The organism is Bradyrhizobium sp. Ses1 (genome assembly GCF_059512365.1).
Genome location: NZ_JCAMOQ010000012.1, coordinates 113,753 through 171,423 on the forward strand (window position 1 = coordinate 113,753; position 57,671 = coordinate 171,423).

Below are 57,671 nucleotides of genomic sequence, written 5' to 3' on the forward strand. Positions count from 1 at the left end.
AGCGCCTCGCGCACGGCCGCGGGATCGGCGCTGTAGGTCCAGACCAATTGGCCGCCGACACCTCCGATGTCGGACTGCTTGACCAGCGTCAGCGTTCCCAGCGCAGTGCCGCTGCCGGTATAGCTGCTGGTGGCGGTATGGACGTCGTTGAGGTCAGGATCGGCGAAATTGATCGTGCCGGTCGCGGTGAGACCCACCTCGCCGTTGTGCACCTCGAACTGATCGACGCCGTCGATGCCGGTATTGCCGTCGGTAGTCGGAAGGGTGAGCAGCGCGTCCTGGTTTCCGGATTGCGGCAGCTCGTAATAATGCTTGCCGTCGCCGGCCGAATAACCGGCGCGCGCCGGGGTGCCGCCAAGGCCGTCGGAACCGCCGCTGGCGTCACCCGTGGTCCAATCGATATCGCCGTAGCGATACTGGATATCGAAATTGCCGTTGCCTTGGCTGATCAGAACGAGCTGGAACGAATTCAGCTTGTTCGTTCTCTGATCGAAATAGCCGACATCATCCCAGGTGATGGTCATGACGCCGTCAGTCGCGTCGAGATCGTAATAGACGCTGCCATGGCCGCGGGTATCGACGTCGGCCCAGAACACCGCAATGATCGGATTGTTCAGGCCCGCGTCGATCATGCTGGGCGTATAGGCGTCGGTCGGCGAGCGGAAGGTGATGTTGCCGTTATTGTTGATGTAGAGCGAGGTGTAGTGATGGCCGAAGAAATTGATGCCTTGCTCGCCGAACACCGTGGTGATGTCGATCGCGCCGGAGGAATTGTCATCGCCGGGGTCGAGCGCGACCTCGCCATAACCATGCGCTCCACCCTGCGCTCCGGGAAGGTCCTTGATCAGGCCCGACCCCAGAAGTTTCGCGGCAACCTCCGGGCTGACATGGTCATACCCGCCGTTTGAGACGGTCACGTTGATCACGCCGCTCGTCACCGTTCCGGCCGCCAACGTCGGCGCATCGTTGACATTGGTGAAGGCAATGCTGGCCGCCTTCACATTGGAGAGCAGTTCTCCGTCGCTGGCCTGGATCGAGAAGGTCGGCGCGGCTTCGCAGCCGTCGTGAACGAACTGGACGTGGCCAGCAGCGAGGTCGGCAGAGGTGAAGCTGGCGGTATCGATCCAGCCTTCGCCACCCCACACCTGGAATTTGCCATGCGTGACATTGGTGACCGTGAAGGTGAAGCTGGAATCGTCGAGGTCGGTGACGTTGATGTTCGCCGGCGTCAGCACCACGACGCCGCCCTCGGACACCGCGAGCGTGGCGTCGTGAACGACCGGAGGTGTGTCCGCCACCGGGATGGTCGGCGGAACGGCATTGTGGACCCCGATCGTGATCGGGATGGTCGTCGTGCCGCCATTATAGGTGAGCTTGATCAGGAATTGCTGTGTCGCCGTGTCGCCATAGACCAGCGAGGCGAAATCCGATTTGTTCTCGGCGAACGTCCAGTTCACGAAATTGCCGTCGGCGCTGAAGCTCGCGTGCAGCAGACCGGTCGGATTGCCCGCCGTGTCGGTGACGGAGAGCGAGACGTCGTTGATTCCCCCGGTGATGCCGACTTTTCCGCTTGTCGTCAGGACCGACCCCGAGTTGGCGGTCTGCTCGACGATCGCGTTGCGGCCCGAACTCGGATCGACCACGAAAATATCGCCGCCAGGCCCGTCCGCGGTGGAAAGATTCGACGCGTTACTGCCGAAGGCGATGAACAGGCCGCCGGCGCTGATGGTTGCGCCGAGGTTGGAGGCGGCGTTACCCGACGCTCCATCGGCCGCGGTCGAAACCAGCACGATCTTCGGATGGGCGGGATCGGTGAGATTGACCACATAGGTATCGGCAACCGAATTGTGGTCGTTCGACGTCAGCGCGGCGTCGCTCGCGAAGATGATGAAATGGCCGTCGGGGCTGATGACGGGGTTGTAGCTGCTGCCGCCCGGGTTCGAAGTCTGGAAGACGATCTGGTGGGTCTGCAGGTCGTAGAGGTAGATTTCCGAGTGCCCGTTCGCATCGGCGCTTTGATAGACGACATAGCGGCCGTCGGCACTGAGCGAGGCGGCGCTCGTGCCGACCCCATGCGCGGTGTCCGCGATCGCGCTGATGACACCGGTCGACCGGTCGTAGACATAGAGGTGGCCCGAGCCGCCTCCGGGATCGGCACCCCAGAACGCAACCACATGGCCGTCGGCGCTGATCGCCGGCTTCAGCAGAGATCCGCCGGCGCCGGCATCGGCGGGCGTGATCGTGGTGAGGACGTGTCCCTGCCGATCGTAGACGATGATATTGCCGCCGTTCTCGACCGCGATCCTGCTGCCGTCGCCGCTGACCGCAGGCGAGGTGCCCACGCCGATCTGTATCGTCGTGTGGTACTGCGCCGAAGACGGATCGTTGTTGTAGAGGAAGATGACGCCGCCGGAGCTTTGGTAGACGACGGAGTGACCATCCGAGCTGATGGTCGGCGAACCATAGACGCCCCCGGGAGGCGAGATCACGATGGTGACGCCGGTCGCACGGTCGAACAGATAGATGACGCCGTCAGGGTCATAAGTGACGAACTGCCCGTCGGCGCTCATCACCGGCCCGAAGTGATCGCCAGTGCTGGTGGTGGAGATCCTGGTGACCGTTGGCGGATTGACGACGAACGGGATCGACGGCTGCGGACCGGTGGGCTGATTATTCTGATGCCCCGGGAAGCCCTGATCAAACAACCCCTGATTTGACGTACCGCCGACGCCGGTTCCGTTGTCCGTACCCATCAGGACGGAAAAGGTCTGGCTGTTGCCAGTGTTACCGGTGCTGGTGACGTGAGTGTTGAGCGCCGAGCGGAATTCGGTTGCCGGCGAATTGGGCGAGGTCGAGCTGCCAAGGTGCGCAAATTTCGTCTGCGGATTGGCGTTATTCTCGGTGTGCTGCGGCAGGTTCGGGTCGATCGCCTTCTGGATCTCGTAGGTATTGAGCACCGCCTGGAAGGTCGCGAATTCCTGCGCGATCTCCGCCAGCGTCTTGGCGCTTTCCCGCGCGATCAGCTCGAAAGCCGCAGTCGGCGTTAGCGTCAGGATGCTGCCATTGCTGGTCACCGTGCCGATCAGAACGCCGCGCGTGTTGAAGACCTGGACAGCATGGACCTGGTTGTCCTGCTGATCGACGACGGAGATCTTCACCGTGCCGTCGACCGAGGAGATGTCGAGGATGACAGCGGTGCCGCGGATGCCCATGGTCGCGATCGGGGTCGCGACTTTCATGTCGCCGCTCCTGGCGACCTGGCCGGCGACGAAGCTGGCGGCGCCCTGCACCAGCGTGATCAGCGAGGAGTTCGAATTGCTGCTGGCGTCATAGGTGAGCTCGTTCAGCATCAACCGCGCGTTGGCGTTGAGGTTGAACGTGGTGCCGTCCTTCAGGACGAGGCCGAGCGTAGAGTCGCTGCCGGTCTGCACCACGTCGCTCTGATAGACCGCTTCGCCATTATGCAGCTCGACGGTGACGCCGCTGCGCACCACGCTGGCACTGCCGGTCATGTTGGCGATATGGCCGACCAGCTCTGCCGCCGGCGGCGCTCCCGCCTGCGCGTAAACCGTGTGCCCGGTCAGCGCGTCGACGACCTTCGGATCCAGCGATGCGCCCTCGGGGGAAACCAGCATCGGGTGCTTGTCGCCGTGGAAGTAGTTCGGCACCACGACGCGATGCAGCTCGTCGGTGATGACGAGATCGTTGCCGGATTTGTGGAAGTTGCCGGAGAACAGAAGATGCGCGTCAGGAACAGTAAAGCTGTCCGCGTGGCCAGCGCGGAACGAAAATGAATCAAGATCGATATGCGCGTTGGAAAGAAACCCCAGCCCACTCGACGCAACTGTGTCGTCGTACTTCAATGCCCCCACCAGAAATAGTTAATAAAAATGTAAATTTCCTTAGCCAAACCTACACATACCATTAGGAGAAACCACGCGAAAGCTCGCACACCGAGCGCGAGACCCATTGGCAGCGAACTCGGGAAGTCTTCGTCCAGCGTGGCACGAAGCAGATTTGATCCGGCGCGCGTTGTTGCCTGAAGATCGCATGGAGCCCCATTTAACTTTCATAAAATTGAAGTTAATTCAATTACTTATTTCGAAGGAAGGATATTTCCGACTGCTGGCCATCCGCCCAACCTGAGCAACGTACACCGGCGTTCGGGCGCCCAATGTGATGTAGATTACGGATCAAGGGAAAAGCTGCCCCGTTAGTCATATGTTCAGAAAGACCGGCCGCCTGATGCGTCCGACGACTTTAGATGCTGTTGCGCCAGCCCCGCCTGCGGACGCGCGCTTATTAAGCCAACATCAAGGATAAGACATCGTTACCCCCGAAAAGGTTCGACCGCGGGGGTTGGCAAGATCGATAAAATTTTCGACGGTTTGGCGAGACCGGCTTCAGCGTTTTCCGCATTTCTCCCGCTCGTCCGCATCTCCTTAAACAGATCGCAAGCGCTCTCGCACGATCCTCTTCCCACGAAACGATCTGGTCACGCGCTGGCGAAACGCCGCCGAGGCCCGGACAGGGGTGTCAGATGGGAATGTTCGGTTACGCGGGTGCGCTGCGCGCGCTCATGTTCGCCTTTGCTCTGCTTTGGCTTGCACCGGTGGCAGAGGTCAGCGCGGGGACGCTGCTGTCGCCGGGGGGCGCGGTCCTGATCAAGAAATCGATCGAGCCGTTCGGGCGCGCGACAGCCATCCTCTCGGAAGGCGGATTGCGCGACAAATGGCTCAGCCTGCAGCGCCGGCTCGCCGATGATCTGGTGCAGCTTGCGCTGTGCGAGGGCGACCGCGAGAGCTGCGTCTCGCCGGCCGCGCTGAAATTCCTGGCCGTCATCGACGGCGCGAAGGCCACAGAGGGCCGCGCCCGGCTCGGTGAAGTCAACCGCGCCGTCAATCTCGCGATCAGGCCCGCGGACGATCTCGTGCAATATGGCGCGATCGACGTCTGGGCTTCGCCGCTGATGACCTTTGCGAACGGCGCCGGCGATTGCGAGGACTATGCCATCGCCAAATTCGTCGCGCTGCGTCTGGCCGGCATGGCGCCGGAGGACCTGCGAATCGTCATCATGCATGACACGCTCCGCGGCGAGGATCATGCCGTGGCCGCAGCCCGGCTCGATGGCCAGTGGCTGACGCTGGACAACCGCCGCATGATGATGGTGGCCGATACCGACGTCAGGAACTACCGGCCGACTTTCGTGGTCGATGAGGTCGGTGCCCGGCGATATGCAGACATGCCGCTGGTGGCCGAGGCTGCGTTGCGTTATCCCGCGGACTAACCAACCGTCATTGCGAGGAGCGGAGCGACGAAGCAATCCATCTCTCCGCTCGTGGCAGCATGGATTGCTTCGCTCCGCTCGCAATGACAGCGATACTCAGAACGACAGGCTGTCCTTCGTCAGCACCCAGCGGCCGTTCTTGATCTGCTGCACCTGCGTGATGGTGTTGGCGAGGTGGTCGTTCCTGGAGAATTTGGTCGGCGGCGAATTGAAGATGTCGAGAAATTTTTCGCCCGATTCAAGCGAATCCAGCATCTTCTGGCCGGTCAGATCCTTGCCCGCCTTTTGCGCATAGAAGGCGAACGTCATCACCGCGTTGTAGCCGATGATCGCCTGCGTGTTGGCGTCGGTGCCGAACATCTTCTTGTAGTTGACGAGCCAGTCCTTCACCTTGCCCTTGGCGGTGTCCTCATAGGGAATCTCGAACCCGGACGCCGCATAGAGGCCCTCCACCGCTTCCTTGCCAAGCGCCGGCACTTCGAGCACGTTGGTCGGCGTCGCCCCGAGGAAGGTCACTTCCCAGCCGAGCTTCCTGGCTTCGTTCATCGCGCCGATAGTCTCGCGGATTACGGTGCCGAGCACGACAAGGTCGCAGCCATCAGCCTTCATCTTGGCGACCTGGGCGCTGAAGTCGGAGGCGCCGCGCTTGTAGCTTGTGATCGAGGCCGGCTGCAGCTTCATTGCCGCGAGTTGCTGGGTGAAGCCGTCGAGCACGTTTTTGCCGTACTCGTCATCCTGATGCATGATGCAGGGCTTCTTCGGGTCCTTCTGCTCCACCATATATTTGAGCGCGGCGCGCGTGCTCTCCACATAGGGCAGCAGGTTGTTGAACTTCAGCCGCTCCTGTGGCTTGCTCGGATCGAACTTGAAGGTGAATTCGGCCGCCGTCAGCGGGAAGAGCTGGAGCACCCCGGCGTCGAACAGCACGTCCTGCGCGGCCAAGACGGTCGGTGAGCCCATCGGGCCGATCATCGCGAAGATCTTGTCGCGTTCGACCATCTTCTGCGAGGCCAGCACCGCCTTCTTCGGATCGTAGCCATTGTCCTCAAGGATCATCTTGATCTTGCGGCCATTGATGCCGCCGCTCGCGTTGATCTCCTCTACCGCCATCTTCATGCCGTTGGAGACCGGAACGCCCCAGACCTTAATCGGACCGGACAGGTCCTGATGGGTGCCGATGACGATCTCGTTCGCCGAGATGCCTTCATTGGTGACCTTGGTTTGCGCTGACGCCGGCAGGTGGGTCAGCGCCAGCGCACCCACCGCAAGGCCCAATGCCTTGAACGCTTTCGACATAATGATCCTCCTCTCCGTGGCCCATATCGAGCGAAGGATCGGGCCTGTTTTGGCTCCCTCGCCTTTTCTTCACCTCACCCCGCTTGCGGGGAGAGGTCGAAATTCTAGCGCAGCTTGAATTTCGGGTGAGGGCGAGCTTCTGCGAATCCGTCTGTCTCCGTCTTCGCGGATAGAGCCCCTCACCCCAACCCTCTCCCCGTAAGAACGGGGAGAGGGAGTAATAAGCCGTGCCTATGCGACCGCGCGCTCGCCGTACATCGCCTCGATCTCGGCGGCATAGCGTTTGTTCACGAAGCTGCGCTTCAGCTTCATTGTCGGCGTCAATTCCTCATCCTCGGGCGTGAGCTGGCGCTCGATCAGATAGAATTTCTTGATGGTCTCCACGCGGGCGAAATTGGCATTCACGGCCTCGATCTCGCGGTGGATCAGGTCCTGAATCTCCCGCGCGCGGCATAGGCTCGCGTAATTGGTGAAGGGGATGTCGTGATCCTGGGCGTATTTCTCGACATTCTCCTGGTCGATCATCACGAGGCAGGTGAGGTAGGGCCGCTTGTCGCCGATCACCACCGCGTCCGAGACATAGGGCGAGAATTTGAGCTGGTTTTCGATTTCCGACGGCGTGACGTTCTTGCCGCCGGAGGTGATGATGATGTCCTTCATCCGGTCGATGATCTTGACGTAGCCTTCGTTGTCGATCGTGCCGAGATCGCCGGTATGCAGCCAGCCCCTGACGTCGATAGTCTCGGCGGTCTTCTCGGGCTGGTTGAGATAACCCATGAACAGGAAGTCGCCGCGGATCAGGATCTCGCCCTTGGGGCAGGTCATCACCTCGCCCCAGGGCGCGGCCTTGCCGACTGAGCCGAGCTTGATGCGCTCGGTCGGCATGATGGTGGCAACGCCGCAATTCTCGGTCTGGCCATAGACCTCGCGCATGTCGATGCCGAGCGCGAGATACCAGCGGATCAGGTCGGGCGCGATCGGCGCGGCGCCGGTGAGCGCTATCCGGCAGCGGTCGAGCCCGAGCATGCGGCGGATGTTGCGGAACACCAGCCAATAGGCCAGTCGGTTGGCAAAGCGTAGCGGCAGCGGCGGCTCTTCGCCTTCGAGCCGATAATCGGTCATGCAATAGCCGACTGCCATCGCGCGGCGGTAGACCCAGTTCTGTAACGGGGTCGCATCCTTCAGCGCGATGGTAATGCCGGAGTACATTTTCTCCCACACCCTGGGCACGGCGAGGAAGGCGGTCGGTTGCACTTCGCGCAGATTGTCCGGCACGGTTTCGGGGCTTTCGGCGAAATTCATCACCGATCCGAGCGCGACCGAGACGTAGTAGCCGCCGACGCGCTCGGCGACGTGACACAGCGGCAGGAACACCAGCCGCTCCTCGTGATCGGTCGACGGGTAGAGGTCATTGGCGTGGCGCATCTGATGCGTCACGCTGCGGTTGGCGTGCATCGCGCCCTTCGGCGGGCCTGTGGTGCCGGAGGTGTAGACGAGGATCGCAAGATCTCCGCTGGTCCGGCTTCCGATCATCTCGTCCCACAGCGCCTCATTGTCCTGCGCATGATTGCGGCCAAGCGCGGCGAATTCGGCAAGCGACATCACCATGGGATCGGAGAAGCCGCTCAGGCCTTCCATGTCGAAGACGACGATTCGCTCCAGTGTCAGGCAGCGCGAGCGGCAGGCGAGCAGCTTGTCGAGTTGCTCCTCGTCTTCCGCGAAGACCACGCGGGTGCGGGAATCATTGATGAGATATTCGACCTGGACCGGCGAGTCCGTCGGATAAATGCCGGACGAGACGCCGCCGGCGCAGAGGATGCCCATATCGGCATAGACCCATTCCGGCACTGCGTTCGCGATGATCGAGGCGACATCGCCGGGGCGGAAGCCGATGGCATGCAAGCCGTAGGCGATGTCCTTGGAGATCTGCAGCCACTCGCGCCAGCTTGTCGGCTGCCAGATGCCGAATTTCTTCTCGCGGATCGCGGGCCTGTCGCCTCGCGTCTCCACCGCCAGCAGAAAACTCCTCGCGATCGTGTCGGCGACCGTCAGCACCGCCGGTCCGGCCATGCCCGTTCCCTCCTCTCCTCGCCTGTCGCGACCGCCGGCTTTTGCGCCGATCTTTCCGCGACAGGCCTTCAATTTACCGCCAAGTCCCTCTCAACGCCATGTTTTCTTCTTTTTCCAGCGTCGCTCCCCCCGCGCACCCGCCTCCTTGGCGCCGAGATAGAACTCCTGGATATCCTTTGAATGCATCAACCGCTCGCAGGTATCGTTCATCACGATGCGGCCGATCTCCAGCACATAGCCGTAGTGCGCCGTCTCCAGCGCGACCTTGGCGTTCTGTTCGACCAGGAGGATCGACATGCCCTGCTCTTCGTTGACCCGCCGGATGATGGTGAAGATCTCCTTCACCAGGATCGGCGACAGCCCGAGCGATGGCTCATCGAGCAGCAGCAGCGTCGGCCGGTTCATCAATGCCCGCCCGATCGCAAGCATCTGCTGCTCGCCGCCAGAGAGCTGGCCAGCCGGCTGATCAATGCGCTCTTTCAGCCGCGGGAAATAGCTGTAGACGCGCTCCAGATCGTCGGCGACGCCGTCGCGATCCGTGCGCGGATAGGCGCCCATCATCAGGTTCTCGCGCACCGACAGGAACGGAAACACCTCCCGCCCTTCCGGCACGTGGCTCAAACCCAGCCGCACGATCTTGTCGGCCTCCATGCGCTGGATCGGCCTCCCCAAGAATTCGATCGAGCCCTTCTGCGGATCGAGGATGCCGGAAATCGTCTTCAGCACCGTGGTCTTGCCGGCACCATTCGCCCCTAGCAGCGTGACGATCCTGCCGCGGGGCACTTCCAGGCTGATGCCGCGGATGGCCATGATCGGCCCGTAATAGCTCTCGATATTGCTGAGCTTCAGGATGGTCTCGGGCGTGACGGCGGCGATCATGGCGTCATGCTCCGAGATAGGCCGCGACGACGTCGGGATGCTGCTGCACGTCCGCAGGCGAACCCATCGCCAGCACCCGGCCGTAGTTCAGCGCGATGACGCGATCGGAGACACGGTTCACCAATGTCATGTCGTGCTCGACCATCAGCACGGTGATGCCGAGTTCGGATCTCATGTCGCGGATCCAGAACGACATGTCGTCGGTTTCCTCCACGTTCAGTCCCGACGATGGCTCGTCCAGCAGGATCAGCTTCGGCTCCGAACACAGCGCGCGAGCGAGTTCGATCACCTTGCGCACGCCGTACGGCAATCCGGAGATCAGCTTGTCGCGATAGGGCTCGAGATCGAGGAATTCGATCACCTGTTCGACGCGGCGGCGATGCACCTTCTCGCTGGCGCGCACGCTCGGCAGGAACAATAGCTCCTGCCAGAGCTGCGTGGTGGAGTGGCGATGACGGCCGACCAGCAGATTGGAAAGCACCGTCGCATTCTCGAACAGTTCGATGTTCTGGAAGGTGCGGGCGATGCCGAGCTTGGCGATGTCGTAGGCCGGCTGCTCGGTGATGTCCTGATCCTCGAAGAAGATCTTTCCCGAGGTCGGCGGATAGATGCGCGAGATCAGGTTGAAGATCGAGCTTTTTCCTGCGCCGTTCGGCCCGATGATCGAGAGTATCTCGCCCTTCTCGACAGCGAAGCTCACGGCATCGACCGCCTTGAGGCCGCCGAAGTGAAGCGAGAGATTCTCGGCGCGGAAATAGCTCATCGGTTCCGCTCCGACTTCACATAGATCTTCTGCCGCTTGAAGGTGGCGCGCTTGTAGAGCGGGAAGAGCTGGAAGAAGAGCTTGATCTTGAGCCAACGGCCGTAAAGACCGAGCGGTTCGAACAGCACGAACAGCACGATGATGATGCCGTAGATCGCGCCCTTCAGGCCATTGGCGGAGGCAAACGCGGCGACTGAGTTCTGGATATGCGCGGCGCGCTCCTGGCCGGCGCCAAGCGTCGCAGCAAGGCCTGCGATCACGCCGGGCATGTCGTCTTTCAGATAGGTCAGGAACGGATCGATCATGACAAGGAAGATCGCGCCCAGCACCGCGCCGTGCAGGCTGAAGGTGCCGCCGATCAGAATCACGATGATGAACTCGATCGAGAGCTGCAGCGTGAACATCTCCGGGCTGATGAACGAGAGCTTGTGCGCGAACAGCACGCCGGCAAAGCCGGTGATGGCGGCGCTGATGGCAAAAGACTTCACCTTGTAGAGCGAGACGTTGATGCCCATGCTGCGCGCCGCCGTCTCGCTGTCGCGGATCGCGACGAAGGCACGGCCGGTCGGCGAGCGCAAAAGGTTCAGCGAGCCGACGATAGTTAGCACCAGCACCGCAAGGCAGAGATAATAGAAGGTCGGCCCGTCGCGCGGCACTGCGGCGCCCAAGAAATAGAGTGTCTTGACCCGCATGCCCTCATTGCCATGGGTCACGCTCTCCCAGCGCGCCAGGATCTCCTCGACGATGAAGGCAAAGGAGATGGTCGCAATGACGAGATAGATGCCCTGCAGCCGCAGCGCCGGAAATCCGACGAGCGCGCCGACCACGCCGGTGAGCAGCCCGGCGGCCAGGAAATAGACCGTAAAGGGCACGTTGTACTGCTGCAGATAGGCAGCGGTGTAGGCGCCGATCGCGAGAAACGCCGCGTGCCCAAGCGAGGCTTGCCCGGTGAAGCCGGTCAGGATCAACAGCCCCACGCCGACGGTCGCATAAATGCAGACGAAGACGAGCTGGCTCATCAGATAGCTCGAGAGCACGTGCGGCGCGATCAAGAGCAACGCCAGCAACAGGCCATAGGAGAAGATGTAACCCGAATGCGGGAACAGTTTGATGTCGTCTTCGTAGTCGGTCTTGAACAGGAACCGCATGCTGCTCAAACCTTCTTGCGCACGTGAAGGCCGAACAGGCCTTCGGGCTTCAGCAGCAGCACCGCGAGCAGCACGATATAGGGTGCGACGTCCTTCCAGCCTTGGGGCAGATAGAAGCCGGCCATGCTCTCGATCACACCGATCAGCACGCCGCCGACCACAGCGCCAGGGATCGATCCGAAGCCGCCGAGGACGGCGGCCGGAAACGCCTTCAATCCCAGCACTAGGCCGACATTGGAGTGAATGAACGTAATCGGCGCCAGCAGCACGCCGGCGCAGGTGGCGACCGCCGCCGAGATCGCCCATACGATCGAGACCACGCGCTTGACCGGGATGCCCATGTAATAGGCGGCCAGCATGTTCTCCGAGCTCGCCCGCATCGCGGTGCCAAGCGTGGTGCGGTTGAAGAACAGATAGAGCAGCGCGCACAGGATGACCGTCGCCGCGATCACCGACAGCTTGTCGTAGGCCAGCACGAGGCTGCCGATGCGCAGGACGCCCTGGCTGAACGGCGTCTCGATCTTGAAGTCGTCCGTCCCCCAGATGATGCCGGCGACCGAGCGCAGGAAATAGCCGAGGCCGATGGTCGCCATGATGACGGAGAACTGCGGATAGCCGAGGATCGGCCGCACCACCACCCGCTCCGCCAGCATGCCGAACAGCGCCATCGCCGCCACCGCGCCGGCAAAGCCGATCCAGTAATTGAGGCCGAGCATGCCGATGAAGGTGAAGGCGAAAAAGCCGCCCAGCATCATCAGGTCGCCCTGGGCGAAATTGACGACCTCGGTTGCCTTGTAAACGAGCACGAAGCCGAGCGCGATGAGGCCGTAGACGCAGCCAAGCGCAATGCCGCTCACGAGCTGCTGAACGAAGTCCAGCATCGTTATCCCTCCCCGATGCACGGCAATTCTTGGCGACCGCTTGTTGCATCCCGCTTCCGCCCTCCTCTGTTCGGGAGCGCTGGAAGCTGTCTATGTCCGGCGGCGATTTGAGCGCAAAGCAGGAACCAGAGTCAACAAAGCGCTGCGCCCGCCGTCTGGCATAATTGCGCAGAAATGCCGCAGCCGAACGTTCCCGCGCATTGCCCGCGTTTTGCGGCCTGCGATTCACCGCGCCGAAACGCTTTTCGGCCCATGGTCCGCAACCAGACATCAACCTGGACCGTCCCCACATCATGCCATCGGATGCGCCAGCACTCGGAGTGCGAGGGTTAACCAAGCGTTTCGACCGGCCGGCGGTCGACGCGCTCGATCTCACGGTGCGCCCCGGCGAGTTCTACGCGCTGCTCGGGCCGAACGGCGCCGGCAAGACCACGACGCTGCGGATGGTCGCCGGCCTGCTCAAGCCCGACGCCGGCTCGGTATCGATCTTCGGCATCGATGCCCTGTCCGATCCGATCGCCGCCAAGCAGATCCTGGCCTGGGTGTCGGATGAGCCGATGATCTACGACAAGCTCACCCCCCTCGAATATCTCGAATTCGTCGCCGGCCTCTGGGGCATCGATTCCCGCCTTTCCGAACGCTCAGCCCAGGACCTCCTCGTCTCGCTCGGGCTCGAGCCGCATCTGCACGAGCGCTGCGAGGGATTCTCCAAAGGCATGCGCCAGAAGGTGGCGCTCGCCGGCGCGCTGGTCCACGATCCGCGCCTGATCATCCTCGACGAGCCGTTGACCGGCCTCGACGCGCTCTCCGCCCGCCACGTCAAGGGCCTGTTGCAGGAGCGCGTGCGCGCCGGCTCCACCGTGATCATGACCACGCACATCCTTGAAGTCGCCGAGCGCATGGCCGACCGCATCGGCGTCATCGCCAAGGGCAGGCTCGTGGCCGAAGGCACGCTCGCGGAACTGCGCCAGCGCAACGGCCGCAACGACACCAGCCTCGAAGACGCCTTTATCGCCCTGGTCGAGACCGAGGCGGCCGCCGCATGAGTTCGGCGACCGACCTCACCTGGTTCGCCCGGCACGAAATCCGCCTCGCCTGGCGCGAATGGCTGGCGATGATGACCGGCCGACAGGGCCGCCGCAAACGCGCGGTGATCGGCCTCGTCGTTTTCGCCGCCATCCTGCATTTGCCGGCCTATGCGGTGGTCGGCCGTTTTGCCGACCTGACGCTGCCGCTCGACAAGTCCGCGCTGATCGTGACGTCGTCGACGATCTTCCTCGCCTGGGCGCTGATCCTCTCGCAGGCGGTCGAATCGGTGACGCGGGTATTTTACGCCCGCGCCGACCTCGATTTGATCATGTCCTCGCCGGTCCGGCTCACCAACATCTTCTCGGTCCGCATTGCCGCCATCGCGCTGCAGGTCACCGGCATGGCGCTGTTGTTCTCGACGCCCTTCGTCGATGTGCTGGTGGTCAGCGGCGGACCGCGCTGGCTCGCCGCGTTCGGCGTCGTCATCGCGATCGGCCTTTCGGCCGCGGCGGTCGCCACCGCCCTCACGGTGGCGCTGTTCCACCTGATCGGCCCGCGCCGCACCCGCCTGGTAGCGCAGGTGCTGGCCGCGATCATCGGCGCCGGTTTCGTCATCGCGCTGCAGATCGCCGCGATCCTCTCTTACGGCACGCTCTCGCGTTTCGCCGTCCTGACCTCCGATACCGTGGCTGGCTTCGCGCCTGATGCCGGCAGCATGCTGTGGTGGCCGGCCCGCGCCATGCTCGGCGACGGCGAGGCGCTCTCGCTCCTGCTCGTCTTCAGCCTGATGCTGCTCGGCGTCGTGATCGTGGCATTCTCGCCGCGCTTTGCCGATACCATCATCAGCATCTCGGCGAACCCGGCGATGACCGGCCGAACGGCCAAGATGCGAACATTCCAGCGCGGCTCGCGCCAGCAGGCGCTGCGCTGGAAAGAGTTCATGCTGCTGCGGCGCGATCCCTGGCTGCTGTCGCAGAGCCTGATGCAACTGCTCTACCTGGCACCGCCGGCGCTGATGCTGTGGCGGAGCTTTGCCGATGGCTCCGCCGGCCTGACGCTGATCACGCCCGTTGTCGTGATGGCAGCCGGCCAGCTTGCCGGCGGCCTCGCCTGGCTGACGATATCGGGCGAAGACGCGGCCGACCTGGTCGCGACTGCGCCGCTGTCGCCGTCGCAGGTGATCCGCGCCAAGATCGAAGTGGTGCTGCTTTCGATCGCGCTGGTGGTCGCGCCGTTCGTCATCGCACTGGCGTTCGCCTCGGTGCTGCAGGCGGCTGTCACCGCGCTCGGCGTGACTATCGCCACGATCTCGGCCGCCACGATCCAGCTCTGGTTCCGCGTGCAGGCCAAGCGCAGCCAGTTTCGCCGCCGCCAGACCTCCTCGCGCGTCGCCACTTTCGCGGAAGCCTTCTGCTCGATCGGCTGGGCGGCGACGTCCGCGCTCGCGCTGGCAATGCCGATCGCGGCCGTTATCACCGGCGCGATGACGCTGATGGTGCTCGCCACGACCTGGAAGATCAGCCCGCGGCGGGAGTGAGCTACCACCGTCATTGCGAGCGGATCGGGCGAAAGCCTGCCGGCAAGACCCATGACGGCCGCGGGATTAGCCGGTAGAGTGGCAGGGACGTCACCGCCGACGGACCTTGCCCATGTTGCGATCGATCCTCGCCGCCTTTGCCCTGCTCGGCCTCCTCAGCATCGCGGCCCATGGGCAGGACGCCCAGCGCAGCGAATGCCTGGCGATGGCCAATGCACCGCCGCGCGCCACGCCGGTCAGCCTGCGCCGCGTCGCCAAGGCCGACGAGGTCGGGATCACCTATGCCGGGCACTCCACCTATTACATCGATACCCCCGGCGGCATCCGGATCGCGACCGACTACAATGGCGCCTACCGTACCGGCCGCCTGCCTGATGTCGTCACCATGAACCGGGCGCATAGCACGCATTACACGCTGTTTCCCGATCCGAAGATCCCGCATGTGCTGCAAGGCTGGGGCGAGAACGGTCAGCCCGCCCATTATGCGATGCGGATCGGCGATGTCTTCGTCCGCAATGTCACCACCGACATCCGCCGCACCTATGGCGAGGACTCCGGCGGCGAGATGATCAAGGACGGCAACTCGATCTTCATCTTCGAGGTCGCCGGCCTCTGCATCGGCCATCTCGGCCATTTGCACCACAAGCTCGACGAGAGCCATTTCGCGGCCATCGGCCGGCTCGACATCGTGATGGTGCCGATCGACGGCACCTTCACCATGTCGCTTTCCGGCGTCTCCGAAATCACCAAGCGGCTGCGCGCCGCCGTGGTGCTGCCGATGCACCGCTTCGCCACCCCGCTCGACGAATTCATGCGCCTGATCGGCCAGCAGTTCGAGATCGACCAGCGCAGCGAGCGGACGCTTAAGATTTCGCGCGACACGCTGCCATCGACTCCGACGGTGATCATCCTCGACGGCGTGTAGTCGGAGTTCACCTCGCCCCGCTTGCGGGAGAGGTCGAAATTCAAGCTTCGCTTGAATTTCGGGTGAGGGGGAGCCTCCGCGCACATCGCTACCATCGTATTTGCGGAGAGGGCCCTTCAACCCGACCCTCTCCCCGCGAAGGGCGGGGAGAGGGAGATCCTCGCCTACGCCCACTCGCCCTTGCGGAAGACCGGCACGCGGCTGCCGTCGGTCCTGACGCCATCGATGTCGGTCTGGCTGGAGCCGATCATCCAGTCGATATGGATCAGGCTCTGGTTGCCGCCTTGCGCTGCGACCTGCTGCGGGGTCAGCTTGTCGCCGTCGACGAAGCATTTCGAATAGCACTGGCCGAGCGCGATATGCGAGGCGGCGTTCTCGTCGAACAGCGTGTTGAAGAACAGCAGTCCGCTCTTGGAGATCGGAGAGGAGTGCGGCACCAGCGCGACCTCGCCGAGGCGGCGCGCGCCCTCGTCGGTGTCGAGCACCTTTTTCAAGACTTCTTCGCCGCACGAGGCCCTGGCTTCGACGATCCGCCCCTCCTCGAACCTGACCTGGATATTGTCGATCAGGGTGCCCTGATAGGACAGCGGCTTCGAGCTCACGACGTGACCGCTGACGCGGCGGCAATGCGGGGTGGTGAAAACCTCTTCCGTCGGGATGTTGGCGTTGCAGGTGACGCCGTTCTTGGCAACCGATGCGCCGCCTTCCCATTCATGGCCGTCGGCGAGCCCGATCGTGAGATCGGTCCCCGGTCCCGTATAGTGCAGCGCGTGGAAGCGCTGGCCGTTCAGCCATTGGGTTCGCTCGCGCAAGACTGCATTGTGCTTTTCCCAGGCGGCGACCGCACCGTCCTGGTCGACGCGGGACGCCGCAAAGATCGCGTCCGCCAGCTTCCCCACCGCGGTCTCCAAGGGATCGTCAGGAAAAACCTGCTTGGCCCAGGATGCGCTGGGATAGGCGATGATGTTCCAATTGACCTCGAAATTGACGATCTTTTCCAGCGCTGGCTGATAGGCGACCGAATTGGCCTTGCTGGCGCGCGCAACCTTGGTCGGGTCCTCGCCCGACAGCAGCATCGGGTTGTCGCCGACCACCGCCAGCCGCGCGGTGTTGGCGGAGAACGCCTTTGCCATGCCCTCATAGAGCCAGTTCGCCGCGCGATCGAAGCCTTCGTTATGGCCATGCCGATAGCGCGCCAGCGTGACCTCTTCGTCGGAGAGGATCGGCGTGACCAGGCCGGCGCCGGCCTTGTAGGCATGCACCGCGAGCCGCCGCACCAGCGGCAGCGCCGACGACGGCGCAGTCAGGAGCAGGTCCTGTCCCGGCTGCAATCCGAGCCCGACCCTGATGGCGACTTCGGCGAGACGGTCGAGCTTTTCGGGATCGATTGCGGCGGAAAGGTTGCGTTGCGATGCGGTCATTCGGGATCCTTGAAATCGGTGGCTTTAGCAGAGATAGGCGATCGGCGCGGGCCCTTCAACGTTTCACCGAGGACAGCACCCGGTCGACCATTTCGGATGGAAGCCCGGGACGACGTGGGGAGAGGTTCTGATTCAACTTTCAAACAGCTCTCCGCTGTCATCGTCCGCCACCGGGTCGGCCGAATGGCCGACCGATGACAGGCTCCGGCGGACGATCCAGTATTCCAGAGACGGCTGAGCTTAAGTTGAGAGGCCGCCGGATACTGGATGCCCCGCCTGCGCGGGGCATGACGGCGGAGTTGGGGAGAGATGTGCGTCCGCATTCCCGCGGCGCTGTTCGCCCGAGGCTTGCCTCACTTTCCACCCTCTCAATCAGCAGAGGGCGCAGGGAAAGCCGGGTGCTGGTTGCACCCGTGGGTCCCGTGCAACAAAAAGCACGGGGGTAGGACCACAGGTTCAACCGAAGCATTCCGGCTTTCCCTGCGCGATGGTTTTACGGTTTCCTTCGTGCTCTTCCCGGTGACCGGGCTTTCTTGCCACCGTCACTTCGTTAGAAGCTTAGCGCCAGCGTCGGGGCGCCAGAACCACACGACTTCACCGTCCGCCGGTGTTGCGTTCGTCTCTCGCAAAACCTGCGTCCACCGCATCTCACCGCAACGTTCGTGACGATCGCGAGCCGCCCCTCATCCGCCGTGAGACGCGCGGAGTTAAATCACTGATTTGCCCGACGGCGAAAGCGGAATGTTTTTCGCTGCAGGGCTGGACAGACTTTAGCTGATTTGCCCGTCGAGGCTGGGCAAGTATTCAATCAGCCTTGAACGGCGCAGAAATGCATTCGCCGTTGCGGGCGATTGCACGTAGAAAATTCCATCCTCATTGCCATGCGCGTCGCGCAAAGAAAGGACGTTCTACGAGGACGCGCCCGCGGCGAATACTTGCCCAGCCTCGTCGGGTTGATTTGTCGCACCGAAAGCAGCCACATCGTCATTCCGGGGCGTCGCGAAGCGATGAGCTATGATGTGCAATTGCACATCAGAGAATCCATTTCGCCCTCGCGCCTGCCGTCCGAGGGATTGCGGGCTCGCGCCAAGAGGCGCGCCCCGGAATGACGAAGAGTGGTGGTTGAGGCGGCGCCCGGCTACACGAATCAATGTGCTGAGGACGCTGCTTTACACGATCAGGAATCAGCGGCCGCTACGCAGCCTCACGGCGCCACGCTGCTGTGGGCCACTTGCTTCGTGACGGGCCGTTCGCTGTGCGGTGAGCCCAGTGCGGTCCAGATCGCGGCGGCGAGCGCCAGGGCGGTCAGGATGTAGGGGGCAGCGTTCGGACTTCTGTTCTTCATCATCTCATCCGGCCGAATGGGCGCGCGTGCATGCCGAATACCCATCTCGCTGCATGAATACTTTGTCGGTATTAGGACGGTGCGCAAACTTAGCCACTAAAAAGTATTTGATTTGGGGCGACTGAATCGTCCATGCGATCACCCCATGACAGATTCATGACACGGGGACCTTGTGTGACTACCCAACCGCCAAGACTTCACGAAAACAGCAAACGTCGCAAATCGGCCCAGGAAGCGGTGGCCCGTTCGCTTGAGCGCGAACTGGGCTTTCTGGCCGAAGAGCGAAAAGAGCGTGCCCTGCTGCTCGGATTGGATCCGACCGTGGTCGCGCCGAATCTCAGCAAGCCGGCGGAGTAGCGGACCACTAGATCATGATTCGATTGGACGGAATCGAATCATGATCTCATCTCTTTGTTTGAGCATGATCTTTTCGGAAAACCGGCTTCCACTTTTCCGGATCATGCTCTAGATGCCGGGCGGACCGATCAATCCGCCCGACACACCGGCCGGTTGACGATAGCAACGGACGGGACCACGAGACGGAACCCGCAATTTGCGGGTAGAGTTACCGCGACACAACCCTCGGTTACGGGATCGCCACGAAGCCTATCATACCAGGTGCGGTGCGTCCCCTGCGGCCGGCGTCCGTCAGCCACCGGACCTTGGGAGGGAATGCGGCCTTCGGCCAGTGCGAACAGTTTGTGCGGATCACGCAGCCCGATGCGCTGGCGGCCGCCTTCGACGAGGCCCTGCTGCTCCCATGCGCTCAAGATGCGGCTGACCGTGTGCAGCGTGGTGCCGGTCATCTCGGCGACGTCCTGGCGGCTGATCGGAAAATCGATCTCGATGCCGGTCTCGATCCGGCGGCCAGCCTGCTTCCCCAGGCGAAGCAGCGCATGCGAGATGGAACCGGAGGCCGTTGCCCACATTCCTCCGGAACGTTGTCCTGACGCAAATCGCGCAGGACCTCGGAACGCTAAGACTCAATATACCCCCGCCGAGGCGGGAAAGTAGCAACAAGTACACGAGCGGATGGCAGCCATGTCGATCCCAAGATTGCGCCAGTATCAAGGGCCGGCCGTACTCTCCTACGGCTTCCGGCCGTTCTTTCTGCTCAGCTCGGCCTATGCCGGCGCGATGATCGTGATCTGGCTGCCGGTGTATGAAGGTCATCTGGCCCTGACCACGGTGTTCTCGCCGCGCGACTGGCATGTGCATGAGATGCTGTTCGGCTATGTCAGCGCCGTGATCGGCGGCTTCCTTTTGACTGCCGTGCCGAACTGGACCGGGCGGTTGCCGCTGCAGGGCAATTCGCTGGCAGCGCTGGTCTCGACCTGGATCGCCGGCCGGATCGCGATCTTCCTCTCGGCATCGATCGGATGGGCTGCTACCGCTGTGATCGATGTCGCGTTCCTCACGCTGCTCGCGACGGCGGCCGCGCGCGAGATCGTGGCGGGACGCAAATGGAGCAACCTCCCGGTCGTGGCGATCGTTTCGCTGCTCTCGCTCGCCAATCTGGCCTTCCACATCGAGGCACATCTCAACGGGCTCGCCGATTATTCGACGCGGTTTGCGATCGCGCTGGTGGTCATGCTGGTCACGCTGATCGGCGGTCGCATCATTCCGAGCTTCACGCGCAACTGGCTCGCGCGCCAACCCGCCGGCCGGATGCCGACTCCGTTCGGCGGCTTCGACAGCATCACGGTCGCGGCAGGCGGCATCGCGCTGCTGGCCTGGGTGGCGATGCCGCTGGGCGCGTTGACCTCGGCGCTGCTATTGCCCGCCGGCGCCTTCCATCTGATCCGGCTTGGGCGCTGGGCCGGATACCGGACCCTGTCCGACCGCCTGGTGCTGATCCTGCACCTGGCCTACGCCTTCATACCGGTGGGCTTCATCCTGACCGGACTGGCTGCGATCGACCTCGTTCCGGTGGGCGCCGGCATCCATGCCTGGACCGGCGGCGCCATCGGCGGGATGACGCTTGCGGTGATGACCCGTGCCACCCTCGGCCATACCGGTCGCGCGCTGCAGGCTTCCGCGGGGACACAGGTGATCTATGCCGCGATCGTTATCGCCGCACTCGCACGCATCTGCGCCTCGCTCGAGCCGGCGCACATGATCCCGCTGCTGACGGTGGCCGGCGCCGCCTGGGCGATCGCCTTCATCGGCTTCGTCGCGCTCTACGGTCCCGCATTGTGCTCGCCGCGAAAGGCGTGACGTTTCGACGCGGATTTGCTCTGTTTGAAGGGGTGATCGACTGCAGCCGGAAGGTCCTGCGGTCGCGTCCATTAGGGGCAATTTCACCAATTCGCATTAATCCTTTCGGAACCATCGGCGGCCGAAGCCGCCGGAAGCTCCAGAAAAGGTGTGCGATGCTCGGCAATCTCAGGATTTCCTCCAAGCTGATGATCATGGTCGGAGTTTCGGTGCTCGGCATTGTCGCCGTGGCCTTTGTCGGCCTGCAGGCGCTGAAGAACAATCTGCTCGAGGATCGCAAGGCCAAGCTGCAGGATCTGGTCCTACTCGCCAAGCAGACGGTGGAGCAGGACTACGAGGCCGCCAGGAAGGCCGGCCTTTCCGACGCGCAGGTCCTCGAACGAAGCAAGGCGCTGCTGCGCACGCTGCGCTTCGGCAAGGACGACTATTTCTATGCCCTGGGCAAGCAGGGCGTCGTCGAGTCGCATCCGAATCCGAAGGTCGACGGCAAGAACCTGATGGATACGGCTGATTCCGACGGCGTGTTCTACACCCGCCGGCAGGTCGAAATGGCTCCCCAGGGCGGCGGCTTCGTGCAGTACCGCTTTACACGCGTAGCCGGTGGCGAGGCGGTGCCGAAGATCTCCTATGCGACCGAATTCAAACCCTATGGCTGGGCCATTGCCGGTGGCGTCTATCTCGACGACATCGATGCGATCTTCTGGTCGGAGGCGCGCTGGATCGGGTCGATCCTCGCCGTCGCGCTGCTGCTCGTTGCCGGCATGTGCTTCCTGATCGGACGCAGCATCGTCGGCCCGATCACCGGCATGACCGCCGCCATGCGCAAGATCGCCGACGGCGCGACCGACACCGTGATACCCGCGCAGGAGCGCCGCGACGAAGTCGGCGCGATGGCGCAGTCGGTCCAGGTGTTCAAGAACAACATGATCGATGCAGCGCGGCTGCGCGGCGAACAGGACGAGCTCAAGAAGCAGGCCGAAGCCGAGCGGATCAGCCTGCTCGGCAAGATGGCCGACGAGTTCGAGAACAGCGTCCGCAGTTCGCTCGATGCGCTGGCGGGCGCCGCGGCCGGTCTGCGCACGACCTCGAACAGCATGTCGGGCGCGGCCTCGGAAGCGAGCCGCCAGGCGACGACAGTTTCCGCCGTCGCCGAGCAGGCCTCCGCCAACGTGCAGACCGTGGCCGCGGCGACGGAAGAATTGTCGTCCTCGGTCTCCGAGATCGGACGCCAGGTCGCGGAATCGACCCGCGTCGCGCAGCAGGCGGTGGAGGAGGCCAACCGCACCAATGTGACGGTGCAAGGCCTTTCGGCGGCGGCGCAGAAGATTGGCGACGTGATCAAGCTCATCAGCGATATCGCGAGCCAGACCAACCTCTTGGCGCTGAACGCCACCATCGAGGCGGCGCGGGCCGGCGAGGCCGGGCGCGGCTTTGCTGTGGTGGCGAGCGAGGTCAAGTCGCTGGCGAGCCAGACCGCGAAGGCAACCGAGGAGATCTCCGCGCAGGTCGCGGCGATGCAGGGCGCGACGACGGACGCGGTACACGCGATCGAAGGCATCGGCGGCACGATCGGCGGGATCAACGAGATCACCACCGTGATCGCGGCGGCGGTCGAGCAGCAGGGCTCGGCCACCAAAGAGATCGCCCGCAACGTGCAACAAGCCGCGCACGGCACCAGCGCGGTCTCCAGCAATATCGGCGGCGTCACCCGCGCCGCGGGTGAGACCGGTACGGCCGCCGGCAAGGTGCTGGATTCGGCGGAAGAGCTCAACAAGCAGGCCGAGATGCTGCGAGGCAAGGTCGACGGCTTCCTCGCCAATATCCGCGCGGCGTGAGGGCTTAGCTCGGCTCCAGCACCGTAGGAACGACTGCCAATCGCGGTCGCAGTTCGAGATTGTCAAGCTGCGACTGATCCTCGATCGCGCCGGGACGCAGCGTGGAGAAGCGGGACGGCGCGCGCCGCACCAGCCGATAGACGGAGGCCGGCGGCAGGTTGCTCATGGTGCGCCCGACCAGCGTGGCCTTCAGCCCGAGCCGATCGAGGATCGGCCGCGGGATCGGCGCCCTCGGTCCGTAGGTGAACTGATAGAACGCGCCGTTCGGACGCACATAGCGAAACGCGCCGCTTACGATCGACAGCACCTTGCGCGGCGACATCGTCAGCAACGGCAAGCCGCTCACGACCGCGCCGACCGAGCCGTCATCGGCGAGCTTCACCGTGCCGAGCCGCGCCGCGTCCATCCACAGCACGCGCGCCCCGGGAAAGCGCAATTGCAGGATCTGGACGAATTCGGATCCGTATTCGACGATGGTGAGATCCTGCTGCCTGATTCCCTTCTGCAGCAGCTTGTAGGTGAAGACGCCGGTGCCGGCGCCGAGCTCGATGATCGGGCCGGATGACGGCGTGATCTCGCGGGTGATCAATTCGGCAAGCGCGTTGCCGGACGGGGCGACCGCGCCGACCCGGCGCGGGTTGAACAGCCAGGAGAGAAAAAACGATGTGGCATCGTGAGACATGAGTCCATGACCTTGCAATAAGAAGCACAGTGTCCCGGCGCCGCGCCGCAAGCCCCAGATGCGATTCGGATCAAGACACGCGCATCATCGACGCGCGGCATTGCGACAGCATTGCGTGTTGTGAGGATTGATGCGGCCACACGAAAAATGCCGTAGCCCGTGTGGAGCGAAAGCGTACCCCGGGCCCGCTCTCGACCTCAGCAATAACCGGTTGTCATTCCGGGGCGCGCGCAGCGCGAGCTATGATGTGCAATTGCACATCAGAGAATCCATCAGGCCGCGGGCGACGGCGGAGAAATGGATTCTCTGATGTGCAATTGCACATCATAGCCCGATGCTGCGCATCGTCCCGGAATGACGGCGGTGGGCGTGGCGAAGCCGGAGTAAATTAGCTCCGGCGCCGAGCGAAACCTTCGGTGCCGTAGCCCGGGTGGAGCGTCAGTGTCACCCGGGACCGGTCGTCGATTTTGATAGAGATATCCCGGGTTGCGCTTCGCTTCACCCGGGCTACTGGCTCTCAACTCACGGCCAAGGCGGGGAGCGCGATCGGTGGGAGGGAGATGCGGAAGCAGGCGCCGTGGCCGCTTCGTTCGGTGACGCTCACCTCGCCGCGATGCAGATGGATGATCTCGCGCACGAGGTTGAGGCCGAGGCCCGCGCCGCGGTGCCGCGGCTGCAGGCGGTGGAACGGCTCGAAGATGCGCTCGCGCTCTGAAGCCGGAATGCCGGGGCCCTGGTCGCGGACTTCGACCGTCGCCGGTGCGCTGACGGCAACGACGATGGCGCCGCGATGACCGCCATGCTGGATCGCATTCTGCACCAGATTGACGACGGCACGTTCGAGCGCGCCCCGATCGCCCCACACGTCGATCCGCGCACCCTCATGCTGCAATGAGATCTCATAGCCGGCCGCGATCGCGAGCGGCGCGAGATCGGCGATCACCTGTGCGCAGAGACCTGCAAGATCGATGGCGGACGATTGCGCCAGCCGCTGCTCGAGCCGCTGCAGATCGAGCAACTGCTCGGTCAGCGTCGCAAGCCGCGAGACGTCCTCGATCAGGCGCGCCTTCTCGGCGCTTTGCGGCAGGCCTTCCAGGCGCGTGGTGAGGATCGCGATCGGCGTTCGTAATTCGTGCGCGGCATCGGCGAGGAAGCGTCGATGCCGTTCATAGCCTTCATCGAGCCGTCCCAAGGCGTCATTGACGGCGCTCACCAGCGGCGCGATCTCGGTGGGGACGGCGCCAACCGGCAGCCGGGCGCCGCGCTTGTCGATATCGATCTCGCCGGCCTGATGCGCGGCTTCGTCAAGACCCGCGAGCGCGTTGCGCACCACGAGCGGGGTCGCCACCAGCGTCGTCAGCGCCATCAGGGCAAAGCCGGGCAACATCAGCCCGAAGAAAGCCAGCGTGATCTGCAGCAGCGACTGCGCATCCGAGATCCTGATCTCGCTGGTGACGATGATCTGCACCGGGCCTGCTGCGGTCTCGACCACTTTCATCTGTCCGCTGATATGACGCGAATCGTCACTGGCGCGATCCCAACTGCGAATTTCGCCATCGATATCGCCGAGCCCGCCGCCGAGACGGGCAAACTCCGGCGGCACGTCTCCCTCGGAGAGCGAATGGCCGGACTTGTCGTGGATCACGAACCACAAATTCCGCGTATCGCCGCGCAGCTCCTTCAGCGCCGGGGTCTCGCGCAGGACAAGCGTTCCGTCAGCGCTGCGCGCCACCGCGTCGCGCAGCACATCGATGCCGCGACCATCGTCGCGCCGATATACGCAACCGGACGCCCACAGAGTTGCAATGAGCAAGACAAGAAAAGCGACGAGCAGCACCGCGTGCAGCGGGATCAATCGGCGGATCAGGCGCGAGCGCAGCGACGCCGTGTTCATCGACTTCATGATGCCGCTCGCAGGAGATAGCCGACGCCGCGGATGCCGTGGATCTCGACGCCGGCGCCGGCCTCGGTGAGCTTGCGGCGCAGGCGCGAGACATGGGTATCCAGCGCATTCGACTGCACCTCTTCGTCGAGCGAATAGACGGCAGCCTCGAGCGACGAGCGCACGACCGTGCGCCCCATCCGCCGCATCAGGGTTTGCAGCACCAGCAGTTCGCGGCGCGGCAATTCCAGGAGGCGGCCGTCGACCTCGGCCTCGCAATGGTTCAGGTTGAAGCTCAGCCGCCCTAGCCTGACGATATCGGGCTGCAGGTCGGCGGACCGCCGCCACACCGCCCGCAGCCGCGCCAGCAATTCCTCGGCCGCGAACGGCTTGGCCAGATAGTCGTCGGCGCCGGTGTCGAGGCCGGTGACGCGGTCCGACAATTCGCCCCGCGCCGTCAGCACGATGACGGGGGTCGGGATCGCCTTGGCGCGGAGCTTCGGGATCAGGCTGATGCCGTCGCCATCAGGCAGGTTGCGGTCGAGCAGGATCGCGTCATAGGCGCCCGCCACCATGATTTCCGCGGCCTCCATCAGCGAGGTCACCCGGTCGGCCAGCATGTCGTAGCTTTTCAGGACCGCAGACAAGGCCGACGCCATCTCGTCTTCGTCCTCAACCAGAAGTATTCGCACCACCCTGACCCAGGCAATTCAAGTTGACCTGGTTCCATAGAGCCGCTGGATTGCGGCTACATTGCGTGTTTGCCGGTCATCGGGGCGCCAAATGGCGGCTCGAACGGCCGCCGAACCCGCGGATCACGAGCTTGCTCAGTTCGCGCAGCCACAGCACCGAGCTTGCAACCGCCGCACAGAACAGCCAGTCGCCGGTACCCAGGCTGACGGTCGAGAACGCTTCCTGGAGGAAGGGCGCATAAACAACCAGCGCGTGCAGCAGGAGCGAAAACACCACTGCCGCCCAGAGCCAGCCATTGGTGAAGAGGCCATGGAATGCGCTGAGCTCGTCGGAGCGGGCGTTGAAGACGTTGAAAAGCTGGAACAGCACCAGCGTCGTGAAGGCCATGGTGCGCCCATAGGCGATCGTGCCTGAACCTTCGATCAGGCCGCCCGGGAGTGAGGCGTCCAGCACCAGCAATGTGCCAACCGCCATGATGATCCCGACCAGGAAAATCCCGCCCCACATCGTCAGCGTCATGACGCCCTCATCACGCGGGCGCGGCGGGCGCTGCATGATGGCGGGGTCCGCGGGGTCGACGGCGACGCCGAGCGCGGGCGCGCCGTCGGTCACCAGGTTGATCCAGAGGATTTGCGTCGCCAAGAGCGGAAGCACGACGACACCGCTGGCGGCGGAAAGTCCGATTGTATCGGCCAGCACAACGCCGAAGAACATCGTCAAGACCTCGCCGATATTCGACGACAGCAGATAGCGGAGGAATTTCCGGATGTTGTCGAAGATCGCGCGCCCCTCCTCGACCGCGGCGACGATGGTGGCAAAATTGTCGTCGGCGAGCACCATGTCGGCCGCCTCCTTGGAGACGTCGGTGCCCGTAACCCCCATGGCGACACCAATGTCGGCCGCCTTCAGCGCCGGGGCATCGTTGACGCCGTCCCCGGTCATCGCCACGGTTTCCCCTGCCCGCTGTAGCGCCCGCACGATGCGCAGCTTGTGACTGGGATTGACGCGGGCATAGACCGAGACCTCCTCCACAATGCGGTCGAGTTCTTGCTCCGTCATGGCCTCCAGCTCGGCGCCGGACACCGCGCGCTGGCCTGACGTGATGATGCCGAGCTCGGCGGCGATAATCGCCGCGGTCTTGGGATGATCGCCGGTGATCATGATGGGGCGAATGCCTGCCGCCCGGCTCCGTGCGACCGCATCGCGCGCTTCCCGGCGCGGCGGATCGATCATGCCGATCAGGCCGAGAAAGACCAGGTCCTGCTCCACGTTCTCATCGAATGCATCATGCTGCGACCTTTCTGCCGGAAGCGAGCGGAACGCGACGCCAAGCGTCCGCAGCGCTTCCGCGGCCAGCGCATCATTGCTCGCCATGATCTCCGACTTGCGCGCATCGGTGAGCGCGACCGCATCTCGTCCGACGAGTTCGTGGGTGCAGCGCGCGAGCAGGACATCGGGCGCGCCCTTGGTCACCGCGATCAGGCGGTCGCGCCGCTCGGCATCCGTATGCACCGTGCTCATCAATTTGCGCTCGGACGAGAACGGAATCTCGCCGATCCGCTCGAAGCGCTGATCGAGCGCGGCAGGGATCAGGCCTGCCTTGCATGCGGCCACGATCAATGCGCCTTCGGTCGGATCGCCCTGCACGATCCAGGCGCCATCACGTTCCTCCAGCAGCGCGTTGTTCGCGCGTTCGGCCGCCGTCAGCGTGCGCTCGAGCTCGAACTGCAGCGCGCTGCTGTCCGACGCATCACTGGCAAGATGCACGTCGCCCTCCGGCGCGTAGCCGGTGCCGGAGAGATTGGTGCAGCCGCTCGCCGTCACGACCCGGCGCACCGTCATCTCGTTCCTGGTCAAGGTGCCGGTCTTGTCGGATGCGATGACGGTCGCCGAACCGAGCGCTTCCACGGCGGCGAGACGGCGGATGATGGCATTCTTCTTCGCCATCCGCTGCATGCCGATGGACAGCACGGCGGTAACCACCGCCGGCAGCCCTTCCGGAACCGCGGCGACGGCCAGCGCCACGCCGAGCAGCAGCACCGCGAAAATCTCGGAGAAGCCGTTGATGTCGCTGACGAGAAAGATCGTGCCGATCATGGCCACTGCAATCAGCACGACCGTGATCGCAAGCACCTTGCCGACGCGCGCGAGCTCGCGCTGCAACGGCGTGGCCTCCTGCGGCGCCTCCCGCAGCATGCCGGCGATCCGGCCCATCTGGGTCCGCATCCCCGTAGCGGTGACCACCGCACGACCATGCCCATAGACCGCGGTGGTCCCGCTGAAGATCATGTTGTGCCGGTCACCGAGCTCGGCCTTGTCCGCCACCGGGGCGACAAGCTTGCTCACCGGCAGGCTTTCGCCGGTGAGCGCGGCTTCCGCCGTCTGCAGCGCGGCTGACATGATCAGCCGGGCGTCGGCCGGAATGGTGTCGCCTTCCGCGATGACAATGATATCGCCCGGCACCAGCTCCGCCGCCGGGATGTTGCGCCGCTCGCCATCGCGGACTACGTTGGAGTGCGCGGCGGACATCTCACGCAACGCGGCTGCGGCGCGCTCCGCCCGGGCCTCCTGGATGTAGCCCATGAGCGCGTTGAGCAGCACGATGGCAAGGATCGCGATGGCCTCGTAGGGCAGCGCGGTTTCGTGCTCATTCAGCCAGATCGCGATCGAGATCACCGCCGCCGCGATCAACAGGAGCACCAGCACGTCGGTGAACTGATCGAGGAATTTCAGCCATTCGGGACGCGGTGGCACTGTGTCCAATTCGTTTCGGCCATCGCGCACGAGGCGCTGGGCGGCCTCCGCACTGCTCAGGCCCCGCTCGGCATCGGTATGCAGGGCGGCCACCGTCTCCGCCGCCGTCTGCCGGTGTACCTCGTGCATCGTCGGATCGGAGGATTTTCTGTGCATGCTGCAATGATACGTTGCGATGACGTTTCCTGGTACCGGGAACCGCGCTTGTCGGGATGATCCATGTCAATCGACACGACGCGATCGGCGCTGCAGAATGCAGGTGAACGAAACGTCGCAGCCAAGATCGTTGCGGTCTCGCGCCGGAACCCAGACGATCGAAGCGGCCGTATGGCTGAAAGGTAGCGTCACATGAGCGAAGCAAGCGCGACCAAAGAACCGCCGAGATCAATTCTGCTCGCCACCGATCTCAGCCCCCGCTGCGACCGCGCGCTCGATCGCGCCGTGCTGCTGTCGCAGTCATGGCAGGCGAAGCTCGTGATCCTGCACGTTCTCGAAAAATTTCGGGATGCGGATTTCGATCCGAGCGTTCCATCCTGGCGACGCCCTCCCGATCCCGTCAGCGTGGCGGCAAAGCAGTTGCTGGCCGATATCGGCCCGCTGGCGAAGATGGCCGACATCGTGATCGATGAAGGCGACCCGGCCGAGGCGATCGTGCGCACCGCCGAAAAGAAAGGATGCGATCTCATCATCACCGGGGTTGCAAGGGATGAGCCGTTCGGGCGACTTTTCCTTGGCACGACGGTCGATCGCCTGCTTCGCAGTTCGCACACACCGATCCTGATCGTGAAGAAAAGGGGACAGCGGGCTTACGGCCGCATCGCCGCAGCGATCGACTTTTCAGATTCATCACGCCATGCACTCGAGGCCGCGGTCCGCTGCTTCCCCGACCAGGCGCTCATGATATTCCACGCCTACGAGATACCGATGAGCGGGTTGGCCCACGATTCCGCTGCCTATCGACGGCAATGTCAGCAGGCTGTCGAGCGGGACTACAAGGCCTTCCTCACGACAATGACATGCGGCGAGACGATCAGGCGGCGTGCACGTTCGTTCATCGAACTTGGGACGCCGGATGAAGTGCTGCGCCGAGGCGTGCGCGATATGGACATCGACCTTGTCGTGCTCGGCACCGAGGGGCGCGGCGCGCTCTCCGAAATGCTGATTGCAAGCGTCGGCAAACATCTCATGGCCGAACTGCCATGCGACGTCCTGATGATCAGGGAACCGCCCGCCGCACCAACAGCCGCCTGATCCGCTGTTTGTTGCAACGGATAGCGGTCACATCGGCTTCGCAGGACCTACCTGGATGCTTCGGCTTCGTGGGCCGCCGTCCATGGGATCAACTCGCGCGCCAGCGCATCGAAGGCGACGTTGAAGGCCTTTGCTGCCGGTGCGGGGGCCAGCGTCTCGATCGGCGCTTCCTGCTGGAAGACCCGCGCGGCGCGCAGCTGTCCTGATGCATCGAGGAGCTTGGCGGACAGCGCGATCACTGCGTGCGGCTGTGGCGCCGTGACGATCTCGAACTGGCGGAGGTCGAGCAGCAGGCGGGACGAGCCTTCCGGCGCGGCGTCGGGACGGAACGGCGGATGGGCGATGTCGTAGTTCTCGAAACTCTGCAGCAGTTTCGCCTGCACGAGCTGCGGCAGGGCGTCGCTCCATTGCGCGTCGGCAAAATCCTTGTCGTCGCCGCTCGCGAACAGGAAGCGCTGGGTCTGCAGCGCGGTGATCGCCGTCGGCTCGGCAATGGAAAGCGTTCCCTTGAAGGGGCGGACCGGCACATCGAACCGGCTGGCGGGGCTGAGGTCAAAAGTCGTCTTGCGCGCTGGGGCGCCACCGCCGCCCATGGTCCGATCGAGACCGGCGATGATATTGTCCAGGCGCGGGGTGTTGCGCGCCAGCCCGTCCGCAAAGGTGCCGATGTTGCCGATCGCGTCATGCAGGGTTGCGGAATTTTCGCTGAGCACCGTATCGACCTTGCGCAGCGCATCGCGCGCGGCCTGCGTCATGCTCTGCCCCGCGCCTTTCTCGGCGATCAGCGGCCCTTGCACGCGCGGGGCATCGATGCGCTCGCCGCCTTCCAGCGCCACCACGGGCACGCCGGTCAGGCCCTGGAAATCGAGGCCGACCTTGGTGTCGGCGCGCACCGGCGTGTGCTCGAGCACGGCGATGGTGGCATGAACGTCACGCGGCCGGTCGGGCACGAATTCGAGCGAAGTGACTTCGCCGACACGGATGCCGTTGAACAACACAGGGGCACCCACCAGCAGGCCGGGAACGGGACCATTGAACACGACCTGGTAGCTCTCGCGCTTGCCGATGCCGCCGGTGTTGTTGAGCCAGTAGACGAAGCCGAACACGGCGACGATCGCCGCCAGGACGAAGGCGCCGACAACGATAAAGGGTGCGCGCGTTTCCATTGATGTCGTTCCGTTAAGCGTTGAGATGAAGCATTTGCGCTCGCGCGCCATGGAAATAGGCCCGCACCCAGGGATGGTCGGATTCCAGCACCGATTTCAGCGGACCGAGCGCGGCGATCTTGCCGTCGGCCAGCGCCGCGACGCGGTCGCAGACCGCGTAGAGCGTGTTGAGGTCGTGGGTGACCATGAATACGGTGAAGCCGAGCGTCCGCTGCAGCGTCTTGATCAGGGAATCGAATTCGCCGGCGGCGATCGGGTCCAATCCGGACGTCGGCTCGTCCAGGAACAGGAGCGCAGGATCGAGCGCGAGCGCACGCGCCAGCGCCACGCGCTTGACCATGCCGCCGGAAAGTTCGGAAGGAAACTTGTCGCCATCATCGACGGTGAGGCCGACCATCTCGAGCTTCGCATTGGCGATCTCGTCCAGCAGCGACGGCGACAGATGCGCGGCCTCGCGCAGCGGGAATTGCACGTTCTGCCGCGCGTTCAGCGCCGAGAACAGCGCGCCCTGCTGGAACAGCACGCCGCTCCTGCCGCCGTTTTCGGCAAGCTCGATGATGCCGCCGCGTTTCGGCAGCAATCCGATGATCGTGCGCATCAGCACGGATTTGCCGCCGCCGGACGCGCCGACGAGGCCCAGGATTTCGCCCTGACGGACATCGAGATTGAGATGGTCGAGCACGATCTTGCGGCCGAAGCCGACGACCAGATCCTGCACGTGGATGGCGATACGTTCTTCGGTCACGGCTACATTCCGATCGAGGCGAAGAACACGGCGAACAGGCCGTCGAGCACGATGACCAGGAAGATCGACTTGACGACGGAGGACGTCGTCTGCTGCCCGAGCGATTCCGCGCTGCCCTTGACGCGAAGCCCTTCGCTCGCCGCGATCAGGCCGATGACCAGCGCCATGAACGGCGCCTTGATCATGCCGACCTCGAAACTGTTGATCGAGACCGCCTCATGCAGCCGCGCGATGAAAATCGCCGGGCCCATGCCGCCATAGAGCCAGGTGACGAGCCCGCCGCCATAGAGCGCAGCCATCGAGCCCAGGAAGGTGAGGATCGGCAGCGCGATCACCAGCGCCAGCACGCGCGGCAGGATCAGCACCTCGACCGGATCGAGGCCCATGGTCGTGAGCGCATCGATCTCCTCGCGCATCTTCATCGAGCCGATCTCGGCGGTGTAGGCGCTGCCGGAACGTCCGGCCACCATGATCGCGACGATCAGGACGCCGAGCTCGCGCAGCACCAGGATGCCGACCATGTCGACGACGTAGGAATCGGCGCCGAACTTGCGGAAGTGGAAAATGCCCTGCTGGGCGATGATGGCACCGATCAGGAACGTGATCAGCACCATGATCGGGATCGCACGCCAGCCGACCTGGCCGAGTTGATAGACGGTGGAGGTGAAGCGAAACGATCGCGGATGGCGCAGCGTCCGGAACAGCGCGATGCCGACGCTGCCGAGCATGTCGAGGAAGACCATGGTCTCGGCGATGACGCCACGTCCGACCCGCTCGAGCAGATCGGCGAGCGCGTTGGTGCGCCGAGCGGGTGTCGGCGGCCTGCGGTTCAGTTTCCGAACTTCACCGATCAATCCGGAGTAGCTGGCGGAAAGGCCGGTTATCTCGGCTTCGCTCGCTTGCGTCGTTCCGCCGCGCGCCAGTTTCTCGATCAGCCAGGCGCCCACCGTGTCGAGCGCGGTGATACCGCTCAGGTCGATCTTGCGGATGCCATGCGCAAGCCGCGGCTGGATGCCGGCGCACAGCCGCTCCAGAATCTCGACATTGGCAACCGTCCACGCGCCACGCGGATGGAGCGAGCGGACCGCGCCGTCATCCATGGTCAGGTCAGGGGCACTGTTCAAGATGAGACCTCCGGAAGTCCGGAGGCGACTCTGGCCGGGCCGGCGGGCAATCGTTTGACACAGCGCAATAGATGCCCAGGCGGTCCGGGACCTTGAGGGCGTGATCATGCCGCAGGGCTGTGCGGCAGCTTCGTAACCCATTCGATCAGGGCCGGGTCAATTCACTCCGGTTCCGCCACGCCCACTGCCGTCATTCCGGGGCGCTGCGCAGCGCGAGCCCGGAATCCATTTCTCCGCCGCCCCTTGCTGCCTGATGGATTCCGGGCTCGCGCTGCGCGCGCCCCGGAATGACGGGCCGTTATTGCTGAGCTCGAGAGCGGCCCCGGGTTACGCTGGCGCTCCACCCGGGCTACAGGCCCTCTATCGCGCGAGCGCTGCTGACACCGATTCGGCCAGCGGCGTCGTCGGGCGACCGACGAGCGCGCTCAATTGCCTGGAGGCGTCATAGAGTGCGCCGTTGGCTGCTTTGGCATCGCTGTCCGCCAGGAGTGCCGCGAAGGCTTCCGGCAGACCGATCGACACCAGCGCAGCCTTGTAATCGGCCTCCGGCAAATCCCTGTAGACGACGGGCTTGCCGGACTGCCTGGCGATCTCAGCGGCATAGTCGGCGAGCGTGCAGCCATTATCGCCGGCAAGCTCGTAGATCTGGCCCGCCTGATTATCGCGGCTTGCGAGCACGGCTGCTGCGGCCGCGGCGTAATCGGCGCGCGCGGCGAGGGAGATGCGGCCCTGTCCTGCGGCGCCCAGTACGGCCCCATGCTCGACGGCGGCGGCAATATTGCCGGTGTAGTTCTCGGTGTACCAGCCGTTGCGGAGGAACACGAAGGGCACGCCGGATGCGCGGATCAGCGCTTCCGTCTTGCGGTGCTCCTCCGCCAGTCCGAGCGGGCTCGTATCCGCATGGAGGATGCTGGTGTAGGCGAGCAGCTTCACACCCGTCGCTTTCGCCGCATCGATGACATGGCCGTGTTGGCGGACGCGCTGCCCGATCTCGCTCGAAGAGATCAGAAGCACCTTGTCCACGCCTGTGAGCGCGGCCTTGACGGCGGCGGGGTCTTCATAATTGGCGGTGCGAAGCTCGACGCCGCGCTCCGCCAGGTCTTTGGCGGCGACGGGGTCACGGACGATGCCAACCAGATGCGCACCGGGGGCGATCCGCAAGAGCTCGGCGATGACGAGGCGGCCCAACTGGCCGGTTGCCCCAGTGATGGCGATACGTTCGGAAATTGTCATGTTCCTCTTCCTGGGCTAAAATAGAGACCAAGCCTAGATACGAGGCCACCGGAGATCGCGGAAGGAGGCAGGTTTTGGTGACAGGGTTACGCGAAAATAACCTTGGGTCGGCCCAGGAGTGCCTGGGGCAGCGCTTCCAGACCTGGCGCGGCGGCGAGTTCGACCTCGCGCTTTGCCCGGTCCGCGGCATCCTGGATCGTCTCGGCGACAAGTGGACCACGCTGATCTTGATCGTGCTCGCGCAGCGGCCGCATCGCTTCAGCGAGATTCGGCGGTCGATCCCCGACATCTCCAAGCGCATGCTGACGCAAACGCTTCGCGACCTCGAGCGCGACGGCATGATCACGCGCCGCGTGTTCCCGACCAAGCCGCCGAGCGTGGAGTACGGATTGACAGAGCTCGGCGAATCCCTGCTCGAACCCGTGGCCCAACTCGTCACTTGGGCGGAGACAAGCCAGACGAAGATCGCGATCGCGAGATCGGCGTTCGATGCGGCGGAAGCATCACGGGGCTAGGCAGCCCCGGATCTCACGACGGATCGAAGCCGAGCGCGACTTCCACGGTCATGGAATCGGGAAGAGCCGGCGGTATCTGCGGCAGCGGCTGAGCGCGGCGAATGGTATCGATTGCGGCCTGATCGAGCACGGCTTGACCGGAGCTGGTCTTGACCCAGGCGCCGAGCAATTTCCCGTCTCGGCCGACCGAGAAGACCGCAAGCACCGTCCCCTGCAGATGCTGCAGCTTGGCGGCCTGCGGATAACGCTGGAATTTGTCGATATGACGCACCAGGATGTCCCTGAACTGCAGCTTCGCGGGGGTTGGCACGGCGTCCGCAGAACGCAGCGGGATCCTGCTCGAAACGGCCGCTTCGGAAGACGACGTCTCTTCGACCGGCAGTGCCGCGAGCGTGTTGCGCGACATCTCGGCCGGCGTCTCAGTCGGAGCCTTGCCCGGGTTTGCTGCGTTCACGGCCGTTGACTGCGAAGCTTGGTTCACGGGAATCGGCAGCGGATCCGGACGCGGCAACAGCCGGACCTCGACGACTGCCGTCGGCTCGGCCTGCCCGCCAGCCCTGTGGAGCTGAAGGTGAAGCCAATACACGCCGCCCACGAAAAGTAACCCGACGATCGCCGGAAACAGCATCAGCCGAAAGCCCTGCCCGAACAGCGAGGCATCCGGATCGTCATCGGTTACGAAGGATTTCATCGCGCAGTGCTTACCGTGACGATCGCGCGCACGGGCTGAGGGGCTTCAGCGCCGACATGCGCGCCCAATAGCGAACCCCGCGCCAGCATCCGGTCATCTCGTTCGTGCCTGTCTTCCGTGGAATCATCCGGCCCGCAAAGCGGCTCGCAAGCGAGGGGCGCGGCTTCGGCCGGAAGCTAGCTCATATAGCCTCTTTGTGACAGAAATCTACTCTTGCCAAGCTCCCGGCAAGGCCTATTCGAGCGTGATGAGATGGCTAGAGCATGAGCCGGAAAACCGCTTCACACTTTTCCGGATCATGCTCTAGAACAGCAGCACGCCGTCGTCGTGCACCTCCGGCTCGGGCCGGTGCGGCGTGGATTTTGACATCACGCCGAGGCGCTGCAGGACGTCCCGATGGACCTGCCGCTCCCGTTCCATCGTGTACTGCGCGAACAGATCGTCCAGCACCGCCTCATCGCTCGAAGTCAGCGACAGCTTTCCGATCGTTGCGCTCGACGCCTCGAGGCGCGAGGCAGCAGCCGGGAGGGACGCGGATGCCTCGCCGAGCGCGGTCATCAGATCGTGGGCACCACCCATCAAGGCCTCGAATTCGGCACCCTCGTGGACGAGCCGGTCCATCAACCGATCGAGCCGCGCGTTGCCGGCCTCGACCTCCTGCAGCGTTTGCAGAATCGACGGCTCGAGCCTGGTCAATTGCGCGGGATTTCCATGAGCGCGCAACTCCTTGAGATCGCCGGCAGCGCGCTCGATGCGGTCGAGGATCGGCTTCAGCCTGGAAGCGCCGGCGGAGACCTGATCCGCGGTCATCTTGAGCTCGTTGGCGATCACGACGAACGCATTGCCCTTCACGCCCAGATGGCCGGCCTTGAGGCTGGCATTCATGCCGATCAGGATGATGTCGACGACGGCCTCGCCAAGGCCCGTGATCGCCAGACGAAACTTGCCGAGCGTATCCTCGACGACGGAGAGGGCAGCATCGACCGATCTGCCCGAATTCTCGCAGGTCGCAATCAGCTCCGAGGCCTGCGCCAGCGTTTGCTTGATGACGGCAAGGAATGACGGGGCCTCGCCGCCATGGCCGCCATATACCGAGCGACCTTGCGCAACCACGCCGGTCGCATCGGCAAGGATGGCATTCAGCGAACGGACGATCGCGCCGATATCATCGCCGAACTCGCGATCCGCATCCTTGAGTTGCGCGGCCTGGAGCTGGCAGATGATCTGGGCTCTTTGCGCACTGGCATCCGCTTCGAGCGCCGGAACGGTGCTTACCGCTGCGACAGCGACACGACGCAAGCCGCCGCACACATGCTCCAGACGTTGCCGCGTGCTGTCGCCCGACTGCAGCGAGATGATCGCGCTGCCGACGGCATCGGCGATCTTCTTGGTGCTCCTGCCCGCGAGCTCGACAAGATGGACGCTCTTGTCCTGCTGCTCACGCATCCCGCTATAGGCCGAGATCAGACCGGCGCTCGCCGAGAGAAGCTGCCCCCGATAGAGCTTCTCGAATTCCTTCTGCCTGTTGAGCGCAGTTTCGACCGCTACCGACAGCAGCTTCTGATCGCGCGCGCAGCCTTCGATCGAATGCTGCACCGATTGCCCGAGCTCGAATACCTCCTTTGTGAAATCAAGGAAGCTGTCGCGCTCGCCGTCCAGCGACGCCGCCTCGATGCGCGCGCTCCGCGCGATGATGGAGATCATCTGGATATGCTTAAAGAGCGGTGCGATCTGCGCGGATGCGGCCTCGGCGTCCTCACCGATCCGGCCGAGAAGCGCGCTTTCCGCCGGCAGTGCCTCGGCCAGCGCGTTCAAGCAGCCGGCGATATCCTGAAGCGCCGTCGAGGCGCCTTCGATCTCCGCGCCCGACATTTCGCGCGAGAGGCCGGTGAGCGCGCCCTCGAGCTCCTTGAACAGGGCGTGACCGCGACCGAGATGATTGCCGACCTTGGCAAAACTATCCTCGATGCGGGACGACACCTCCTCGACGGAGGCAACTGCCGCAGCAACCATGCCGGTCTGGATGTCGGGAGAGGTCATTGCATCATTCCGTCAGCGCAGGTTGTCCGGCCTGGTGCCAGAGCATGATCTCGCGCGCGATGTGGTTGAGCGAAACCACCTTCTCCACGGCGCCGTGCGCGATCGCCTCTTTCGGCATGCCGAACACCACGCAGCTCTCTTCGTCCTGCGCGCGCGTCGCCGCGCCAAGCTTGCGCATCTCCAAAAGGCCCCTCGCGCCGTCGTCGCCCATCCCCGTCATGATGATGCCGAGCGCATTGCGGCCGGCATATTGGGCCGCCGAACGGAACAGGACGTCGGCCGAGGGCCGATGCCGCGACACCGGCGGGCCGTCCTTGATGGCGATGCTGTAACGCAGGCCGGTTCGTTGCAGCAGCATGTGGCGCGCGCCGGGCGCGATATAGGCGCAGCCCGGCTGCACCGGCTCGCCATCCTCCGCCTCTTTCACCGTGATCTGGCAGGCGGCGTTGAGACGCCGCGCGAACGCCGCGGTGAAGCCCTGCGGCATGTGCTGAACGATCAGGATCCCCGGGCAACTCGGCGGCAGCGCCTCCAGCACGTCGAGCAGCGCCTCGGTGCCGCCGGTCGAGACGCCGATGCAGACGATGCGTTCAGTGGTCGGCCGCGAACGCCCCTGGATCGGCGGCGGCATGATGGCATCGGCAGTCAGCTTCTTCTCGACGCTGCGCCGCTGCTGGCGTGGGCGCACGCGCGCACGCGCCGCCGACTTCACCGCTTCGCGCAGCCGGTTTGAACATTCCAGCAGCGCCTGCCGGGTATCGATCCGTGGCTTTGGAACGATATCGACCGCGCCGGCCTCGAAGGCTTCGAACATCTGATCGGAGCCCTCTTCGGTGAGCGACGAGCAGATGATCACCGGGATCGGGCGCTGCGCCATGATCTTGCGCAGGAACGTGATCCCATCCATGCGCGGCATCGCGATGTCGAGGATGATCACGTCGGGCAATTCGTTCTGCAGCCGCCGCGCCGCAGCGAACGGATCGGAGGCGGTCGCCATCACCTCGATATCCGGATCCTCGCTCAGGATGGTCGTGAGAATTTGGCGTACCGACGCCGAATCGTCCACGATCAGCACGCGAAGTTTCTGCTTTGGCATTGCCGTGCGCTCCACGTCGCTAGACTCTAAAAACTGTCGGCTGAACCTGCTTCAACGTCGGCACCGTGTTGTGGATCATCGATTCGGAATGCCCCACCAGCAGATAGCCTCCCGGCCGTAAGTGCGAGCAAAGCTGATCGACGACCTTGCGCTGCGTCTGCCTGTCGAAATAGATCAGGACGTTCCGGCAGAAGATGATGTCGACGTCGCGGTCCACCGGATAACTGGAATCCATTAAATTCATCCGCATGAAATTCGTCAGTCGCCGCAATTCCGGCACCACGCGGACTTCGTTGCTCGATCGGTCCTTCGACGACAGGAAGTAGCGCTTCACGAACTCGGAAGGGACCGGCGCGATGACGTCGCGCGTGTAGATGGCGGCTTTGGCAAGCCGCAGCACCGCGGTCGAGATGTCCGTTCCGAGGATGCGAAACTGGAACCTTGTGCCAGACCTCGTCATGTCGTCGAGAACCATCGCGGTCGTATAGGCTTCCATGCCCGTCGAGCAGGCCGCGCTCCATATCTTCAACCCGTGCGAGCCGCGGCCGCGCGGCTTCAGGAGCGCCGGCACCGCGACCTCCTTCAAGAAGGTGAAATGCGCCGGCTCGCGGAAGAAATCCGTCTTGTTGGTCGTGACCACATCGATCAGATGGGTCAGCTCGTTGTCGGGCAGGCCATTGTCGAACAGATGCTCGACATATTCGTTGAGCCCGGAATAGTTGAGCGCGCGGACGCGCTTGTGCAGCCGCCCTTCCAGCATCAGGCGCTTGCCGGCAGGCAGCTTGATGCCGACCTGCCCCTCGATCAATTCAGCGATCGTGCGGAATTGACGATCGGATAGATGTACCCCGGCCCCCGGCATCGCCGATGTCGCAGATCTAGGCTGCGGCAGATGCGTCGACGCGGGCCTTGTCGGCGGACACTTCCGCATCGGCCATCAATCGTGCGAGATCGAAGATGATGACGAACTTTTCTCCCTTGCGTCCGATGCCCGCGATGTAGTCGGATTGCCAGCGTCCGCCGACCGAGGGCACGGGACCGATCGAGTCCTCGTCGATATCGGTGACCTCGAACACGCAGTCCGCCACGAAGCCGACGCCAACCAGGCGGTCGTTCATCGGCACGTCCAGGATGATGATGCGCGTCGCCTCCGTCGCCGGCACGCTCGGCAGATCGAGCTTCAGCCGGAGGTCGACGATCGGATAGCCGCTGCCGCGCACGTCGATCATGCCGAGCATGAAATGCGGCGCGTGCGGCAGACGCGAAATCGGCCGCATGTCGAGGATTTCGCGGACGTTACAAATGCTGATGCCGAAGGTCTCCCCGGCGAGACCGAGCGTCAGATATTGAGCGGTGCCGGCCATGTTGCGTCCTTCCGGTCAGAGATCGCGGGGAATCGCCTCGAAGGCCAGGCCCCGCGTGTTTCTTTTCTGAGCATGATCTTTTCGGAAAATCGGTTCCCCACTTTTCCGGATCATGCTTTAGCGCTGAAAATCGGCGTCGCGATCGTCGCTGTCTTCCATCGCGAAGGCGAAGCCACCGCCGGCGGCGGCCTTGAGCGCGCGTGCCGGCTTGGCGACGGGCTTGCGCTCGGCGGCTGCCATGCTCGCGGCTTTCGCGCGGAGCTGGCCGACGGCGCGGTCGATCGGCATTGCCGTCGCCGGCCTGTCCTTTGCATGGTCGATACGGAAATAGGCGATCGTCGACTGCAGCTGTTCGGCCTGGGAGGCCAGTTCTTCCGAGGTCGAGGAGACCTGCTCCGATGCGCTGGCGTTCTGCTGGCCGACCTTGTCGAGCTGCTGGATCGCCTGGTTGATCTGCGCCGAGCCGACATCCTGCTCGCGGCAGGCCGCCGTGATCTCTTCCACCAGCTCCGCCGTCCGCTTGATGTCAGGCACCAGCTTGGCCAGCATGCTGCCCGCTTCCTGTGCCACCTTCACGCTCTCCGCCGACAGCGTGCCGATCTCGGCTGCGGCCGCCTGGCTGCGCTCGGCGAGCTTGCGAACTTCGGAGGCGACGACTGCAAACCCCTTGCCGTGCTCGCCGGCGCGCGCGGCCTCGACCGCGGCGTTCAGGGCGAGCAGGTCGGTCTGCCGCGCGATCTCCTGCACGATGGTGATCTTTTCGGCGATCGTCTGCATTGCCTCGACGGCGCGGCCGACCGCGGCGCCGCTGGCTTCGGCATCCTTCGCCGACTGTCCCGCGATCTTTTCGGTCTGGTTGGCGTTCTCGGCGTTCTGCTTCACATTAGCCGCCATTTCCTCCATCGAGGAGGAGGCTTCTTCGGCCGAGGAGGCCTGCTCGGTCGCGCCTTGCGAGAGCTGTTCGGCACTGGCCGAGAGCTCCTGGCTGCCGGCCGAGACGTTCTGCGCCGCCGTCAGCGCTTCCGCGACGATCGTGCGGAGCTTCTCGACCATGCGCTCCAGGGCCATGCCGAGCGTATCCTTGTCCGACAGGCGCTTGGCGTCGACGGTGAGATTGCCCTGCGCGATCTCGTTGGCGACAGCCGCCGTTCCGTTCAGGTTCACGGTCATCGCATTCAGCGACTTGACGAGGTCGCCGATCTCGTCGTTGCTGACAACGTCGATCTTCTGGCTGAGATCACCGATCGCAACCGCATCGGCAAGGTTTACGGCACGGCTGAGTCCGCGGCTGATATTGAGCGCAATCCAGGTCGCCGCCACCACCGCGATCACGAGCGAGGTGAGCACCAGGATGACTAACAGCATCTCGGCGCGCGCCCCGTCCTGCCTTGCCTGCTCGGTCTGCTCGGCCATCGCCGACTTGACGAGCGAGATGTAGGCGTTTGCGGCTTCCAGCGCGTCGGCCACCACCTTGCGACCGTCGTTCATCGAACGATCCGTCGCCGCCGCCTTGTCGACCTTGGCGAGGCGGACCGTCTCATCCTGATAGGCATTCATCTTGACGTAGGCGGCCGAGAAAGCATCGATCAGCCTTTTGCCCCTGTCGGTCGCTCCGGCATAGATCTCGTCCCTGGTCTTGAGCAGCGGCTCGCGAATCTTCGCGAGGTCGGCAACGAACTGGTCATAGTTCTTTTCCGAAGCGATGATGGAGTTCTTCTCGGCCCGCACCTGAAGCAGGATGCCCTTTTCGAGTTCGGCGGCCTTGTCCATGCGTCCGGCCCGCGAAACGAGACTCTCGGCCGTGCCGACCATGTCGCTGAGCTTCACGTAGCCCACCGCGCCCGCGACCATGGACAACAGGATGACAAGGCCAAAGGCGCCGGCCAATTTTGCTTTTACGGTAAGTCTCATTTCAGCCCCCAAGAGAATGCTCGAATTGTTGGTCGGACCGCAATCAATCCAACCTGCCAGCCCACCAACGCTTCACTCCTCAGCGCTGAAAATCAGCGTCGCGGTCGTCCCCGTCTTCATCCAGCTCGAAAGCGAAGCCGCCGCCATTGGCAACCTTGAGGGCGCGACGGCCCTGCGGCTTCGCCGCGGCGGCCGGCGGCTTCCTTGCGCCGCGATCGACGGCCGCCATTGTCGCAGCCTTCGCGCGCAGTTGGCTGACCGCCTTGTCGATCGGCGCGGCGGCGGCCTTGCGACCCTGGTCGATGCGGAAGAAGGCGATCGTCGACTGCAACTGCTCGGCCTGGGAGGCAAGCTCTTCCGAGGTCGAGGAGACCTGCTCGGATGCGCTGGCGTTCTGCTGGCCGACCTTGTCGAGCTGCTGGATCGCCTGGTTGATCTGCGCCGAACCGACATCCTGCTCGCGGCAGGCCGCCGTGATTTCCTGGACCAGGTCCGCGGTTTTCTTGATATCGGGCACGAGCTTCGCGAGCATGCTGCCCGCCTCTTGCGCGACCTTCACGCTCTCCGTTGACAGCGTGCCGATCTCGGCGGCGGCCGCCTGGCTGCGTTCGGCGAGCTTGCGCACTTCGGAAGCGACCACTGCAAAGCCTTTGCCATGCTCGCCGGCGCGCGCGGCCTCGACCGCGGCGTTCAGGGCCAACAGATCGGTCTGCCGCGCGATCTCCTGCACGATCGTGATCTTTTCGGCGATCGTCTGCATCGCTTCGACGGCGCGGCCGACTGCGGCGCCGCTGGCCTCGGCATCCTTGGCCGATTGCGCCGCGATCTTCTCGGTCTGGTTGGCGTTGTCGGCGTTCTGCTTCACATTGGAGGCCATCTCCTCCATCGAGGAGGAGGCTTCTTCAGCCGAGGACGCCTGCTCGGTCGCGCCCTGCGAGAGCTGCTCGGCGCTGGCCGAAAGCTCCTGGCTGCCGGCCGAGACGTTCTGCGCCGCGGTCAGGGCTTCCGACACGATCTGCCGCAGTTTCTCGACCATCACGTTCAGCGACTTGACGAGATCTCCGATCTCGTCGTTGCTGACTACGTCGATTTTCTGGCTGAGATCGCCATCGGCGACTGCGCCCGCCAGACCGACTGCACGTCCCAGCGAGCGGCCGATGCTGAATGCGATCCAGAGCGCCGCACCGAGCCCGACAACAAGCGACGCGATAACCAGGCTTGCCAGCATGACGGTCGCGCGGCGGCCTTCTTCCTTGGCCTGCTCGGCCTGCATAGCCATGGCTTTCTTCGCGTAGCCGATATAGGCATCGGCCGCCTCCATGGACTCAACAACCGCCTGGCGGACAACGATCATCGATCGCTCGGCGGCCTTGGCCTTGTCGGTTCTTGCGAGTTTGAGCGCCTCGTCCTGCACCGAATTCATCTTGGCGTAGGCGGTGCTGAAGTTCTCGATCAGCCGCTTGCCCTGTTCGCTCGCGCCGGACTGAATCTCGTCCTTGAGCTTCAAGGTGGATCCACGGGTCCTGTCGATCTCGGACAAGAACCGGTCCATGTCGCCTTCGGGCACCAGGATCGCGTTCTTCTCGGCCCGGACCTGAAACAGGACATCCTTCTCGAGCTCGGCTGCCTTTTCCATCCGGCCGGCGCGGGCGACAAGGCTGTCCGTCGTCTCCACCATGTCGTTGAGCTTCATATAGGCCACGGCGCCGCTCACCGCGGACAGCAGGATGATCGCGCCGAAGGCACAGGCCAACTTCGCCTTGACAGTAAATCTCATTTTCAGCCCCTCAAGTCTCGCCCCCGAGACGTCCTCAATTCAGGATACGTTCCATATTCGGTACGATGACGAACTCTTCACGCCACTTGGTGATGAAGCGGATGAACTCCGGCTTCCAATGCATGCCGACGCGCGGCGTCTGCTGCACGTCGGTCCGCGAGATCTCGGTGACCTCGTAGACCTTGTCGGCGGTGACGCCGACCAGGACCGGCTCGTTGTCGATGCCGACCTCGATCACGACGATCCGTGTCTCCGTGGAGGCTTCGGTCTGCGGCATCCCGAAACGGATGCGCAGGTCGGCCAGCGGAATGACATTGCCGCGCACATTGATCACGCTGGGCACGAACGAGCGCGAGCCGGCCACTTTCGTCGCGGGAACCGGATCGATGATCTCGCGCACCAGGCCGGCATCGAGCGCGAATTTCTCGTCGCCGAGCCCGATCATGACCACCTGCATCGAACCGTCCTCGACGGTCCCGGCGCCCTGCTGCGGATCTTTCGCCATCTATGCCGCCTCGCTCATCTGCTGCTTTTCCGCTCGCGACTGCGCCAGCGCGACGAGTTGCGCCACGTCGAGAATAAGCGCGGCCGTGCCGTCACCGAGGATGGTCGCGCCGGAAAAGATCGTGACGTCGGAATGCAGTTTCGAAAGCGACTTGATGACGGTCTGATGATTGCCGATGATCTGGTCGGCAACCAGCCCGACGCGCGTCTCGCCGGTCGAGATGATGATCGTCTTCTGATGCTGTCCGGGCATACCCGACACGTCGAGAATGTCGCGGAGCCGCAGGAAGGGCACGAGATTGCCGCGCACGTTGAGGAAATTGCGCCCACGCGAACGCTCGTCGTCCGCCGTGAGCTCGACGCACTCCTCGACCGCCGGGAGCGGAATGATGTAGCGGCCCTCGCCGACCCGGATCAGCAATCCCTCGATGATCGCAAGCGTCAGCGGCAGGCGCAGCGTGACATTCGTTCCCTCGCCGGTCTTTGTCGACAGATCGATCGAGCCGCGCATATTCTCGATGGTGCGCTTGACCACGTCCATGCCGACACCGCGGCCGGACAGCGCGGAGATGGTCTGGGCGGTCGAGAACCCCGGATGGAACAGGAATTGATGGATCTCATGATCCGACATCGCGGCACCGGGCGCGATCAGCCCCTGCTCTTCCGCCTTGGCGCGGATGCGCGCGGTGTTGAGCCCGCCGCCATTGTCCTTGACGGTGACGAGAACCTGTGCGCCGGAATGGACGGCCTGCAGCTCGATCCGCCCCTGCTCGGTCTTGCCGGCCGCCGCGCGCGTTGCGGAATCCTCGATGCCGTGGTCGACCGCATTGCGGATCAGGTGCACGAGCGGATCGGCAAGACATTCAATCATGGTCTTGTCGAGCTCGGTATCCTCGCCCGAGGTGACGAATTCGACCGGCTTGCCGAGGTCGCGGGACAGATCGTGGACCAACCTTCGGAAGCGGCCGAACAGGGAGCCGATCGGCACCATCCGCGCGCCCATCGTGGTGTCGCGCAGGCTTCCCGCCAGCCGCTCGATTTCCTCGGCGATCATCTTGATCGAGAGATCGGAGCCGGCTGCGGCCAACTGGCTGAGCCGCGCCTGGGCGATGACGAGCTCTCCGACCCGGTCCATCAACTCATCGAGCCGTTCGGCCTGGACGCGGACGGTGGCGATGCCGCGCTCTTCCGCGCGCTTCGGCTCGTCGCGCTTCCGTTCCGGCGGCGTCGCCGGCTCCGCCGCAGCGGGGACCGAGGAAGCGGTCGGCGCCGGGGCCGGAACCGGAGGAGCCACCGGCTCGGCTTCCGCCATTGCGAACGTCGGCGCCGCGCGCTCGACCTGCGCCAGCGGCACCAGCGTCAGCTTCATCTCGTCCTGCACGAACATGAAGACGTCGTCGATAGCGTCCTTGTCGCAACCGCTATGCAGCGTGACGTCCCATTTCAGGTAGCAGTCCTCGGGCTCCAGCTCGTCCAATAGCGGCACGCCATCGGTGACCGGCACGACGAAGCAGGGACCGAGCTTGCAGAGATCATCCAGGAGGTCGAGCGGATTGGAGCCGTTGCGGAGAATATGTGACTCGAATTCGAGGCGCAGTTGCCAGCCCGCCGGTCGGCTCTCGCTTGCCGGCGGGGTGTCGATCTCAGACTCGACCGGCAGGACCTGCTCGACAGGTGAAACGAAACGCTTCAGATCATCCAGGATGGCGTCGCCGATGATCGAATCGGCGCTGTCAGGCGCTTCGATCAGGGCGCGGATGTAATCCTTTGCAGCCAGCGCGACCGCGATCAGCTCCTGGGTCGGCTTGATCTCGCCTTTGCGGACCAGCTCGAAGGCGGTCTCGAATTCGTGGGTGAACGCGGCGACCTTGTCGAAGCCGAACATCGCGCCGGAGCCCTTGATGGTATGCAGGGCGCGAAACGCCGAGTCGACCAGCTCGCGGTCATCGGGACGCAGGCCAAGATCAAGCAGGGCGCCTTCGAGCGTTTCGAAAAGCTCGCTCGCCTCCTGACGGAATATCTCCGTCGGGTCCATGCTGCTCATGACCGCACCAGCTTGTTAACCACCGCGAGCAATTGCTCAGGCTTGAAGGGCTTGGTGATCCATCCGGTGGCGCCGGCGCTCTTGGCTTCCTGCTTCACCGCGTCGTTGGACTCGGTGGTGAGGAAAACGATCGGCAGGCCGACCTGCGACGGCAGCTTGCGCAGGGCCCTTATCAGTTCGAGGCCGTTCATGACGGGCATGTTGAGGTCGGTGATCACGAGATCAAGCTTGCCCGCCTGCGCCTTCGCCAGGCCCTGCGCGCCGTCGCCCGCCTCGATCACGTTGTGACCGGCCGGCTCGAGCACGACCTTGATCATCTGGCGGATGCTGGGGGAATCATCGACCGTCAGGACCGTAGCCATCACGCGCCATCCTTGTTGTGAAAATGTTGGTCGATCATCGCATCGCTGGAGAAGCCTGCGCGGCGAAGGGTATTGCGGAGGCTTTGCGAGAATGCAGTCAGGACGACCGGGCGGCCCTGCGCCTTGCCGGTCTCCGCGGTGGAAAGCAAAAGCTGGATCGAGGTGACGTCGGCCTTGTCGACAGCGGAGCAGTCGATCTCGAGCCGATCATTGCGGCTGAAGGCCTCGCGGATCGTGTCGTAGACTTGGCGGATCGACGCGATGCTGCAGTCCGGTGGCAACTGCAGCCACCGTTTGGACTCTGTCACGTCAGCCATTCACCGCCCCCGCATTCCCAGAAATTCGCTTTAGCCGGAATGCGAATCTCTTTCGGCCGAAGTATCGGCAGAGATGGTGATTAAGATGTTAATCAACCGCGATTCCATGCAAGATGACCGTAGGATTACGGTGCGCGGGATTCGACGGGTAGCCTGGTAGGATTCGCGCCTGCATTCACGCGCATCAAAAAAGCCATGCAATCGGCGATTGTCAGGCTTAGGTCGACGTTAAGAGCCTGCACAGTAGCTCTTGGTCTCGTACAACCGACCGTGCGTACCAGGACGTCAGATGCTTACACAAGCGCTTCTCGTTGACGACAGCCGTTCTGTCCTCGACTTCCTCACGCGGCTCCTGGAAGCCGACGGTACCGTGCAGGTCACGGCGTACACCTGTCCGCTGCAGGCGATGACATCGGCGATGCAGCGCCAATATGACATCGTCCTCGTTGACTATGAGATGCCGAGAATGGACGGCGTCACATTCATCCGCGAACTCCGTGCGATCGAGAACTTCGGCAATATTCCGATCGTGATGATCACCTCGGTACAGACGGACGACGTGCGCATGCAGGCGCTCGAGGCCGGCGCCACCGATTTCCTGCCGAAACATCCGCAAACTCTGGAGACCAGGGTCCGGCTGAGAAATCTCATCCGGCTCGGCATTGCCGTTCGGCAACTGAACGACCGCGCAGCCGATCTCGTCCGGGAAGTTGCCAGCGCCACGCAGAAGCTGCAGGAGCGCGAGGAGGAGATCATCCTTCGTCTGGCGCTCGCCGTCGAATACCGCGATAACGATACCGGCGAGCACACGCTTCGGGTAGCGAAATACAGCCGCATCATCGCCGAAGAACTCGGCCTGCCGCCGCGGCTCATCCGCGACATCTATCTTGCGGCCCCCCTGCACGACGTCGGCAAGGTCGCGATACCCGACAGCATTCTGCTCAAGCCCGGCCGGCTGAATGCGGAGGAGATCGCGATCATACGCACCCACGCCGTGATCGGCGGACGCATTCTCGCCGACAGCCATTGCGAGCTGATCCAGCTTGGAGCCGAGATCGCTGCAGCTCATCACGAACGCTGGGACGGCAGCGGCTATCCCAACGGGCTCAGGGAAACCGACATTCCGATCGCGGCCCGCGTCGTCGCCGTCGCCGACGTCTTCGATGCGCTCACAATGAAGCGTCCCTACAAGGATCCAATGCCGCTTGCGGAGGCGCGTCGTTACCTCGAAGACAACAAGGCGCGCCAATTCGATCCTGCCTGCATCGAGGCCTTCCTGTCACGCTGGAACGAAGTCGTGACGATCGCCACCGGGCAACATGCGATAGCACCGTGGCAGGCCGAAATGCGCACGCTTTCGACGGCCGTCTAGCTTCAACTGAAACCAAGCTGCTGGCGCGGGATGATTTTTCCTCGAAGCATCATCGCGCTCTATCTTCTTGTTTGAGCATGATCTTTTCGGAGAACCTGTATCCCGCTTTGCGCTAACGCGGCCCTCCGGGTCCGGATCATGCTCTGAGTTGTGTAACGTCGTTGTGAGCGGGCAGCTCCCGCCTGCAACCTGCGCACGAATGCGCTCACGCGGCATTGAGAGAACGTGAGAAGACGCGCTCTTTAAACAGGGTGTCGCGATCCGCACTTCGAAAGGGGAGCCACGCTCCATTGGCTCCGCTTCCTGATGGAGAATACCCATGTCTGCAATCAAGCTCTTGTCGATCGCGCTGGTCGCTGCGGCGACGCTTGCAACTCCCGCGATGGCTCGCGAACACACGCGCCACGCTCTGCGTGCTAATGCCGCTGCCGTTGTGGCGCCGGAGCAGGTCTATGTCGGCGGACCGGGCTGCGTTCCCGCCCCGCGGGTAGGCGCGTTTGCCTCGCAGCCCTGGACCGACGGCAACGTTCCCTGTGAACCCGGCACCGGCTATGGCTATTACGGCTACGGCTATTATTGATCCGGTCGCTTCGGACCACTGTTGAACGAGTGTCCTGTCAGTCGAGCTGACGGTCGAAACTGAAGAGGCCGGACCGCTTGTGCGGTCCCGGCCGCTTTTTTTATTGGTAGTATCGTAGATTCAAATCCCGCTGTCCTGCGCATGCGCGCATCCGTGGATTAGCGCTGCGCTATTGCTGCGCTCCGCGCAGCGCTGCGCAAAGAAAATCCCAAGTGATATCTCACTGCATTCCTAAAGACGAATTTAGTGGATGCGCCGCCGAACGCGCCTACGTTCAACGCGTCGGAGAACCCGGCCGGCTGGTTCGGCTGGTGCATTCGAGGCGGGGCGCTTCATTCACGGAGAGGAAGTGTCATGATGAGACGATTGACAGCGATCCTGGCGACCGCCCTTCTTTCTGCATTATTCACAGCGAACGCCGCTGTCGCGCAAGTGACCGGTGCGGCGACCCCGACTCCGACGCTTGACGCAACCTCTCCGCTAGGCAGCGCGGGCTCGCCGGTCTCGCCAACGGGAATTCCGTTGGGCGCGACCGAGCTCTCATCGCCGGGAGTCAGTCCGCTCGCGGCTCCCGCGACGGGCACGATCGCCATTCCAAGCAGCGGCACAGTTTGCTCGACAGTTGGGACAGCGCCGACCCAAATGTTCGGATCGACCGCCACCTTCGACGGCGCCGGAATGGCGGTCGGATCGACCGCGCCTGCAACCGCGGCCATGGCGGGCAATACGGCCGCGACACCGGGCCTATCGCCAGTGATTTCACCGACATCGGGCGTGTCGACGACGTCAGGCACGCTGGAGAGCTCGGGCATGGCGACAGCATCCGGCATCATCGACACATCGGGAACGTCGGGGATGTGCGGCTCGGGCTCGACGAGCGTCATTGCATCATCGACACCGTCATCGACCTCACCCACGACAATGGGCGGTGTCAATCGAACCGGCATTCCCCTCGACTCGACCGAGATCGGCAACCTCGGCGTCAGCTCGGCGGCGCCGGTGCCGACACCCGGCGTATCGCTCCTTCCAGGCGTCGTTGGACCGGTTGCGGCCCTCCCGACCGTGCCGACGGTTCTCACTCCCGCTCCAACCGCCTCCACCTCCACGATGGCAGGCAGTGCCTGCTCAATCCTCACTGCGGGCAGTGTCACGTCATCGGCAGCTATTCCGGGTTGCTAACACATCTCTCAGCGAAACCCAGACCATGAAAAAGAAGATCGTTGTCGGTGCCGTCATGCTGACCGCCGCAGTGGCGACCGGCGCTCTGCTCTACGCTATGCATGACTTCCCGTTCGAGACGGCCGCCGCAGCGCCGGCGCGGCCGTCCCCGGTGCCGATCGTCGCCGGAACGGTCAGCCAGCACGACGTGCCGATCTATCTGACCGGCGTCGGCACCGTGATCGCCTACAACACCGACGTGGTGCGCGCCCAGATCCAGGGGCAGATCTTCACCATCAACTTCACCGAAGGCCAGCATGTGCATGCCGGCGACCTGCTGGCGCAGATCGATCCGCGCCCCTATCAGGCGCTAATCGATCAGTACACCGGAGCACTGGAACGCGATCAGGCACAGCTCGCCAACGCCAATGCCAACCTCGTCCGTTACACCCAGTTGGGGGCCAAAGGCTGGGCGACACCGCAACTGATCGAAACCCAGAAGGCGCAAGTCGGGCAGTTGGACGGCGCGATCACAACCGACAAGGCGCTGATCGAGGCCGCGAAGGTGCAGCTCAGCTTCACGCGCCTGACCTCACCGATCGACGGCGTGGTCGGGATCCGCCAGATCGACGTCGGCAACATCATCAGCCCATCGAGCACGAACGGCCTCTGCGTGGTGACCCAGCTCGATCCGATTTCGCTGATCTTCACACTTCCGGAGACGGTCCTGCCGCAAATTCAGAAGCAGCAGCAAATCACCAAGGCGCCGCTGACCGTCCTCGCCTATAACCAGGACGACACGATCGAGCTCGGCCAGGGCCAGCTTGGCCTCGTCAACAACGAGATTCTGCAGACCACGGGCTCGATTCAGCTCAAGGCCAATTTCTCCAACAAGGAGAACAAGCTCTGGCCGGGCGAGCTGGTCAACGCGCGATTGCTGCTCGACACGAGACACAACGGCCTCACTGTGCCTGCGGCGGTGATCCAGCAAGGTCCGAACGGAACCTATGCGTGGGTCGTCAATCCCGACAACACCGTTGCGATCCGCCAGGTCAAGGTGGCGCAAATCAGCGACGGACAGGCGCTGATCGATTCCGGACTCTCGGCAAATGAGCGGGTGGTGGTCGACGGCCAATACAAGCTGCAGCCGGGCACACATGTGATCGCGCTCCATGGCAAGGCGGCCGAGGAAGCCGCCGCGCAGGACGCAATGCAGACGCCAATCCCATGAATATTTCCGCACCGTTCATCCGACGGCCGATCGCGACCGCGCTGCTCATGGTGGGCTTGTTCGTAGCTGGGCTGGTCGCCTATCCGCTGATGCCGGTGGCGGCGCTGCCGAACGTCAACTATCCCACGCTGACGGTAACCGCGCAGTTGCCGGGCGCCGATCCGCAGACCATGGCGTCCTCGGTGGCATCGCCGCTCGAGCTGCAATTCGGCGAAATCCCGGGCCTCACCCAGATGACGTCGGCGAGTGCGCTGGGCTACAGCCAGATCACGCTGCAGTTCGATCTCAGCCGCCAGATCGACGGTGCGGTGAGCGACACGCTGTCGGCCATCAACGCCGCTTCCCCTTATCTGCCGACAGGCCTGCCGTATCCGCCGACGATCCGCAAGGTCAACCCGGCCGACACACCGATCCTGGTGCTCGGCATCACCTCGGACAGCCTGCCGCTGACCACGGTGGATGCCTATTCCGAGAACATCCTGCTGCAGAAGATTTCGCAGATCTCCGGCGTCGGTCTCGTCGGCGTCGGCGGCCAGCAGAAGCCCTCCGTCCGCATCCAGGTCGACCCGGAGGCATTGGCCGCCCGCGGCATCAATCTGGAGGATCTGCGGACAGTGCTGGGCCAGGCCAATGTCGATCTGGCGAAGGGCACGCTCAACAGCCCGCGCCAGACCTACACGCTCAACACCAATGATCAACTGTTCAAGCCCGACCAATATGCCGACCTCGTGGTTGCCTATCGCAATGGATCTCCGGTCCGCATCCGTGACATCGGACGCGCGATCAGCGCGCCGGAAAACGACCTGATCGCCGGCTGGTACAACAATCAGAGGGCGATCCTCCTGGCGATCCAGCGTCAGCCCGGCGCCAATGTCATCGACACGGTCGCGCGCATCAAGGCGATGATGCCGGTGCTGCAGGCCTCGATTCCCGCGGGCATCAAGATCAACGTCATTTCCGACCGCACCGATACCATCCGCGCATCGATCGCCGACGTGCAGTTCACGCTGCTGTTGACGATCGGGCTCGTCGTCATGGTGATCTTCATCTTCCTGCGCAGTTTCTGGGCCACCATTATCCCGGCCGTCACCGTGCCGCTGTCGCTGGTCGGCACTTTCGCGATCCTGTACGAAATGGGCTACAGCCTCGACAATCTGTCGTTGATGGCGCTGTCGATTGCGGTCGGCTTCGTGGTCGACGACGCCGTCGTCGAGATCGAGAATATCACGCGTCACATCGAGGAGGGGCTCTCGCCCTATGACGCGGCGATGAAGGGATCCGGCGAGATCGGCTTCACCGTCATGGCGATCACCTTCTCGCTCATCGCCGTGTTCATCCCGCTGTTCCTGATGAGCGGCTATGTCGGGCTGTTGTTCCGCGAGTTCGCGATGACGGTGAGCGTGGCGCTCGTTCTCTCACTGGTGATCTCGCGCACGCTGACGCCGATGATGTGCGCATATCTGCTCAAGCCCGAAAGCAACTCGCACGGCCGGCTCTATCGATTGTCCGAACGCGGATTCGACGCGCTGCTCAACCTCTATGAGGCGGGCCTCAGAATCGTGCTGCGTCACCGCTTCATCACGCTGATGGTGATGCTCGGCACCATCGCGCTGACCGGCTATCTCTACGTTGTCATTCCCAAGGGCTTCTTCCCGGAGCAGGACACCGGGCTGATCCTCGGTCAGTCGGAAGCGTCGCAGGATATCTCCTTCAAGGCGATGGCCCAGCGCCAGCAAGCCCTGCTCGACGTCATCATGCGCGATCCCGCCGTCGCTTCCGTCGGGGCCGCGGTGGGCGCCGGCGGCGGCGTCTACACGGTCAATGACGGGCGCGTCTACATCCAGCTCAAGCCAGCCGACCGGCGTGATCCGATCGACAAGGTGATCGCGCGATTGCGGACGAATCTCGCCAAGATCCAGGGCGTCACGCTGTACATGCAGCCCGCCCAGGACATCACGATCGGAGCCCGGCTGAACAAGACGCAATTCCAGTACACGATGAACGATGCCGATCCGGGCGAGCTCACCCGTTGGGCGGGCCTGTTCCTCGACAAGATCAGAACGATCCCCTCGATCACCGATGTTACCACCGACCAGCTCAATGCCGGGCCGCTGCTCGACATCACCATCAAGCGCGAAGTCGCCTCGAGCTACGGCATCCTGCCCTTCACCATCGATAACACGCTGGACGATGCGTTCGGGCAGCGCATCGTCTCGACGATCTACACCACGCTGCAGCAGTACCATGTCGTCATGGAGGTCAATCCGAAGTTCCAGTATTCGCCCGATGCGCTCAACGGCATCTATGTGAAATCCTCGAGCGGGCAGCAGGTGCCGTTGTCGACGCTGGTCGATTCGGTCGTGAAGGTCTCGCCGCTCGTCGTCAATCACCAGGGGCAGTTCCCGTCGGTGACGATCTCGTTCAACCTTGCGCCGGGTGCCGCCATCGGCCAGGCCGTGAGCACCATTGATGCAGTGAAGAAGGAGCTGAATCCACCGCTCTCGCTGCAGACCAGCTTCCAGGGCAACGCCCAGGCCTTCGGCGCCTCGCTGTCGAGCACGCCGATCCTGATCCTCGCCTCGCTGTTCGTGATCTACCTGATCCTCGGCATCCTCTATGAGAGCACGATCCATCCGATCACCATCATCTCGACCCTGCCGTCGGCCGGCGTCGGTGCGCTGCTGTTGCTGATGGCGGCCCATTTCGATCTGACCGTGATCGCGATTGTCGGCCTCATCCTGCTGATCGGCATCGTCAAGAAGAACGGCATCATGCTGGTCGACTTCGCGATCCACGCCGAACACAATGAAGGACTCAGCACGGAAGAGGCGATCTACCAGGCCTGCATCAAGCGGTTCAGGCCGATCCTGATGACCACGATGGCGGCAATGCTCGGCGCCGTGCCGATGATGGTGGGCACCGGCGCGGGCTCGGAGATCAGGCAGCCGCTCGGCTATGCCATTGTCGGCGGCCTCGCGGTGTCGCAGATCCTCACGCTGTACACGACGCCGGTGGTCTATCTCTATCTCGACCGGCTGCAGATCTGGCTGTTCGGCGAGAAGGAGGCGGCAACCTCCCCCGTCCAGCCCCAGGCAACGCCGGCCGAATGAGACGGCGCCGGCCGCCACTATGCAGATTGCGTCGCTTCATACAGATCGCTCACTCCCGACTTTGTGAATTCGGCATCGTGCAACGCGTACCTACATGACTGTTTGAAACCATGAGTTGCGGAGTTGAGTATGCCGAGCAAGGATTATTCGAGCCCAGCGCAGACCTTGCGCCGGGTCGCCGAAAGCGTGAGCGACCAGGCAGTCGCCGATCGTCTCAAGGTTCTTGCCGAGAGCTATGAGCGGCGGGCCTAAATGGCTTCGCAGGCCGATCTGGCCAAGAATTAGGCTGAAGCCGCCGATTGCCGCCGAACGCGCGGAACCATCAGCCTTTGTTGAGCCTCCCTACCGAATGTTAATGGGCTTTCCGGCCCTTAATCGTTCAATATGTCGACCTGGAATGTTGCAGGAACCGGGCTGCGGCGACATGCGCCCCACGCGGGTTCGTTCATGCGCTTTCGCAGGTGACCCATGGATCAGCAGCTAAGGAAGTCGACGGACCCCCCTTCGATTGCGCCTGGGAAAAAAGTCGTGCGCCCGGCTCGCGGGCGCATTGGGTTCGCGATCGCCGTTATTCTCCCGCTGGCTGCCGGCATCGTCTGGTGGACGAAGCCCGCAGGCACGCCACAGGAAGCAGCCGGCAAGCGAACCGCCCCGCCGATGTCTGTTGTCGCCGAGACTGTCGGCAAGGGCGATATCGGGATCAACCTCAATGGGCTCGGCACCGTCTCTTCACTCGCCACCGTCACGATCAGAAGCCAGATCAGCGGATATCTGACCCGCATCGCGTTCAAGGAAGGCGATGAAGTCAAGAAGGGTGATTTGATCGCGGAGATCGACTCCCGCCCCTTTGAAGCGGCGCTAGCCCAGGCCAAGGGACAGCTTGCGCGCGACCAAGCCATGCTGAAGGGGGCCCAGGTCGACCTTGCCCGCTACCAGGGGCTGGCGAAGCAGAACGCCGTGCCGCACCAACAGCTCGACACGCAAATAGCCCTGGTCGCGCAGAACGAAGGCACGGTTGAAGCGGACCGCGCCTCGGTGCAGGCCGCCGAAGTGAACCTGCGCTATTGCCATATCCTGTCGCCGCTGGATGGGCGCGTCGGATTGCGGCAGGTCGATCAGGGCAACTACGTCACCCCCGGTGATGCCACCGGCATCGTGGTGATCACGCAACTGCAGCCGATCAGCGTCCTGTTCACACTCCCGGAGGACCAGCTTCAGGCGATCGCCACGCGGCTCCGCGAGGGAGCGGTGCTGCCGGCCGCGGCCTACGATCGCAGCGGCACCAACAAGCTCGCCAGCGGGGCGCTGCAGACCTTCGACAGCCAGATCGATCCGACCACCGGCACGATCAAGCTGCGCGCGCAATTCTCGAACGAAGCGCGGACGCTGTATCCCAATCAGTTCGTCAACGTGCGTCTCCTGCTGGACACCCACAAGGACGTGACGACGATATCGACGGCCGGCATCCAGCGCGGCACGCCCGGCACCTTCGTCTATCTCGTCAACGGCGACAGCACGGTCTCGGTGCGCCCGGTCAAGCTTGGCGTCACTGAAGGAGACCGGGTCGAGGTTCAGTCCGGACTTTCTCCCGGCGACCGCATCGTGATCGATGGCGCCGACAAGCTGCGGGAAGGCGCCAGGATCGTCATTCGACCTCCGACGGGGGCGGGCGAGTCGGCCGCTGCAGCCAAGCCGCCGGATTCGAAAGCAGTGGACGGCAAGGGGCGGCGCTCCGGGGGTGGGCACGAATGAACCCCTCGCGGCCATTCATCCACAGACCGGTGGCGACAACGCTCTTGATGATCGCCATCATGCTGTCGGGGATGCTGGCGTTCCGCTTCCTGCCCGTCGCGGCCCTGCCCGAGGTCGATTACCCGACGATCCAGGTCCAGACCTTCTATCCCGGCGCCAGTCCTGACGTGATGACGTCGTCCGTCACGGCCCCGCTGGAGGTGCAGTTCGGCCAGATGCCGAACCTGAGCCAGATGAGTTCAGTCAGCTCGGCCGGCGCCTCGGTCATCACGCTACAGTTCGGATTGACGATCTCGCTCGATGTCGCCGAGCAGGAGGTGCAGGCCGCGATCAATGCCGCCGGCAATCTGCTGCCATCAGATCTTCCGGCGCCACCGATCTATGCCAAGGTCAATCCGGCCGACGCTCCGATCCTGACCCTTGGCCTGACGTCGAAGACCATGCCGCTGACGCAGGTCCAGGATTTCGTCTACACCCGGCTGGCGCAGAAGATCTCGCAGTTTCCGGGAGTAGGCCTCGTCAGCATCAGCGGCGGCCAGCGGCCGGCGGTCCGCGTCCGCGCCGACATCCGCAAGCTTGCCGCCTATGGCCTCAATATCGACGACCTGCGCACCACCCTCGGCAGTGCCAATGTCAACACGCCCAAGGGCAATTTTGACGGCGCGATGCGCTCCTACACCATCAACGCCAACGACCAGATCCGCGGTGCCGGTGGCTACAAATCCCTGATCGTGGCCTACAAGAACGGCTCTCCGGTCCGTCTCAGCGACATCGGCGACGTCATCGACGGCGCCGAGAACGACAAGCTCGGCGCCTGGATGAATACGACGCCGGCGATCATCCTCAACATCCAGCGCCAGCCCGGGGCCAACGTCATCTCGGTGGTCGAAGGGATCAAGGCGGTGTTGCCGCAGTTGCAGGCGGCGTTGCCTGCCGCCATCGACCTGAACATCCTGACCGACCGCACCGTGACCATCCGCGCCTCGGTCAGAGACGTGGAATACGAGCTCTCGCTCGCAGTCGTGCTGGTCGTGCTGGTGATCTTCGTATTCCTGCGCAGTCCGCGCGCGACGCTGATCCCAAGCCTCTCCGTGCCGCTCTCGCTGGTCGGCACCCTGGGGGCGATGTACCTGTTCGGCTTCAGCCTCAACAATCTCTCCCTGATGGCGCTCACGATCGCCACCGGCTTTGTGGTCGATGACGCGATCGTCGTCATCGAGAACATCTCCCGCTACATCGAGGACGGCGAAACTCCGCTAGCGGCCGCGCTCCGCGGTTCCGAGCAGATCGGCTTCACGATCATCTCGCTGACGGTGTCGCTGATCGCGGTGCTGATTCCGCTGCTGTTCATGGGTGACGTGGTCGGCCGCCTGTTCCGCGAGTTCGCCATCACGCTGTCGGTCACCATCCTGATATCCGCCGTGGTGTCCTTGACGCTGGTTCCGATGGCCTGCGCCAAGCTGCTCAAGGCGGAAGGCGAGGCGCATGAGAATTTGCTCCAGCGCCTGAGCCGCGAAGGCTTCGATCATGTCATCGCGATCTATGCCCGGATGCTGAACTGGGTGCTGGACCGCCAGACCCTGGTGCTGCTGGTGGCGCTCGCCACCTTCGGCTTGACCGCCCTGCTCTATGTCGCGATCCCCAAGGGGTTCTTCCCGCTGCAGGACACCGGCGTCATTCAGGC

45 protein-coding genes and 1 pseudogene (2 of these 46 running past the window's edge) are annotated in these 57,671 nt (G+C 63.7%); 16 read left to right on the forward strand and 30 right to left on the reverse strand.

Annotated elements, in window-relative coordinates; all coding sequences use genetic code 11:
- Positions 1-3,863 carry the 5' portion of a cadherin-like domain-containing protein gene (locus AC5ZG5_RS16725; protein ID WP_456642868.1) on the reverse strand. It extends 2,068 nt beyond the left edge of the window, so 3,863 of the gene's 5,931 nt are visible here — the first part of the coding sequence; it begins with the start codon at positions 3,861-3,863; the stop codon falls past the left edge of the window.
- Between the two features lie 677 nt (positions 3,864-4,540).
- On the opposite strand from AC5ZG5_RS16725, the gene AC5ZG5_RS16730 reads away from it, so the two are divergent.
- On the forward strand, positions 4,541-5,287 hold the full coding sequence (locus tag AC5ZG5_RS16730; RefSeq protein ID WP_456642867.1) for a transglutaminase-like cysteine peptidase: 747 nt from the start codon (positions 4,541-4,543) through the stop codon (positions 5,285-5,287).
- A gap of 96 nt (positions 5,288-5,383) precedes the next feature.
- Here AC5ZG5_RS16730 and AC5ZG5_RS16735 read toward each other — a convergent pair whose 3' ends face one another.
- The 6 genes from AC5ZG5_RS16735 to AC5ZG5_RS16760 all read right to left on the reverse strand — a co-directional run bounded on the left by AC5ZG5_RS16735 (position 5,384) and on the right by AC5ZG5_RS16760 (position 12,324).
- Positions 5,384-6,583 carry an ABC transporter substrate-binding protein gene (locus tag AC5ZG5_RS16735; RefSeq protein ID WP_456642866.1) on the reverse strand — a complete coding sequence of 400 codons (1,200 nt, stop codon included), beginning with the start codon at positions 6,581-6,583 and terminating at the stop codon, positions 5,384-5,386.
- A gap of 231 nt (positions 6,584-6,814) precedes the next feature.
- Positions 6,815-8,653, reverse strand: a complete 1,839-nt coding sequence (locus tag AC5ZG5_RS16740) for an AMP-dependent synthetase/ligase (protein WP_456642865.1) — start codon at positions 8,651-8,653, stop codon at positions 6,815-6,817.
- Between the two features lie 90 nt (positions 8,654-8,743).
- Entirely contained in the window at positions 8,744-9,532 is a 789-nt protein-coding gene (locus tag AC5ZG5_RS16745; protein WP_456642864.1) for an ABC transporter ATP-binding protein, read from the reverse strand.
- 4 nt (positions 9,533-9,536) lie between these two features.
- The gene (locus AC5ZG5_RS16750; RefSeq protein ID WP_028167787.1) at positions 9,537-10,295 is read right to left on the reverse strand and encodes an ABC transporter ATP-binding protein; all 759 of its coding nucleotides are present in this window, start codon (positions 10,293-10,295) and stop codon (positions 9,537-9,539) included.
- On the reverse strand, positions 10,292-11,443 hold the full coding sequence (locus AC5ZG5_RS16755; RefSeq protein ID WP_456642863.1) for a branched-chain amino acid ABC transporter permease: 1,152 nt from the start codon (positions 11,441-11,443) through the stop codon (positions 10,292-10,294). Before AC5ZG5_RS16755 ends, AC5ZG5_RS16750 begins: the two co-directional genes overlap by 4 nt.
- Positions 11,444-11,448: 5 nt before the next feature.
- On the reverse strand, positions 11,449-12,324 hold the full coding sequence (locus AC5ZG5_RS16760) for a branched-chain amino acid ABC transporter permease (RefSeq protein WP_456642862.1): 876 nt from the start codon (positions 12,322-12,324) through the stop codon (positions 11,449-11,451).
- Between the two features lie 293 nt (positions 12,325-12,617).
- Here AC5ZG5_RS16760 and AC5ZG5_RS16765 point away from each other — a divergent pair, with 293 nt between their 5' ends.
- The 3 genes from AC5ZG5_RS16765 (at position 12,618) to AC5ZG5_RS16775 (ending at position 15,815) form a co-directional block, all read left to right on the forward strand.
- Positions 12,618-13,370 carry an ABC transporter ATP-binding protein gene (locus tag AC5ZG5_RS16765; protein WP_456642861.1) on the forward strand — a complete coding sequence of 251 codons (753 nt, stop codon included), beginning with the start codon at positions 12,618-12,620 and terminating at the stop codon, positions 13,368-13,370.
- Complete coding sequence (locus AC5ZG5_RS16770; protein ID WP_456642860.1) at positions 13,367-14,890, forward strand: permease; 1,524 nt, start codon at positions 13,367-13,369, stop codon at positions 14,888-14,890. The genes AC5ZG5_RS16765 and AC5ZG5_RS16770 overlap by 4 nt, the downstream gene beginning before the upstream one ends.
- A 112-nt stretch (positions 14,891-15,002) precedes the next feature.
- Positions 15,003-15,815 (forward strand): MBL fold metallo-hydrolase, encoded by an 813-nt coding sequence (locus AC5ZG5_RS16775; protein WP_456642859.1) that lies wholly within the window; start codon positions 15,003-15,005, stop codon positions 15,813-15,815.
- A gap of 164 nt (positions 15,816-15,979) precedes the next feature.
- On the opposite strand, the gene AC5ZG5_RS16780 is transcribed toward AC5ZG5_RS16775, so the two are convergent.
- Entirely contained in the window at positions 15,980-17,236 is a 1,257-nt protein-coding gene (locus tag AC5ZG5_RS16780) for an aminopeptidase (protein WP_456642858.1), read from the reverse strand.
- A 1,204-nt stretch (positions 17,237-18,440) separates the two neighbouring features.
- Positions 18,441-18,581 (reverse strand): hypothetical protein, encoded by a 141-nt coding sequence (locus tag AC5ZG5_RS16785; RefSeq protein WP_155255498.1) that lies wholly within the window; start codon positions 18,579-18,581, stop codon positions 18,441-18,443.
- 156 nt (positions 18,582-18,737) lie between these two features.
- Between AC5ZG5_RS16785 and AC5ZG5_RS16790 the strand changes: the two genes are divergently transcribed.
- The gene (locus AC5ZG5_RS16790) at positions 18,738-18,938 is read left to right on the forward strand and encodes a hypothetical protein (protein ID WP_210385126.1); all 201 of its coding nucleotides are present in this window, start codon (positions 18,738-18,740) and stop codon (positions 18,936-18,938) included.
- Positions 18,939-19,261: 323 nt separating this feature from the next.
- Here AC5ZG5_RS16790 and AC5ZG5_RS16795 read toward each other — a convergent pair.
- Positions 19,262-19,486, reverse strand: a pseudogene (locus tag AC5ZG5_RS16795) (helix-turn-helix domain-containing protein); the annotation flags it as partial.
- Between the two features lie 136 nt (positions 19,487-19,622).
- Here AC5ZG5_RS16795 and AC5ZG5_RS16800 point away from each other — a divergent pair.
- Positions 19,623-20,798 carry an NnrS family protein gene (locus AC5ZG5_RS16800; RefSeq protein WP_456642857.1) on the forward strand — a complete coding sequence of 392 codons (1,176 nt, stop codon included), beginning with the start codon at positions 19,623-19,625 and terminating at the stop codon, positions 20,796-20,798.
- Between the two features lie 155 nt (positions 20,799-20,953).
- The gene (locus AC5ZG5_RS16805; protein WP_456642856.1) at positions 20,954-22,633 is read left to right on the forward strand and encodes a methyl-accepting chemotaxis protein; all 1,680 of its coding nucleotides are present in this window, start codon (positions 20,954-20,956) and stop codon (positions 22,631-22,633) included.
- 4 nt (positions 22,634-22,637) lie between these two features.
- Here the strand turns inward: AC5ZG5_RS16805 and AC5ZG5_RS16810 are convergent, their stop codons facing one another.
- The 4 genes from AC5ZG5_RS16810 to AC5ZG5_RS16825 all read right to left on the reverse strand — a co-directional run bounded on the left by AC5ZG5_RS16810 (position 22,638) and on the right by AC5ZG5_RS16825 (position 28,773).
- The gene (locus tag AC5ZG5_RS16810) at positions 22,638-23,315 is read right to left on the reverse strand and encodes a class I SAM-dependent methyltransferase (protein WP_208828169.1); all 678 of its coding nucleotides are present in this window, start codon (positions 23,313-23,315) and stop codon (positions 22,638-22,640) included.
- Between the two features lie 517 nt (positions 23,316-23,832).
- Positions 23,833-25,218 carry a sensor histidine kinase gene (locus tag AC5ZG5_RS16815; protein ID WP_130229905.1) on the reverse strand — a complete coding sequence of 462 codons (1,386 nt, stop codon included), beginning with the start codon at positions 25,216-25,218 and terminating at the stop codon, positions 23,833-23,835.
- Positions 25,215-25,889, reverse strand: coding sequence for a response regulator transcription factor (locus tag AC5ZG5_RS16820; RefSeq protein ID WP_456642855.1), 675 nt, complete (start codon positions 25,887-25,889; stop codon positions 25,215-25,217). Before AC5ZG5_RS16820 ends, AC5ZG5_RS16815 begins: the two co-directional genes overlap by 4 nt.
- Positions 25,890-25,965: 76 nt before the next feature.
- Positions 25,966-28,773, reverse strand: a complete 2,808-nt coding sequence (locus AC5ZG5_RS16825; protein ID WP_456642854.1) for a cation-translocating P-type ATPase — start codon at positions 28,771-28,773, stop codon at positions 25,966-25,968.
- Between the two features lie 219 nt (positions 28,774-28,992).
- Between AC5ZG5_RS16825 and AC5ZG5_RS16830 the strand changes: the two genes are divergently transcribed.
- Positions 28,993-29,895 (forward strand): universal stress protein, encoded by a 903-nt coding sequence (locus tag AC5ZG5_RS16830; RefSeq protein WP_456642853.1) that lies wholly within the window; start codon positions 28,993-28,995, stop codon positions 29,893-29,895.
- Between the two features lie 47 nt (positions 29,896-29,942).
- Here the strand turns inward: AC5ZG5_RS16830 and AC5ZG5_RS16835 are convergent, their stop codons facing one another.
- The 4 genes from AC5ZG5_RS16835 to AC5ZG5_RS16850 form a co-directional block, all read right to left on the reverse strand.
- Positions 29,943-31,061, reverse strand: a complete 1,119-nt coding sequence (locus tag AC5ZG5_RS16835; protein WP_456642852.1) for an ABC-type transport auxiliary lipoprotein family protein — start codon at positions 31,059-31,061, stop codon at positions 29,943-29,945.
- A gap of 13 nt (positions 31,062-31,074) precedes the next feature.
- The gene (locus AC5ZG5_RS16840) at positions 31,075-31,806 is read right to left on the reverse strand and encodes an ABC transporter ATP-binding protein (RefSeq protein WP_028167201.1); all 732 of its coding nucleotides are present in this window, start codon (positions 31,804-31,806) and stop codon (positions 31,075-31,077) included.
- Positions 31,807-31,808: 2 nt separating this feature from the next.
- Positions 31,809-32,906 (reverse strand): MlaE family ABC transporter permease, encoded by a 1,098-nt coding sequence (locus AC5ZG5_RS16845; protein WP_456642934.1) that lies wholly within the window; start codon positions 32,904-32,906, stop codon positions 31,809-31,811.
- Between the two features lie 384 nt (positions 32,907-33,290).
- Positions 33,291-34,163: an SDR family oxidoreductase gene (locus AC5ZG5_RS16850; protein ID WP_456642851.1), complete on the reverse strand. Its 873-nt coding sequence runs from the start codon at positions 34,161-34,163 to the stop codon at positions 33,291-33,293.
- A 77-nt stretch (positions 34,164-34,240) separates the two neighbouring features.
- Between AC5ZG5_RS16850 and AC5ZG5_RS16855 the strand changes: the two genes are divergently transcribed.
- Entirely contained in the window at positions 34,241-34,678 is a 438-nt protein-coding gene (locus tag AC5ZG5_RS16855) for a winged helix-turn-helix transcriptional regulator (protein WP_456642850.1), read from the forward strand.
- A gap of 13 nt (positions 34,679-34,691) precedes the next feature.
- Here the strand turns inward: AC5ZG5_RS16855 and AC5ZG5_RS16860 are convergent, their stop codons facing one another.
- The 11 genes from AC5ZG5_RS16860 to AC5ZG5_RS16910 all read right to left on the reverse strand — a co-directional run bounded on the left by AC5ZG5_RS16860 (position 34,692) and on the right by AC5ZG5_RS16910 (position 46,784).
- The gene (locus AC5ZG5_RS16860) at positions 34,692-35,369 is read right to left on the reverse strand and encodes an energy transducer TonB (RefSeq protein ID WP_456642849.1); all 678 of its coding nucleotides are present in this window, start codon (positions 35,367-35,369) and stop codon (positions 34,692-34,694) included.
- A 303-nt stretch (positions 35,370-35,672) separates the two neighbouring features.
- Complete coding sequence (locus tag AC5ZG5_RS16865) at positions 35,673-37,409, reverse strand: chemotaxis protein (RefSeq protein ID WP_456642848.1); 1,737 nt, start codon at positions 37,407-37,409, stop codon at positions 35,673-35,675.
- Positions 37,410-37,413: 4 nt separating this feature from the next.
- Positions 37,414-38,505 (reverse strand): protein-glutamate methylesterase/protein-glutamine glutaminase, encoded by a 1,092-nt coding sequence (locus tag AC5ZG5_RS16870; RefSeq protein ID WP_456642847.1) that lies wholly within the window; start codon positions 38,503-38,505, stop codon positions 37,414-37,416.
- Positions 38,506-38,524: 19 nt separating this feature from the next.
- Entirely contained in the window at positions 38,525-39,367 is an 843-nt protein-coding gene (locus AC5ZG5_RS16875) for a CheR family methyltransferase (RefSeq protein ID WP_456642846.1), read from the reverse strand.
- Between the two features lie 16 nt (positions 39,368-39,383).
- Complete coding sequence (locus tag AC5ZG5_RS16880; protein WP_456642845.1) at positions 39,384-39,869, reverse strand: chemotaxis protein CheW; 486 nt, start codon at positions 39,867-39,869, stop codon at positions 39,384-39,386.
- Between the two features lie 117 nt (positions 39,870-39,986).
- Entirely contained in the window at positions 39,987-41,780 is a 1,794-nt protein-coding gene (locus AC5ZG5_RS16885; RefSeq protein WP_456642844.1) for a methyl-accepting chemotaxis protein, read from the reverse strand.
- Positions 41,781-41,859: 79 nt separating this feature from the next.
- Positions 41,860-43,557: a methyl-accepting chemotaxis protein gene (locus tag AC5ZG5_RS16890; protein WP_456642843.1), complete on the reverse strand. Its 1,698-nt coding sequence runs from the start codon at positions 43,555-43,557 to the stop codon at positions 41,860-41,862.
- A gap of 34 nt (positions 43,558-43,591) precedes the next feature.
- The gene (locus AC5ZG5_RS16895; protein ID WP_456642842.1) at positions 43,592-44,062 is read right to left on the reverse strand and encodes a chemotaxis protein CheW; all 471 of its coding nucleotides are present in this window, start codon (positions 44,060-44,062) and stop codon (positions 43,592-43,594) included.
- Positions 44,063-46,105 carry a chemotaxis protein CheA gene (locus tag AC5ZG5_RS16900; protein ID WP_456642841.1) on the reverse strand — a complete coding sequence of 681 codons (2,043 nt, stop codon included), beginning with the start codon at positions 46,103-46,105 and terminating at the stop codon, positions 44,063-44,065. It lies immediately after the preceding gene.
- Positions 46,102-46,467 carry a response regulator gene (locus AC5ZG5_RS16905; RefSeq protein ID WP_027580048.1) on the reverse strand — a complete coding sequence of 122 codons (366 nt, stop codon included), beginning with the start codon at positions 46,465-46,467 and terminating at the stop codon, positions 46,102-46,104. The genes AC5ZG5_RS16900 and AC5ZG5_RS16905 overlap by 4 nt, the downstream gene beginning before the upstream one ends.
- Positions 46,467-46,784, reverse strand: coding sequence for an STAS domain-containing protein (locus AC5ZG5_RS16910; RefSeq protein ID WP_028167213.1), 318 nt, complete (start codon positions 46,782-46,784; stop codon positions 46,467-46,469). The genes AC5ZG5_RS16905 and AC5ZG5_RS16910 overlap by 1 nt, the downstream gene beginning before the upstream one ends.
- Positions 46,785-47,073: 289 nt before the next feature.
- On the opposite strand from AC5ZG5_RS16910, the gene AC5ZG5_RS16915 reads away from it, so the two are divergent.
- Together AC5ZG5_RS16915 and AC5ZG5_RS16920 are read left to right on the forward strand one after the other, a co-directional pair.
- Positions 47,074-48,156, forward strand: coding sequence for an HD domain-containing phosphohydrolase (locus tag AC5ZG5_RS16915; protein WP_456642840.1), 1,083 nt, complete (start codon positions 47,074-47,076; stop codon positions 48,154-48,156).
- A gap of 319 nt (positions 48,157-48,475) precedes the next feature.
- Positions 48,476-48,736 (forward strand): hypothetical protein, encoded by a 261-nt coding sequence (locus AC5ZG5_RS16920; protein WP_456642839.1) that lies wholly within the window; start codon positions 48,476-48,478, stop codon positions 48,734-48,736.
- A 332-nt stretch (positions 48,737-49,068) separates the two neighbouring features.
- On the opposite strand, the gene AC5ZG5_RS16925 is transcribed toward AC5ZG5_RS16920, so the two are convergent.
- The gene (locus AC5ZG5_RS16925) at positions 49,069-49,815 is read right to left on the reverse strand and encodes a hypothetical protein (RefSeq protein WP_456642838.1); all 747 of its coding nucleotides are present in this window, start codon (positions 49,813-49,815) and stop codon (positions 49,069-49,071) included.
- A 125-nt stretch (positions 49,816-49,940) separates the two neighbouring features.
- Between AC5ZG5_RS16925 and AC5ZG5_RS16930 the strand changes: the two genes are divergently transcribed.
- The 5 genes from AC5ZG5_RS16930 to AC5ZG5_RS16950 all read left to right on the forward strand — a co-directional run.
- Positions 49,941-51,125 carry an efflux RND transporter periplasmic adaptor subunit gene (locus AC5ZG5_RS16930; protein ID WP_456642837.1) on the forward strand — a complete coding sequence of 395 codons (1,185 nt, stop codon included), beginning with the start codon at positions 49,941-49,943 and terminating at the stop codon, positions 51,123-51,125.
- The gene (locus tag AC5ZG5_RS16935) at positions 51,122-54,235 is read left to right on the forward strand and encodes an efflux RND transporter permease subunit (RefSeq protein ID WP_456642836.1); all 3,114 of its coding nucleotides are present in this window, start codon (positions 51,122-51,124) and stop codon (positions 54,233-54,235) included. The genes AC5ZG5_RS16930 and AC5ZG5_RS16935 overlap by 4 nt, the downstream gene beginning before the upstream one ends.
- A 129-nt stretch (positions 54,236-54,364) precedes the next feature.
- Entirely contained in the window at positions 54,365-54,487 is a 123-nt protein-coding gene (locus tag AC5ZG5_RS16940) for a hypothetical protein (RefSeq protein ID WP_456642835.1), read from the forward strand.
- A 276-nt stretch (positions 54,488-54,763) separates the two neighbouring features.
- Positions 54,764-55,987: an MdtA/MuxA family multidrug efflux RND transporter periplasmic adaptor subunit gene (locus AC5ZG5_RS16945; RefSeq protein ID WP_456642834.1), complete on the forward strand. Its 1,224-nt coding sequence runs from the start codon at positions 54,764-54,766 to the stop codon at positions 55,985-55,987.
- A protein-coding gene (locus AC5ZG5_RS16950) for an MdtB/MuxB family multidrug efflux RND transporter permease subunit (protein WP_456642833.1) crosses the window boundary here: on the forward strand, positions 55,984-57,671 show its 5' portion. It continues 1,420 nt past the right edge of the window; only the first 1,688 of its 3,108 coding nucleotides appear in the window; its start codon is at positions 55,984-55,986; the stop codon falls past the right edge of the window. The genes AC5ZG5_RS16945 and AC5ZG5_RS16950 overlap by 4 nt, the downstream gene beginning before the upstream one ends.

Bases quoted from the DNA above. Each gene is read 5' to 3' on its own strand.
- AC5ZG5_RS16730 (WP_456642867.1), top strand. From the start codon at position 4,541: ATGGGAATGTTCGGTTACGCGGGTGCGCTGCGCGCGCTCATGTTCGCC.
- AC5ZG5_RS16735 (WP_456642866.1), bottom strand. From the start codon at position 6,583: ATGTCGAAAGCGTTCAAGGCATTGGGCCTTGCGGTGGGTGCGCTGGCG.
- AC5ZG5_RS16740 (WP_456642865.1), bottom strand. From the start codon at position 8,653: ATGGCCGGACCGGCGGTGCTGACGGTCGCCGACACGATCGCGAGGAGT.
- AC5ZG5_RS16745 (WP_456642864.1), bottom strand. From the start codon at position 9,532: ATGATCGCCGCCGTCACGCCCGAGACCATCCTGAAGCTCAGCAATATC.
- AC5ZG5_RS16750 (WP_028167787.1), bottom strand. From the start codon at position 10,295: ATGAGCTATTTCCGCGCCGAGAATCTCTCGCTTCACTTCGGCGGCCTC.
- AC5ZG5_RS16755 (WP_456642863.1), bottom strand. From the start codon at position 11,443: ATGCGGTTCCTGTTCAAGACCGACTACGAAGACGACATCAAACTGTTC.
- AC5ZG5_RS16760 (WP_456642862.1), bottom strand. From the start codon at position 12,324: ATGCTGGACTTCGTTCAGCAGCTCGTGAGCGGCATTGCGCTTGGCTGC.
- AC5ZG5_RS16765 (WP_456642861.1), top strand. From the start codon at position 12,618: ATGCCATCGGATGCGCCAGCACTCGGAGTGCGAGGGTTAACCAAGCGT.
- AC5ZG5_RS16770 (WP_456642860.1), top strand. From the start codon at position 13,367: ATGAGTTCGGCGACCGACCTCACCTGGTTCGCCCGGCACGAAATCCGC.
- AC5ZG5_RS16775 (WP_456642859.1), top strand. From the start codon at position 15,003: ATGTTGCGATCGATCCTCGCCGCCTTTGCCCTGCTCGGCCTCCTCAGC.
- AC5ZG5_RS16780 (WP_456642858.1), bottom strand. From the start codon at position 17,236: ATGACCGCATCGCAACGCAACCTTTCCGCCGCAATCGATCCCGAAAAG.
- AC5ZG5_RS16785 (WP_155255498.1), bottom strand. From the start codon at position 18,581: ATGAAGAACAGAAGTCCGAACGCTGCCCCCTACATCCTGACCGCCCTG.
- AC5ZG5_RS16790 (WP_210385126.1), top strand. From the start codon at position 18,738: ATGACACGGGGACCTTGTGTGACTACCCAACCGCCAAGACTTCACGAA.
- AC5ZG5_RS16800 (WP_456642857.1), top strand. From the start codon at position 19,623: ATGTCGATCCCAAGATTGCGCCAGTATCAAGGGCCGGCCGTACTCTCC.
- AC5ZG5_RS16805 (WP_456642856.1), top strand. From the start codon at position 20,954: ATGCTCGGCAATCTCAGGATTTCCTCCAAGCTGATGATCATGGTCGGA.
- AC5ZG5_RS16810 (WP_208828169.1), bottom strand. From the start codon at position 23,315: ATGTCTCACGATGCCACATCGTTTTTTCTCTCCTGGCTGTTCAACCCG.
- AC5ZG5_RS16815 (WP_130229905.1), bottom strand. From the start codon at position 25,218: ATGAAGTCGATGAACACGGCGTCGCTGCGCTCGCGCCTGATCCGCCGA.
- AC5ZG5_RS16825 (WP_456642854.1), bottom strand. From the start codon at position 28,773: ATGCACGAGGTACACCGGCAGACGGCGGCGGAGACGGTGGCCGCCCTG.
- AC5ZG5_RS16830 (WP_456642853.1), top strand. From the start codon at position 28,993: ATGAGCGAAGCAAGCGCGACCAAAGAACCGCCGAGATCAATTCTGCTC.
- AC5ZG5_RS16835 (WP_456642852.1), bottom strand. From the start codon at position 31,061: ATGGAAACGCGCGCACCCTTTATCGTTGTCGGCGCCTTCGTCCTGGCG.
- AC5ZG5_RS16845 (WP_456642934.1), bottom strand. From the start codon at position 32,906: ATGGATGACGGCGCGGTCCGCTCGCTCCATCCGCGTGGCGCGTGGACG.
- AC5ZG5_RS16850 (WP_456642851.1), bottom strand. From the start codon at position 34,163: ATGACAATTTCCGAACGTATCGCCATCACTGGGGCAACCGGCCAGTTG.
- AC5ZG5_RS16860 (WP_456642849.1), bottom strand. From the start codon at position 35,369: ATGAAATCCTTCGTAACCGATGACGATCCGGATGCCTCGCTGTTCGGG.
- AC5ZG5_RS16865 (WP_456642848.1), bottom strand. From the start codon at position 37,409: ATGACCTCTCCCGACATCCAGACCGGCATGGTTGCTGCGGCAGTTGCC.
- AC5ZG5_RS16870 (WP_456642847.1), bottom strand. From the start codon at position 38,505: ATGCCAAAGCAGAAACTTCGCGTGCTGATCGTGGACGATTCGGCGTCG.
- AC5ZG5_RS16875 (WP_456642846.1), bottom strand. From the start codon at position 39,367: ATGCCGGGGGCCGGGGTACATCTATCCGATCGTCAATTCCGCACGATC.
- AC5ZG5_RS16880 (WP_456642845.1), bottom strand. From the start codon at position 39,869: ATGGCCGGCACCGCTCAATATCTGACGCTCGGTCTCGCCGGGGAGACC.
- AC5ZG5_RS16885 (WP_456642844.1), bottom strand. From the start codon at position 41,780: ATGAGACTTACCGTAAAAGCAAAATTGGCCGGCGCCTTTGGCCTTGTC.
- AC5ZG5_RS16890 (WP_456642843.1), bottom strand. From the start codon at position 43,557: ATGAGATTTACTGTCAAGGCGAAGTTGGCCTGTGCCTTCGGCGCGATC.
- AC5ZG5_RS16895 (WP_456642842.1), bottom strand. From the start codon at position 44,062: ATGGCGAAAGATCCGCAGCAGGGCGCCGGGACCGTCGAGGACGGTTCG.
- AC5ZG5_RS16900 (WP_456642841.1), bottom strand. From the start codon at position 46,105: ATGAGCAGCATGGACCCGACGGAGATATTCCGTCAGGAGGCGAGCGAG.
- AC5ZG5_RS16905 (WP_027580048.1), bottom strand. From the start codon at position 46,467: ATGGCTACGGTCCTGACGGTCGATGATTCCCCCAGCATCCGCCAGATG.
- AC5ZG5_RS16910 (WP_028167213.1), bottom strand. From the start codon at position 46,784: ATGGCTGACGTGACAGAGTCCAAACGGTGGCTGCAGTTGCCACCGGAC.
- AC5ZG5_RS16915 (WP_456642840.1), top strand. From the start codon at position 47,074: ATGCTTACACAAGCGCTTCTCGTTGACGACAGCCGTTCTGTCCTCGAC.
- AC5ZG5_RS16920 (WP_456642839.1), top strand. From the start codon at position 48,476: ATGTCTGCAATCAAGCTCTTGTCGATCGCGCTGGTCGCTGCGGCGACG.
- AC5ZG5_RS16930 (WP_456642837.1), top strand. From the start codon at position 49,941: ATGAAAAAGAAGATCGTTGTCGGTGCCGTCATGCTGACCGCCGCAGTG.
- AC5ZG5_RS16935 (WP_456642836.1), top strand. From the start codon at position 51,122: ATGAATATTTCCGCACCGTTCATCCGACGGCCGATCGCGACCGCGCTG.
- AC5ZG5_RS16940 (WP_456642835.1), top strand. From the start codon at position 54,365: ATGCCGAGCAAGGATTATTCGAGCCCAGCGCAGACCTTGCGCCGGGTC.